The sequence below is a fragment of the Cohnella silvisoli genome, from assembly GCF_021190915.1.
Classification (GTDB): Bacteria; Bacillota; Bacilli; order Paenibacillales; family Paenibacillaceae; genus Cohnella; species Cohnella silvisoli.
The window spans coordinates 230687-288357 of sequence record NZ_JAIOAP010000002.1; the positions used below are offsets into that span (position 1 = coordinate 230687).

Sequence of the window (57671 nt, forward strand, 5' to 3'; positions counted from 1 at the left end):
CTCTGCTTTATCCAATGCCGATATCGTAATTCTAGGTATGAAGCCAAAGGATTCCGCAAACGCGATTAAAGCATTAAAACCTTTATTGCGTCCGGAACAGCTCATAATTTCCGTTATCGCAGGCTTATCCATTTCCACGATTCATCAATTGCTCGACCGCCGGCAGCCGGTTGTCCGTACGATGCCGAATACATCCAGCACGATTGGCCTAGGCGCAACCGGCATCAGCTATTCCGAATCGGTAACTTCAGAACAACGCGAGCTTGCCCTCGTTATGTTCAACGCCGTCGGGCTGACAGCGGTCGTTGACGAACCGCTAATCGAAGCCGTGAACGGTGTGTCCGGCAGCGGCCCTGCCTATGTCTATTATTTAATGGAAGCGATGATCGATGCTGGCGTTCAGTTAGGGTTGACCCCTGAAGCAGCCAAAGACCTGACCGTCCAAACCGTGCGCGGTGCCGCCGAAATGGTATTCTCTACGGGCGAGAATCCAGGCGACCTTCGTCGCAAGGTCACTTCTCCTAACGGAACGACCCAAGCCGCGATTGAGACGCTCGACCAATTCGCGTTTCAAGAAGGCATGAACAAAGCGATTGTCCGCTGTGCGGAAAGAGCCCGGGAAATGGGCGAAGCGATTCGCGCCGAAGCGATTAATTAACGGTTAATAGAAAGAAGGTAGCATCCGAGTGAACAATTATTATAGCAGCGCTACTTACCGCTTATACGACGATAAAGCCGATTTTCACAAAAAAGCGCAAGGAATCGCGGTCGGCCTAACGGTCGGCAGTTGGACCGATTTGCCCGAAGCGGCCAAAGAGCAAATGCAGAAGCATCTGGGACAGGTCATTTCGGTAGAAACGTACGAGCCCGAAGGCGTCCAACCCGGCGAGCGCTATGCCGACATTACAATCGCTTATCCGGACGTCAATTTCAGCCGTGACATTCCCGCTTTCCTAGTGACCGCATTCGGCAAGCTATCGATGGACGGTAAAATCAAATTGATCGATATCGCCCCGTCGGCAGACTTCTTAAGCGCGTTCCCAGGTCCGAAGTTCGGAATACAAGGCGTACGTAATCTTCTTGGCGTGCATGATCGGCCGCTCGTCATGAGCATCTTCAAATCGGTCATCGGACATGATCTGGACAATTTGCGGGAACAGTTCCTGCAGCAGGCGCTAGGCGGAGTCGATCTCATCAAAGACGACGAAATCCTGTTCGAGAACCCGCTCACCCCTTTGGAGAAACGGGTTGAGGTTTGCATGAGCGCCGCACGCGAGGCCGAACGGGCAACCGGACAGAAGCTGCTTTATTTCACCAATCTAACCGGATCGACGTTTCAACTGAAAGCGAACGCCAAACGTGCGATTGCGGCGGGTGCGAACGGTTTGTTGTTTAACGTGCTCGCCTACGGATTCGATGCATTGGCGGAGCTGGCTGCCGATCCGGAGATCAACGTGCCGATTGCCGCTCATCCGGCAATGGCCGGGGCGTTTTACCCTTCGCTGCATCACGGAATATCCGCACCTCTATTACTGGGTAAGCTTATGCGAATCGCCGGGGCCGATCTTTCCCTGTTCCCTTCTCCTTATGGCTCAGTCGTTATGCCTAAGGCGGAAAATCTAGCGGTAATGGAAGCCTTGTTAACCCCTTCTCTCCCGCAGGCGCCAGCTTTTCCAGTGCCATCAGCGGGAATTCATCCCGGACTCGTTCCTTTGATCATGGGTGACTTCGGACCGGAGGTTGTCGTGAATGCCGGAGGCGGCGTGCACGGACATCCTCTAGGCTCCGCAGCTGGAGGACGCGCATTCCGGCAAGCGGTTGACGCCGTAAGAAGCGGCTCCACCCTCGAAGCATACGCAGTCGATCATGAAGAATTGCGCATCGCCATCGAACGCTGGGGGGTACGCACATCTTGAGCTTTTCTACACCCAAGTTCCCGCGTCCACCCGTATTGTTCTGTGATTTTGATGGCACGATCACGCTTAACGACAATATCGTCGCCGTCATGAAACACTTCAATCCGCCAGGCTGGGAAAGTATCGTCAAAGATATTCTCAGCGAGAGCAAATCCATACAGCAAGGCGTCGGAGAAATGTTCGCGCTTCTCCCTTCCTCGATGAAGGATGACGTCCAAGCCTATATTCTGAACAACGCAGGCATTCGCGATGGATTTCCCGAGCTGCTGGAATGGTGCAAAATCCATAACGTGCCTTTCTATGTAACAAGTGGAGGAATCGATTTCTTCGTCTATCCTCTGCTTAAACCTTTCGGTATTCCTGCCGACCATATTTACTGCAACGGCAGCGACTTTAGCGGTGACAACATCGAGATCACTTGGCCGCACTCCTGCGACGACAACTGCGATAACGGCTGCGGGATGTGCAAAACAACGGTCATCCGCCGGTTCCCCGAGGATGAATACTACCGGATTCTTATCGGAGACAGCGTGACAGATTTTGCCGGCGCCAAGCTAGTTGATCTGGTGTTCTCCCGCTCCCACTTAACGGTCAAATGCCGGGAGCTTGGCCTTCCGCATATTCCGTTCGAAACGTTCCACGATATTATCCATCACCTGAACGAAGGAGGTCGATCGTCATGAGCTTTGCTAACATCACTACGGAACAGAAACAGCAGGTGCTAAGCGAGTTATCCGCGATCAAAGCGGATTTCGCCACCCGCGGCTTTTTCCCCGGCACAAGCGGCAACCTATCCATGCGCGTCGGCCCTTACTCGCCCGATGAATTTTTCTTCGCCGTGACGGCAAGCGGCAAGGACAAATCCAAATCGACGCCCGAGGATTTCCTTTTCGTCGATCAGAACGGTAAACCTTGCGAGTCCACTACTCTGAAACCTTCAGCGGAAACGGTCATCCATAACGAGATCTATCGATTGACTGGCTGCGGCGCTATTTTTCATATCCACTCTATCTTTAACGGTCTCGTATCGGAATTGTTCTGGGAACGCCGCGCGGTACCCGTAGAAGGCGTAGAGCTGATTAAAGGCTTAGGCATTTGGGAAGAGGAAGCGGTCATCGACATTCCGATCTTATCCAACTTCGCGGAAGTTCCTCGCATCGTTCCCGAGATTTCGGAGCGTTTAGCGAGCCGCATTCCCGGCATCCTTCTTCGCAAGCACGGAATTTACGCTTGGGGACGGGACGCCTTCGAAGCCAAGCGCCATCTGGAAGCATTTGAATTTCTATTCGAGTATGTTTATCGCTGGCAATTGCTAATGAACCGTAAGTAGTCTCTCTATATATGAACATGAAGTCCACTCTGCAACCTGCCCCCACAGCAGGATTTAGAGTGGACTTTTCGTTAGATATGAACATACTTCGCAATCCAACTTACCCAATAATACAAAACGATAAGCGTAAAAATAACAGCACAAAGTGAAGCGGATGCTGTCGATGTTTATTCCGATTACTTTGCGGGGGCCCCGGGAGCTACTCCATTGCCTGATGAGATTACAAGGTGGCAATGGGCTCCCAGAGGCGGACGTAAACTCTTACGGGAGGTACCCTCTTACCCAATTTACAATAATCACAATAAATGCAGATCGCACCCCAAAGAAAAAAAGCGGGTTTCTTTTGTCATGGTTGTGGGGTGGATATGGGTTATTGAACCGGATGCGTTTTGAGATACTCTTCCAATTGCTTCTTGATTTCCGCGCGGATTTTCTCCAGGCCAAGTTTTTTCGCCTTTTCGATCATTTTCTTATAGGCGCCTTCATAGTCGTCCGTCAGACCAAGCCCGGCGATCGTTCTCGCTTTCTTGTATTCCTGACCAACCTTCGTTAACTCGTTCTTGATCGGTTCAGCGTTAAGCGAGAACTCGGAGGTTGGAGATTTGATGAAGTTATTCGTGTCTCCCAAATATTGATTAATATGAACGATATTCTCGGGAAGATTGGCGTTGGTTCGAATATAGGTCGGATTCCAAGTCATCATATAACCCGGGAAGTCGTATACCTTACCGATATCTACGCCATCCGGTACTTTGTATTGGGAATCCCCGACCGGCTCCCAATCCTTGCCCTTGATACCGAGCTCGAACAGATCGTGATTGTCTTGGCTGGCATTCAGCCAATCGAAGAACTTCATGACCCTGTCCGCGTTCTTGGAATTCGCGGGAATGCAAGCGAAGTTCCAAGCTTTGAAGTCGGACAGCAAGCTCTTCGGAGTGCCTTCCATGACTCCCGGAACCAGAAATACGAGCTCTCCCTCCGCTCCCGGCACTTTACTCTTCAATTCGTTGTTCGTGGCGACGAATCCGGCGGTATCCCCGGCGATCGCCGCGAATTTGCCGGCTTTGAAGAAGCCGATAGGGTCCTTCTGGCTAATGACGTCTTTTTCCAGATACCCTTTCGTGTACCACTCGCGCGCCTTGATCTCGCCTTGATAGAAGTTTTCCTTCTTGTTCATGCCTTCCGCAAGGGCTGATATGTCCTCCCCATGGAACACCACATTGACGGTACCGTCAGCATTAATCGAATAAGTCGGCAGCACTTCCCCAGCAAGCATCGCCAATCGGCTTTGCGGCGGAACGTTCGGAACGAGCCAGTTGCCCAGGCTCGGAATGCCTCCGTTTAAGCCGAACGGAACGACTCCTTTTTCGTTTTTCAGAACGGCGTCGAAGTAGGCCTCCAATTCGGCCACGGATTTAATTTCAGGCAAACCGTATTTCTCGCGCAAATCTTTGCGGATCATGACACCCTGCAGGAAACCGAAAGTCTGAGTGAATGGGATGCCGTAAATATGTTTTTCGCCGGAGCCGTCCACGAATTTGTTGTTGTCGATATAATCCGGCCCGAACGCCTTCTTAAGACCCGGATACTCGTCGTTATTGAAGTATTTATCCAAGTTCAAATAGATGCCCTTCGAAATGTTAGGGGACATCGTCTGCCACTGCGCATCGAATACGACGTCGACCTGATCGCCAGAGGCGAGCTTTAACGCAAGCTTTTCTTTGGCCGTTGCCCATGGAACAAAGTTGATGGCGATTTTCGTGTTCAGCGTGTCTTTCGTCTCGTTGTAGAATTCGTCTAGAACGGCCTGCATGTTGTTCGGAACTTTGTCGTGAATTAAGTAAAATTGCAATGTGACTTCCTCCGGCGGTGCTGCTTTCGTGTCCGTTGCAGAAGCAGATGCCGATTCTGATGCGGTCGCGGTTGTCGACGGTTCCACCGACGACGAAGCCTCATTTCCTTTGTTCGAGCCATTGCAGCCCGTTAGCGCGATAATGACTGCAAGTGCGAGTGCGAGCCCTGTTCTTACTTTCCATTGTTTAATCCGTCGTTTCATGCAATCTTCCCCTTTTACTTTTTATTATGTGATCCGACAGAGGTCGGGATCAACCCTTTACGGCGCCAACCATAAGTCCTTTAACGAAATATTTCTGGATAAAAGGATACAGGAATACGATCGGACCGATCGTGATGATGACCGTAGCCATCCGAATCGTATAAGCAGGTACGCTTACCGTTGCTGTCATATACATCTGCTGGGTGAAGCTCAAGCTGCTGAGCGTACGGATAATAACCGTCTGCAGAGGGTATTTGCTTTCGTCATCAATAAAGAGAATCGCGCGGAACCATTCGTTCCAATAGTCGAGCGCGTAGAACAAGCTGATCGTAGCCAGAGCCGGAAGCGACAATGGCAAGATGATGCGGATGAGAATATAAATGTCGTTCGCTCCGTCAATCTTCGCCGATTCCGCCAGCGATTCGGGAATCGTCATGAAAAAGTTGCGCAGCAGGAACATGAACCACGGATTGACGAGCGCCGGAATGATCATGACCCAAATGCTGTTTCCTAAATGCAAGTAATTCGAAATGAGAATATACCAGGGAACGAGTCCCCCGTTAAAGAGCATGGTCAAATAAACGAAGAACAAAATTTTGTTGCGGTACTTTAATGTTCTTACCGAGACCGCGTAGGAAATCGCGCTTGTGATCAAGATGCTTAGCACCGTTCCGACGATCGTAACGAATAAAGTTATTCCGTATGATCGGTACAGCGAATCATTATCGAATAACACTTTATAAGCATCGAACGACCATTGCTTTGGAAAAAGCCGGTACCCTTCCTGCAGCAGCGTCGTTTCATCCGACAGAGAGCTTGTTAATACGAGCACGAAGGGGAGCAGGCAAACGACCGCGAATAACGCATTCATGACGTAGAAGCTGCCGATTAGAATGCGGTCCCCCGCCATTCCTTTTTTCATCGAGAATTCCTCCAATATCTGATTCAGGTACATATCCGCTAGAAAAGGGATGCGTCTTTGTTCCATTTCCGGACGAGACCGTTCGTGATCACAACGAGTATGAACCCGACTACCGACTGATAAAGACCGATTGCCGATGACATCGACATATCGCCGTAGCTGCGCAAAGCCCGATAGACATACGTATCAATGACATCGGTTGTCGGATAGAGCAGCGTATTGTCTCCGATCAGCGCGTAGATCATGCCGAAATCGCCGAAGAATATACGTCCGACAGCAAGGATGAACAGCAGGATCGTCGTATTCGTAAGCATTGGCAGCGTAATATGGCGAATAGCCTGATATCGGTTCGCCCCATCCATTCTTGCGGACTCGTAGATTTCTTGGTCGATGGATGCGATGGTAGCCAAGTAGATGACAATCCCATACCCGGTTCCTTTCCATATTTTCAGCATAACGAGAAGCGCCGGCCATACGGACGGATCTTGATAGAAGTTGATAGCCTCCGCACCGAACGACTTTAGAACATAATTGATTAATCCTTCGTCCGTCGAGAAAAAAGCGATGGAGAACATCGAGACGACGGGCCATGAGATGAAATAAGGCAACAGGGTTAGAGACTGTATCGCTTTTTTGAACGTTTTGTTGAACATTTCGGATATCATGACCGCGAATGCGATTTGCGCGATTAATCCCAAAACGATAAACAGCGCGTTTAGGTAGATCGTATTGAAGGTGACCGTCAACCAATCGCTGCTCGTGAAGAAGAAGTCGAAATTCCGCCATCCGACGAATTCGCTTCCGGCGATCCCCTTAATCGGACTGAAATCTTGGAACGCGATGACGATGCCGAACATGGGTAAATAGGAAAACACGATAAAATAGAGCAATGCCGGCAGCGTAAGCAAATATAAATACTTGTTTTTCACAAGTTCATTCCAAAACGACTGCATGTTGAATCCCCTCTTTCTGTTTCTCTTACGAAGACACGCCTTCGTTGTGAATCCAGCATACTTGCTCCATCGACAGGCTAGAAAGTCGGAAAAACACTCAATCGGGCAAATTGTTAAATATGAGGGCAACCCACTTTTTTACGAGAACGGCTAAATGTTAAAAATATGACTCTAGGATGTTCATCTAGAGATTGAATCCTTCTACTGATTCGGAGTGTTAAAAATAAGGCATGAGCATACACGAAAAAAACGCTCCCGAATGGGAGCGCAATGGAGGATTGCCTATTAGGTAAAACCTTCCTTATGAACCGGTACGAAACGTTCTGCGGAACTCGTCGGGAGTATGTCCGGTTTGTTTCTTGAACGAGGCGTAGAAATACTTTCCGCTTGAGAAGCCGACATGGCCGGCGATTTTATTGGCGTGTTCATTCGTTTCCAGCAGCAGCTTCTTCGCTTCCTGAAAACGCAATTCGCTTATGAATGCCGATAACGATTGGTCCGTATGACTTTTGAATATCGTACGAACATAATTCGAGGAAAGTCCGACCACCTCCGCAATATTCTCGACGGTAAGATTCGGATTACGAAAATTGTCGCTCGTGTATCGGACGACCATATCGACGACATCTTTGTTTTTCAATTCTTTGCGTTCTCGAATACCGCTTATCACTTGCGAATAGAGCATGTCGAAACGCTGGCGAATATCATCGAAATCATCGCAGGCGCTAAGCTCGCGGATAATCGTTTTATAAGAACCGTCGGCCGGGAACACGGATCGATCGGATGGCTCCGGAAGCACCTCGAAGTGGGATATCGCGAGTTGAGTCAGAGACAGCATGATTTCATCGTTAGAAAACTGGCATACCTCATCCAAGAAGGACTCGAATCCTTCTATGGCCTTGTCGCGTTCTCCCGAGCGTAATGCATCGTTTATTTTTTTCTCCAACTCAAAAGGATACTGATAAGGAACCTTCGGAAATTGGACGAGTTCCTCATACCGTATAATAGAGCTTTTTCCATACACAAGGCGATGTACCGTCGCTTGGAGTGCCTGCAAATAGGAGGAATGGAGCTCGTCGAGTTTGTCGACTTGACCGCCTATCGCCGCCGTCACCGTCAGTTTGACATACGTCTCGATATTATCCTGAGTCGCGGACAACAACCGGAGCAGTTCGGATTCCGAAGAGTTACTCCACTGATCTACGTTCACCACGACCGCAACGTGATCGGCCCCCCCTATGACGGCTTCCGCCGCAAACGACACGGACAGCGTCTCCTCGGCGATGTTGGCCAGCGCGTATCGAAGCAGGGACATATCGCGTTCCGACAGCTTCGCCGTCCACTCGGCAAACGCGCATAAGCGGAAAATACATACCCGGTATGAAGGCCCGTCCAATCTCAATTTGAGCTTGGCAGCCTGCTCTGTTGTCGCTTCTCCGCCTGCCACAGTACCCAGAACGAGCTGACGCAAGAAATCGTGGCGAAGCGCCGGCATCCCCTCGCGAACCGATTGCTCAAGCTCAACCACATTGCTGACCAACCGTTCGATCGTTCGGTCGATATATTCATATTCGTTGTACGTCTCTCCCGAGCGATTGTCGTCATTCCCGTTGGAACGGATTTTTCGAATCAACTGACGGACGGGCTTATACATTTGTTTCGCAAACAGGATGCCTATTGTCAAACTGATCAGGATAAAGATTCCCGCCAATAGGAGCACCGTTTCATTGATCTTCGTAAAATTCCATAGCAGCTTCTGATAGTCGCCCACTCCGACGAATATCCATTTGAAAACATGATCGGATTTCTCATAGTTGATGAGCATTTTCCGTTGATCTATTTCCGTGGTGAAATGGCCGGAGTTTCCTCCAGAAGCCAAAATTTCCCGAATATAATTTTGGTCGGATATGTTTTTGTTGAGCAAGTCGTCCCGGGGATGGGAAATGACGTTGCCTTCCCGATCCAAGATGAAAAACTGCATCGATCCGTCGCCTGCTTGCCGGTTAACCATTTGCTGCAAAGCGCTTTGCTTCAGATTGAATACGAGAACGGATGCAGGTTTGCCGTTCTCTTCATCCTCTACGAACTGAATGGTAATCGCCTGGTATTCCTCTCTATTGCTGCCAAGCTGATAGGAAACCTTGCGCGGCATCACGTTCATGTCCTTCTCATATCGAGTCGTTTCAATAGACTGGATGGCGTCCCGATCGTAAAAGTCATCGATGGATGAAGCAACGGATAAGTTAGAAAACACGAGGTTTGACCGTTTGTTATAGACGTAAATAGAATGGATAATCGGGTTCGAGGATGCGATCTCGGATAATTTCTTCGAAATATCGCCCATCTCCAACGCTTCGAACGTGTCTCCGTACAATGCTTTGAATACGGATCCCGAATTAAGGGACATGTCGTTTAGATTGCTGGATATGTTGGGCAAAACGTGGAATTGGAGCAAGTACTCCAGTGTCGAGTTCCAGTACGTTTCCACGACCGACTGTGACTGGGCAAGCACTTTCTCCGAATTCGTCTCGATCTCCTTGTGGATTGCCCGGCTATAGCTGTTATACATGAGGATCGAAAGCCCGCACAGAAGCAATGTACCCACGATGATATAGGAAAAAAGAACCTTGATCATAAACGCGTTCTTACGGACAAAGAGGGAAACGCTGAACAACCTTCTCATCTCCTGTCAACTATCGTCCGGCACGAAACTTCTGGGCATGCAGCCGTGCTTCCTCCACGTTGGTGACCCGGTTACGACTCCATTCCAGCAAAATCCGATCGATGTAGCGGAAGTGAAGCTTGCCGGCAAACACCGATTCTTTCAGCGCGAAACGGATTAGCTCATCCGCGTATTGGTCCTGGTCAAGCCATCCATTGATCGTCTCGTATTCCATCGGCGTAAGAGGACGCCCGAATTCTTGTTCGAACAGAACAAATAAATTATGAGTTCCCGCATTTGCAATCAGCGTAACACTGGCAGACTCGGATTGATCCCGATATGGACTAACGTCTCCCGTGCTCCCGCTGCGAAGAGGAAGCTCTCCGGCAGCGAGCAATACGCCTATTTTCTGAAACAGTCCGGACAAATTATACTTCTCGGATTGAACTCCCGACTGGGGATCAAACTGTTCGTCAATCGTGATGAATCCTTGTTTCATCAGCTTCTGCACGGCTTGCCCGACGATTGCCGGCGATGCACCGATTCTCTCCTGCAGCTGCTCGATGGTCGGAAATTCATTCTGCTCCAGCTGCCGGAACGCGAGCAAATGAAGCAGCAGCATACCTTCCGTGTCGCTGAGCTTAAGCGCGCGATAGGTACGCAGCAACGCGTAGGGAATACTGACGGAGCCATCCATGAAAGCCTCCGCCATCCCTTTTGCTAGAGAATTACGATCATTCATCTTTAGGTTTCACCAACCTTCAAGGATTTTATCTCAAGTCAATTCAACTATGGATATAACCGATATAGCGTACGCGGAAAAGCAATCGTCTCCCGTACATGATCGAGCCCGCAAATCCAGGAGACAGCTCTCTCGAGACCTAAGCCGAAGCCTGAGTGAGGAACCGTCCCATACCGCCGCAGATCCATGTACCAGCCGTAGGCTTCTTCGGACAACTCATGCTCCGCAAACCGTTTCTCCAGCAATTCCGGATCATCAATCCGCTGCGATCCGCCAATGATTTCCCCGTAGCCTTCAGGCGCAATCATATCCGCGCATAATACAACCTCGGGGCGGCTCGGATCCGGTTTCATATAGAACGCCTTAAAGCTCGCAGGATAGTGAGTGATAAATACCGGGCGGTCGAACTTCTCGGCGATCGCCGTCTCATGCGGTGCGCCGAAATCCTCTCCCCACGGCAGATCCATCCCGATTTCCTTGAGCAAATCCAGAGCTTCGTCATAGGTAATACGCGGAAACGGCGGCAAAACCCGTTCCAAAGCCGTCGTATCCCGCTCCAGAACCATAAGCTCCGCTTTGCATTTACTCAGCACTTGCCCTACGATATGAGCGATAAACTGCTCCTGTACCCTCAGGTTTTCTTCGTGATCGACGAAAGCCATCTCCGGCTCGATCATCCAGAATTCGATCAAATGGCGGCGGGTTTTCGACTTCTCCGCACGGAACGTCGGACCGAAGGAATATACTTTACCGAGCGCCATCGCGGCGGCTTCCATATATAACTGGCCGCTCTGCGTCAAATAAGCGTCTTCCTCGAAATACTTCGTATGGAACAAATTCGTCGTTCCCTCGCAAGAGGAAGGCGTTAGGATCGGCGGATCGACAAGCGTGAAGCCTCGTTCATCAAAAAAACCTTGTATAGCCGATATGATCTCCGCGCGAATACGTAAAATCGCCCGTTGTCGTGGCGCGCGCAACCATAGATGCCGATGGTCCATCAAGAAATCAACGCCGTGCTCCTTCGGCGTGATCGGATAATCCTTCGCGATTTGAATAATCTCTATTCCGGTTACGGACAACTCGAACCCGGAAGGGCTGCGAGGCTCCTCGCGCACGATTCCCGTTATGTAGAATGAGCTTTCCTGCGTCAACTGGCCTGCTTTCTCCCACACGGATTCATCGACTTCCGCTTTGACGAGCACGCCTTGGATGAAACCCATCCCATCCCGAATTTGCAGAAACTGAATTTTCCCGCTTGACCGCTTACGCGTGAGCCACCCTCCGAATGTAACCGTCTGCCCGACAAAGTTGCCGATCGTGGCCAGATCTACCCGTCCCATACTCATGCCCCTCTCCTATTGCGAAATGGATGCCGCTTCCGGTTGTTCAATGACCAGCCGATAAGTGTCCCGCGCGATCAGCAATTCCTCGTTCGTAGGAACAACCAATACGCTGACCTGCGAGTCGTCCGTCGTAATCCTCCGCGACTCGGAAGAACGTATGGCGTTCCTCGCTTCCTCTAGGCGGATCCCTAGGAAGGTCAACCCTTTGCATACTTCTTTACGCAAAACGTCCGAATTTTCTCCGACGCCCGCCGTGAAAACAATAGCATCTAGCCCGTTCATCGCAGCTGCGTAAGCACCGATGTATTTACGGATGCGATAAGCATACATCTCGAAAGCAAGCTTCGCGTTTGCATTGCCCTCGTTCATCGCCTCCACAACTTCCCGCATATCGCTGCTTATTCCTGATATGGCGAGCAAACCGCTATGTTTGTTAAGCATCGAGTTGGCTTCGTTTAACGTTAAATCCTCTTTGTTGATCGTGAAAGGAACGATCGCGGGATCCAAGTCGCCGCTGCGCGTCCCCATCATTAACCCTTCTAGCGGAGTCATTCCCATGCTCGTATCGAACGATTTACCGTTTAAGATAGCTGCGCAGCTCGCCCCGTTGCCAATGTGGCATATGACAAGCTTCAACTCGCTCAGCGAACGTCCGAGAAACTCGGCGGATCGCTTGCTGACATAGTCGTAAGAGGTGCCGTGGAAGCCGTAGCGGCGAATTTTGTGTTTACGGTAAAGCACGGTCGGGATGGCATACAAATAGGAGCTCGGAGGCATCGTCTGGTGAAAAGCGGTATCGAATACGACAGCTTGGGGAACGTCCGGCAGATTGTCTTCCACCGCGGAAATTCCCATCATGTGCGCGGGGTTATGCAGAGGAGCCAAATCGAACAGCTTGCGGATTTCCAGCTTTACGCTCTGGTCGATGAGCACCGATTCGCTGAACGATTCTCCGCCGTGCACAACCCGATGACCGACGGCCTTAATGTCTTGGATGCTGCCGAGCACCCCGAATTTACGGTGCGTAAGCATATCCAGCACCTTCTTGATCGCCGTCGTGTGATCCAGAATTTCGCTAACCTCGCGAACTTCAGGCTGCCGATCGACTTCATGGGTGAGAATGGACGAATCCATTCCGATTCTCTCTACCCTTCCCTTGGCGAGCACGTTTTCGGTTGTCATGTCGTAAAGCTGGTATTTAAGCGACGAGCTCCCCGCGTTAATCACGAGTACGTTCATGAGAGCCTTTCACCGTCCTTGTCGTATTTGAAGAAGCCGATGCCGCTCTTGATGCCGAGTTGACCCGCGCGGACTTTTTTCTTCAGTAGAAAAGATGGCCTGTATTTAAGCTCCCCGTATTCGCGGAACATTCGGTCAAGCGCCGCAAGCACGGAATCGAGACCGAACCGGTCAGCCATCTCAAGCGGGCCGCGCTCGAACTTGTATCCAATGCTCATGGCGGCGTCGATATCTTCCGGTGTGGCCACGCCTTCCTCCAGCAAATGGAGCGCTTCGTTAATCAGCAAGCAGATAAGCCGGGTAGTAACGAAGCCGGGCGATTCGTAGACCATGACGCCTTTTTTGGCGAGCACGTCGTCGATGAAGCTTCTCGTTTTATTGAACGTTTCGTCAGACGTTTGCAGCCCCCGGATAATCTCGACGACATCGATTCGGAAAGCCGGATAGACGAAATGCATGCCGATGACGCGCTCGGGATAACGGCTGGCACCCGCCAGCTCGGTTACGCTAAGGGTGGAAGTATTGCTTGCCATCACCGCGTCATTCGACAGTATGTCGTCTAATTGCCGGAATACATCCAGCTTGCTTTCCAAGTCTTCGCTGATCGTCTCGATCACTAGCTCGCAATCCGCTAAATGCTGCAACGACGTTTCCATATGTATGCGGTTTAACGTTAATTTTTTCTCGGCGGCCGTAATCGCCCACCGCTCCATTTGGCGGTCGAGACTAAGCTCGAGCATTTGCTTCGCGTGCTGCAGTCTCTCGGGCGTCTTCTCCACCAGATGAACGTCCAATCCTTTGACCGCGAGCATTTCCGCGATACTCTGCCCCATTGTTCCCGCGCCAACGACTCCAATCACTCTAAACATGCTGACAATCCCTCCAACCTAACTGAAACGACTATTCCTCCGTTTGGCGGCATTCGTCGTAAAAAAATAATAAGATGATTATACCCCACTCAATGTTACACCAACTCCCTGCGCGGAAGTTAAGCGAATAATCGCGGGGTACTCTCATCTTATCATAATCAAGAAGGGTTTGCCGTGGTCGTAAACCATGGGCGCAGCATCTGGGGCCAATTATCGACGTATTTTTGTTGCGTTGCCCATTGAACCATGACGACGGATTCATTAGAATTGATTGGTATGGTTACAGGCTTGGCGTCAGGTAATTTGTACGGATACAGCTTAATGCTATCGTTAGTGACTATAGCTACGATATCCTCGTCTTGCGATGTAAAAGCATCCGTGGCTGTTGTCTCCAATTTTAAGACTTCACCCCACGTCAGTGCCAGAGGCTCATCTTTAACAATGTCCGATGTAAGCTGTACGGGAATCGTTTGCCATTTCTGTATGTCGGCTGCGCTTACGATTCTCGGTGAATCAATTGACTTTTTGGCTACCCAGGCGGCGGATTCGCGGACGATCGCCCATTGGTCGATATCCGTTCCGGCCTCGTTCGTGCCAAGCGCTTTGGAGAGCGGAAAATGACTTTCCTCTAAAATATTTTTGCTTTTCACGCGCATTGCAGGCTCCAATACCGCGACCTCGTTAACCCATGCCTGGCTTTGATCTACCGCGACGCCTTCTTGATTGACGTTGGTCGTTTGTAAGATCGATACGAAACGGTTGCCGGCGTATAGCAGCTTCTCCGTTCTTCTCAGCGATGGCAACTTCTCCTCCGACACTGCCGCTTTCATCAACCGAGCCGCAGGGGATGCCTCCAGCGTTTGCGTACCTTTGCCCAACGAATCCGGAACGGCATCGATTTTCCAAAATTTCGTCTTATAGGGCATCCAAATTCCCGGTCCGCTTCCGATTAATGCAAGCTCATTATCCTGTGGCGCGACGAGTACCGTTCGATAGGTACTGCCAGACGCTCCTTGATCTCCGTCATCCCTCAAGCCGATCACGACCGCGGAATGCGGCATTACATCCTTTATATCCCCAGTGACCGTTTCATGAAGGGCGGACGATTGCTCCGGATTCAGTCCCTTATTCCCATCGCCATCGAAGGGATACTCTCGCCAACTCCACACGCCCACGAGCAATACGATAACAAGCAGGAATGCTGCGCTCACGCGATTCCATCGCAAGAACCACGCCCGGTTAGTGCGCTGCTTCGGATTATCGAGACGTTCGTTGATTTTCCGGCGCAACGATTCGTCGAATCCGTTCCGAGTCAGCGGACCGCGCGCCAGTTGCTCGAATAGCTCTTTGTCATCCACTAGCGGTTCGCCTCCTTCATCTTGGACAATTTCTGCCGGGCGTGGAACATTCGCGATTTCACCGTTCCCTCCGTAACATCCAGCACCTGAGCGATCTCTTTCAAAGACAATTGGTTATGAGCGTATAGAATGATAACTTCTCTGTACTTCTTCGGCAGGTCCAAAACCATTTTCCACATCTCGTTGACCGCCCATTGCTCCGCGACATCATGCTCGACGGAATGGCGCTCCCCGTAATCCTCAACTACGTCCGACAAAGTCACCTTGCGGAAGAAAGCCGACCTTTGATAATCGATTGCGGTATTGCGCGTAATGGTCAGCAGCCAGGTTTTGACGGAAGCATCTCTGCGAAAAGCATGCATATTACGGAAAACCTTAATGAAAACCTCTTGCGTAATATCGTCGGCCAAATCCCATTTGCGTGTTATACTGTAAGCGTAATTCCATACTTCCTTACCGTAAGCCGTCATCAATTCGTTCAACAAATCCTTATTGTCATCGCATTCAACCATATATTTAAGGAAATCGAAATTACGCTGGGAATCCAATCTTGCCACCTCTATTCCGTTAGACGATTCAAATATACAATAAGTTCAATGCTATCATATTTTTCGATGGATTACCTTCTTCTGAATTCATTCCCTATCTAAAATTCATATAAAAAACCGGAGGCTTTGCCTTGGCTTTGCCCCCGGCCCTTTTACTTTTGCGGACATCCGTAATAAAGCAATCGTACCCGGTCCGACATTCCTGTTCATGCCTGCAGCTGTTCGCGAAAACGTACCTTTATCCCTATGCATCAGAATGAGAATAGGACCAACGCAGCCCCCTACTTCCTTTCCGCGAAAACGTACCATTATCCCTACCGATCAGAAGGAAAATCCTTGTTCATGCTTTTGAAAATAAACCCGGAACGTTGAAATTTTACCCGATAACTCTTGAAAATAGAACACATGTTTGGTATTATGAAAATAAGAACAAATGTTCTATTTTTTATAAAAGGGGGAGACGTCTATGTTTCCGGATCATCTAACCTTCGAGGCATTTAGCCAGCAGTTTAACTCCGAGCAGGCTTGCGCCGAGGCGCTGTTCGAAGCCAGATGGCCGGACGGCTTCCGTTGCCTGACTTGTCGTCATCCTCACTTTTATCTCATCCTTACGCGCAGACTGCCTCTCTATGAATGCTGTTCCTGTCGCCATCAGACGTCTGTCATCGCCGGCACTATCATGGAAGGCAGCTCCACGTTGTTGACCCGCTGGTTCCAAGCGATGTTTCTCATCTCCCGGCCTTCCGGCATCAGCGCTTCCCGCCTGTCCCAAGTGATTCAGGTCACCTATAAGACTGCGTGGCTCATCGCAAGAAAAATCCGCCATGCCTTGCAACAAGCCGATGAAGCCGACCCGCTCACGGGTGTTGTGCGAGTAGACCCTATCTCTTACGGTTACACGTATTATAGCGAGGCCCAGCAGCCGCTGTTGATCGGCGGATCCCTCGACGAGCGAGACGAGCCTCAGCAGGTCAAAATCAAACAACCGGATCCCAGCCATGTGAATAACGCGTTGAGGTGGATTGAAAAGTCTGGCGTCCAAGCGTTCGTAAACGATCATACGGATGGAGAGGCCGTGACAGTTTCGCGCGGCAAACTTCACCCTGCTTTGAACCCAATCAAGTGGAAGGTGACCGCGTGGCTTAACAATACGTTTCAAGGCATCGGAGCCAAACATTTGCAGGCTTATTTAGACGAGTTTTGTTTCCGATTGAACTTAAAGCTCCGCCATGCCCCGGTTTTCAGCCAACTGCTCCATTGGTGCGCTGTGACGCCAACCTTAACTTACAAAGATCTGACCCGCAGCAAACCGGTTCTCACCGTTCCCTGGGTGGTCTGGGGAAGCAAAGCGAAGTGGAAAGGAAAATATCTCACCCTATGGAATGCTTGATGCTTGGGATGACTGCTTTTTAAGTTGCCGATAATCCGTTCCCAATCCAATTCACGAAACGGCAAATTTGTGCGTGGTATCCGGGAATCCGTTGATTGCAACTCCCACTCGAATCAGCATTCGAATATCCGTTCATTGGCAACATACTTCCGTCATGGCATTCAAATATCCGCTGATTGGCAACTCACTTCTGAAGCAAGGGGATAATGGTACCATTTCTCCGAAATAGCACGGAAATTAGGTGTCGGTTTTTCCCTATATTTCCCATATGAGTAGATGTCTATAAACTAAACTTTCTTACCGTACAAGTAAAACGTCTTCGCCGTCCGTGGGACGGCGAAGACGTTTGTATCGAGCTATCAGATGAGTATAAATAGAGAACTCACCCATCCAGCCTTATATTTTGCGGGACGTTAATTTAGCTTGCGTAAAGAGCAACAGATAGTCATAACCGCCTGCTTTGGAATCCGTACCTGACATATTGAATCCGCCAAAGGGATGCACGCCGACTAACGCACCCGTACATTTACGATTGATGTACAGGTTTCCGCAATGCACGGTGTCCAGCGCTTCGGCGATCCGCTCCTCATTCGTAGAGAAATAAGCGCCCGTCAAGCCGAACTCCGTGTCGTTGTACATGGCGATCGCTTCTTGCCAATCTTTCGCTTTCGCAATAGCGAGAACAGGCCCGAAGATCTCTTCTTGCATAATGCGCGCTTTGCCGCTCACATCGCCGAATACGGTCGGTTGAATGTAATAACCGTTCCCTTCGGCCTTCTCGCCGCCGGCAAGCAAGGTCCCCTCTTGTTTTCCGATTTCGATGTAAGCCAATATCTTATCGTACGAGGTCTTGTCGATAACCGGACCTGCAGCGAAATTGTTTTCCGGCAAACCGATTTGCAGCTGCTTAGTCAACGCGACCACTTTTTCTACAACTTGATCATACACCGATTCAACGATAATCGCTCTGGAACCAGCCGAACATTTCTGGCCTTGGAATCCGAATGCGGACGCGACGATCGCGGCAGCCGCAACATCCAAATCCGCCGTTTCATCGACGATAACGCCATCTTTGCCGCCCATTTCGGCAATAACGCGTTTGATCCATATTTGACCTGGAGCCGTTTCCGCGGCCAATTTGTTAATGCGTAATCCAACCTCTTTAGAACCTGTAAAGCTAATGAACCGAGTTTTCGGATGTGTCGTTAAATAGTCGCCAACTTCAGCGCCGCTTCCCGGGATGAAATTGATGACACCGGCAGGAAGCCCCGCTTCTTCCATTAAAGCAACAAACTTATGTGCAATGACGGGCGTTGTGGAAGCCGGCTTAAGCAAAACCGTATTCCCTGATACGATTGCGGCAGCCGTCATGCCGACGCAAATCGCCAGCGGGAAGTTCCAAGGCGGAATAATAACGCCAACGCCAAGCGGAATATAGGAAATGTTATTGTCTTCGCCAGAAATTCTGGATAACGGCTGCGTCTCGTTGATTTCGCTCAAACGAATGATTTCCCTAGCATAGAACTCGATGAAATCAATCGCTTCCGCTGTATCGACGTCGGCTTCCACATAGTTCTTTCCCGATTCCAAAATCATAAGAGCAGAAAATTCATGTTTGCGCTCGCGCATGAGCGCTGCCGCTTTAAACAAATATTGTGCACGTTTTTTTGCAGAAACCCGTTTCCAGGATTCAAAAGTTTCCAAAGCGGCCTGCATTGCTTTTTCCGCCAATGCCTGATCCGCTTTGCTAACATAACCAATGACTTCATCCGTATTTCCCGGGTTAATGGATATAATTTTAGCATCGGTTACCACTTTCTGTGAACCAATATATAGCGGGTATTCTTGGCCTAATTCCGTTTTCACATTCGCAATAGCGGCTTCCATCGCTTTCTTATTTTCATCCAAAGCGAAATTAGTGAAGGGTTCGTTTGCATAAGGGCTTACTTTTGTAAATGTACTCATCTTGTTTCTCCTCTCCCTTTGCGGGCTTATTTGAACATATTTTTAAGAACGAACCAAACATTAGCCGGACGTTCGGCTAAACGTCTCATAAAGTAACCAAACCAATCGACACCGTAAGGAACGTACACGCGTACCCGGTATCCTTCTTTAATCAATCGCTTTTGCAGTTCTTCGCAAATGCCGTAAAGCATTTGAAATTCAAATTGCACTCTGGGAATCCCATGGGTTTGTGCTAATTGTTTGGCGAAGTCGATGATCGTTTCATCATGGCTGGCAATTGCCGTATAATGGCCATTTTTCAGGTGCATTTGAATGATTTTCTTATAATTTTCATCGACGTCTTTTTTTTCCGGAAAAGCAACTTGAGGCGATTCCTTATAGGCCCCTTTGACAAGACGCAAGTTGGCTCCAAGCTCATTCAAATCCTGGATATCTTGCACCGTGCGAAACAAATAAGCTTGAATAACAATCCCTACATTATCGTACTGTTCTCGAAGCTCCCGATAGATATCAAGCGACACTTGGCAATGCGCGTAATCCTCCATATCGATCCGAACAAAGTTGCCATGCTCACGAGCTCGATCCAAAATCCTCTTCATGTTGCTAACGCATAACTCTCTGTTAATATCCAAGCCGAGTGAAGTCATTTTCAATGAAAGATTAGATTGAACGCCCGAGTTGGCTATCGCATCTAATGTTTGTATGCACATGTCAGCGGATTGCGTTGCCTCGTCTTCACTGAACACGAATTCTCCGAGATGATCCAAAGTCGCGATTCGGCCGTCCTGATTGAGCCTTCGCACAGCATCAATCGATTGTTTGATCGTTTCGCCAGCTACAAATCGGGCGGCTCCAAAACGAAGACCGTACTTTTTGGCCAGTCGATTTGCTGAGCGGCTTTTCCCCAATGCTTGAAATAGGTTTCTCAACATCACTTCCATGAATTTTCCCCCATTTAAATTGAACAACATTGTTCAATTATATAATTATATTATACATATAAAACAATATTTTGAACAGTATGTGTTTAAATTATTTGTTATTGAACAAATTTATAAAAATCCGATCGGGTTGATTTGGACAACCTAAAAAACCCGAAACCCATTGCATTCCCCTTAAGAATGCTCGGTCTCGAGTGTCATCGTGTTGAATTAACGCCGTCTTCATGGTAAATTTAATCAAAACAAATGATAAATACACGAGGTAAAATATGTTCAAAAATGAACAATTCCCGTTGAACAACGATTTCCATCAACTCTCCGTAGATTCAACGATAGAAGAGCTCTCTTCTTATTTGCACAAAGGGCAAGCCGTGTTTGTCGCAATTGGCAGCGAGGCATGTTTATTTATACCAGAGGATCTCGGTTTTATAAACATTTGCTCGAATGACCTGAACATTAAAACCTATTTGGATGGAAACAAGCGCTTTATTTCTCCCATCCTTTCTTATGATGAAACTGACTTTTTCGATGCGTTGCTGCTTCATCTTCCTCTGAGCTCCAACCGGCCGCTGCTTTTCAAGGATGCTGAAGGGACGATCAAAGGATACTCCAACCTTTCTTCGTTGCTGCAGTTCTCCATTAAAGAGCAGCAAAGATGGTCCTCTTATTTCTCCACATTGTCCGAAAGCGTTACGGATGCAGTTACCGTCATCGATCAGAATGGAACGGTCATCTGCTGGAACACGGTTGCCGAAGAAATTTACGATCTCCCTCAAGCCGATATTTTGGGAAGAGGAATTGAAGATCTATTCGACACGGAAAATCTCATGGTGCTGAAAATTCTCGACGAAGGACGAATGATTCGAAATACATACCATCGTCCCCGACCGGACACGCACGTGCTCATCAATGCCTCTCCGATCCGGAATGCGCAAGGCCAAATTATTGGCGGCATTGCGGCCGAACAGGACATTACCCAATTGGTGCGTTTGAATGATCAACTAACGACTTCTCACACTTTCGAGCTTCATCCTAAAGCGAACGCCGAAGATCTATTTTCATTGATCAAAGGTAAAGGACCCGCAATAGGCAAAGTCGTGCAATGGGCCAAAAAGGTCGCCGTTACGGAAACCCCCGTGCTGCTAATAGGTGAAACCGGTGTTGGGAAAGAGCAGTTTGCTCAAATCATTCACAATGCAAGCCCTCGCTCGAATCAACCCTTCCTAACGATCCATTGCGGCATCGTTCCCGCGGGATTTCTCGAAACCGAGTTATTCGGTTTCCAGGGCGGAGCCTTCACAGGAAGCGATACCGGACAAGCAGGCAAATTGGAACAGGCCAAAGGGGGTACCTTGCTAATTAACGAAATTGACCGGCTTCCTATGGATCTTCAAGCCAAGCTTTATCATTACATGAATCAACAAACGATCGTTCGCACGGGTGGAAGCACCCCGATTGCCGTACGTACGCGGATTATCGCCGCCTCTACGCAGGATTTGGCAACGAAGGTGGACAATCGCGAATTCCGATCCGATTTGTACTATGCGCTGAATGTCATTTCCATTCGCATTCCGCCATTAAGCGAAAGAATCGAAGACATCCCTGCCATGCTCCAAATGTATCTCAAACAATATTCCCTGTTTTATCAAAAGCCCGTTCCAATGATTTCCCCTGAGGTCATCTTGGCATTGACCCAATACAATTGGCCAGGCAACCTGCAGGAACTTAGAAATGTCGTCGAGCGTTTCGTCATTATTAGCGATGATGAAATGATCACGCTTGACCACTTACCGCCATCTTTACAAGAGCAGCTGCCGAGATTCGGTTATCCGGAAACGGACTCGTTGCTCCCGAATGACAAAATATTAAAGTCCAAAATGACCAAACGCGAGGAAATCGATCTCATTGAAGAAGCTTTAAAGAAAACGGCCGGAAACAAAAGCGCTGCAGCCCAACTTCTCGGCATCTCCCGCGGGACGCTTTACAATAAAATGAAGGACTACCAGTTGGAATAATCTTTACTCCTTTACGGCGCCGATCGTAATGCCGCTCATAAAATACTTTTGCATGAACGGGTACGATAAGATGATCGGCAGCGTAACGATTACTGTTGTGGCCGCTCTTATGGACGCAGACGTCAGCTTCCGCATTCCCTCTATTTGCCTCTGTTCGTCCATCAGCTTGCTCATTTGTTCAACGTCCAGCAATATTTTACGCAAATACACCTGCAACGTGTCCCATTTCCCGGATGAATTGTACAGCATGACATCAAACCAGGAATTCCAATGACTGACGGCACTGAACACCGCAACTGCAGCAAATACGGGAATACACATCGGAGCAATAATTTGCACATAAATCCTCAGCTCACCGGCCCCGTCAATCCTTGCGGACTCCGACAATGCCTCCGGCAGGTTGTACATGTAGGAGGAGATAAGCAGCATGTAGTATGCGCTGAACAAGCCGGGAAGCCAGTACACCGTAAAGGTTTCCATTAAGTGCAGCTGGTTAAACAACAAATAAGTGGGAATAAGCCCGCCGCTGAAATACAAGGTGATCAAAAACAGCACCCGCGTAAATCTTCTGCCGGAATACCATTTAACGGTTGTTATATAGGCTAATAACCCCGAACAAAACAACGTCGTGACCGTCCCTACAACAACTCTTAAGACAGAGATGATCGCCCCTTTGCCCAAGTTGCCTTTGTTGAACATATAGGTATAGTTGTCCCATGTAAAAGCCCTCGGCCAGAAGTATAACCCTCCTCTTGTCGCGTCCTTGCCTTCGTTTAACGAGAGGATGAATTGGTTCCAGAAGGGATACAACATCACAAACGCTAAGATGATCATAAAGGCAATATTAAAGAAATCAAATATGCGTCCGGCTGTCGTGTTTTTTACGTATACCGCTCTCATTGCCGCTTCCCCCTATCGTTAAATGATCGACATGCCGGTTAACTTCTTCGAAAATTTGTTCGTTATTAAGACGAGCACCAAGCCGAGTACAGAGCTCATAAAACCAACGGCTGTTGCAAACGAATAACGGCCTTGCTGAATGCCATACCGATATACATAGGTGTCGATAACCTCATGGTAATCTCTCGTTGTCGGTGTACCAAGCAGCAGTTGCTGTTCGAAGCCGGCGTTCAACAGAGTTCCGATGCCTAAAATAAACAATAAAAGCACGGTCGAGCGAATGCCGGGAAGTGTAATGTGCCATGCCATACCGAATCTTCCGAGTCCGTCGACGGCCCCAGCCTGATACAATTCTTGATCGACTCCGGCGATTGCCGCTATATAGATGATGGACGCCCAACCGATTCCTTTCCATAGGTTAGCGGAAGTCAGCAACGCCCAGAAATATTCCCCTTCGCCAAGAATCTTTAACGGCTCATGAATAATTCCCATTTTCATCAGCGCGTCGTTAATTGCTCCTTCACTGCCGAGCAGCGTAAAGATGATGCTCGCAACGACGATCCACGATACGAAATGCGGCAAATACGTAATCGTTTGAATAAGCCTCTTGAATTTGATATTTCTGATCTCATTCATAAGCAACGCCAATATAATGGGCGCGATAAAACCGATTGTCAAGCCGAGCGAGCTGATGACAAGTGTATTGCGGATAATAAGCCATACGTCCGGAAGCGTGAAAAACTCGATATAGTATTTTAATCCGACAAATTTGGAATGGCTCAAGCTTCTCCCCGGAATATAATTATAAAAACTGTAAATGATGCCGTACATCGGCCCATAAGCAAAAATGAGCACCCATGCGAGGGCAAAAAAGTTAATGGTCCAAAGCTCTCTTTCCCGGTAAAACCGTTTTCCGATTCGACTCAGTCGACCTTTAAACCCGCTTTGCTTAATGCCCGTTTTTGCCTGTATCTCCATAGGTTCTCCTCTTTCGATTGAAAGGTATAATCATCTTTGAAATAGAATGCGCTTGGATCGAATTGAATTTCAATCCGATCCAAGCCGTTATGAGGATTGCTATTGAATGAATGATTTATTGTTGGAATTTCTCTACATTGGCTTTATACGAATCGGCATTGTACTTCTCAAGATCATGCAATCCGAGCTTGTTCAGCTTTTCCTGAGCGGAGTTGAATTTGCTTACGAGATCTTCTTCGGTTTTACTCGTGATCATTTTAGCCCACTCGGAGATGAGCGTATCCTTAATCGTCGCATTCGTGTTCGAAATTGGATCTTCGGCTTTATAAGTTACCGTATAGAGCGTCGAATCCCAGCTTTCGCCTTTTACATTTTGCCAGCTCAGATTGACGCCTGGATCAAGGAATGAACCATCTTCCTTAATTGGCCACATATCGTACACGCTGACACGCGTCACTCTTGGATCGAGGCGCTCGTCTTTAATCCAGCCTGCAGGAGCGATCATCATAAAGGACATAGCGCCGAATTTCTTATCGCGGACATCGTGGAAATTTGTATTTTTATTCGCATATTCCATCGCGCTGTCCTTGAAAATCCATTTGCCGTCTTTAATATCCCATACGTTCTCTGGATCCGGCTTACCGAAACCGGTTATCATTGTCCCAAGCGTGCTCACTTCCCAGTTGAACCATTCCATAATTTTTTCCGGATCTTTAGCTTTATCTGTAATAATGACTCTGTAATTTCCGATAAAGTTGGAACCAAGCTCGGTCGATTTTTCAACGCCCGGAGCTTTGACGGTGACGTTCATAAATCGTTTTTCGATATTGTACTTGTCTTTTTCTTGTTCAGCCCAAGCCTCTTGACCGCCTACCCACAATTGCCACCAAGCTCCGATGTTGCCGATAATTCTTTCGTTCGTAACCTTCGTCTGCCAATCTTCAAACTTGTTCGTTAGGAAGTCCGGATCGATCATGCCTTCGCGATAGAAGCGGTTAATGTATTTGGCGATTTCCAAGCCTTCAGGCGTATTCATCCAATGCGTGAATTCACCGGTGCTCTCGTTTACTTTATAGCCATTTTTGAAACCGTAAGCAGCCAGCATTCCATTGTACAGGTTTGCGCCTTGCGTGTTCGTGCCCGCCGGCGCATTGTCCGACAGCGCATAAACCTTTTGACCTGCTGCGTTTGTCGGATGTTTAGCCATAATTTGTTTTAACGCTTGGTAGTACTCCTCCGGTGTTTGATAGACAGGGGAACCCAATTCTTTCCACCAGTCGTAACGAATACCGAAGTCCATACCCGCTACATTCGGATTTTCTCCCCAGAGCGCCGGCAGCTTGTAAATTTTACCTTCATCATCTTTCATCAGATTTAGGTATTTGCCAAGCTTCTCTTTAATATTCGGAGCCGATTTTTCAATCAGATCCGTCAGGTCGACGGCCCGGCCTTGCGCGATAAACTTCTCGGCCATGGCATCGTCCATATTGGTAATCACTTCCGGATAATCGCCGGTAGCGAGCATCAGGTTGAGCTTTTCGTTCATATCGATGCTGTAGACGATTTTTTTAATCTCGACGTTAAACTTATCTTTATAAAATTGAGCCATAGGAGGGGATTTCTTGTCTACCTCGGCCTGATCGTCATAACCGGCATAGAAACTGAATTTCAGCGTATCCTTTGGAACATCCCAGCCGTACTCGTTGACGCCGTTTGTAGCCGGTTCCGCCGAATTGCCGGAGCTTGAGCTTGCTTCTTCCTTATTGGCCGATTTCCCGTTGTTTCCGCCGCTGCAGCCTGCCGCAGTCAAAACGATCGTGAGCGCTAACATCAACATTAATATTTTTTTCATCGAATCGTTACCCCCATATGCGTTTTTTGGTTAATCGAATACGGTAAACCGATGTTGCCTAATGTGCTGTCAGCCTCTCGAAGATGTTCATTCCTTCATTACGCGGATGGTCGCTCCTTGCGTGTCCACGATCAAAGGCACAACCGCTTCAACACCACCTTTCACAGACAAAATTTTCGATTTATCCACATAAATGCCATATTCGCCTATTGGCAGGCAGGATACGGTTAATGTGACGATGTGTTGCACCTCGGCATGGCTTTCGATCCGGAAACGGATTTCGGAACGATCCTCTTGTACAAAAATCGGTGTCGTCGCCGAGATGTGATCCGTATCGATATGCAGGGACGCTTTGAATTCCCCCAGTAATACGTGGAACCTTCTTCGAACGCCGTCCTTCATCGTAATTTCATATCCGCCGTCGACTTGGCTGTAATCGCCGCCGTAGCAAAATAATCCGAATATCGGATCGTCGGCAAGGATCGTTGCCGCCCCTCGCAGTGCCCCGCAAAACCCTAGGTCGATTTCGCAGGAGTAATACCATGAACCGCGATGATGGTCCTGTTCAAGCCACGTTTGACCGAACGGAGAAGGCTCGAAGCCTCCGCCTGCGCTGCCGTCGTTGGCTTGTCCGGGATACCAGTAGCCATAATTGCTTTCCGGCGTTCCCGTATTCATGAGCGCCCATGAGCTTAACATCGAGGCGTAGCCTAACCGCAAATATTCATGCGGATTCGAGCTGTAATCAAGAGCGTAATCGAGCAGCGCCCAGCCTCCCATTTGAGACATATAGCTTAACGTGTACGCCCCGTTCGACTCGCCTCTATAATCGCTGCCATACAAGTAATAAGCCGGTGAAAGCCAACCGCGGCAAAAGATATTCGCTTCGATTTGAGCTTCCATGAATTTCACCGCGTTGCTCTGGGTGATAACTTCTTCGGCGTTCCGATCCGGTTGTTCACCGACTGATTTAACCGCGTGCTTCATCGCATATTTAGCTAGCGCATGCGTGCTTTCAAAGCCGGTCGAATCAAACGGGTATTCCGAGCCGAACATATCGGCATTTTCATTCACGAAATGGATCGTTTTCTTCTTCCAGTGCTTTTCGAGCCGATACGCTTTCTCTAGCGACCCGACAGCTTTTAGCTCGCAGATCAAGTCTTCAATAATCAATTCGTTGTACAGCCCGGTCTTATAGGCCGACCACTCGCCCGTTTCCTGCGGAATCGTAAACATGGCGACCGCCGTTCTGTAAGCGCGCTCAAGATACGTTTCCTTCGAGAGCCTCGTTCGGAGATGCGGATAATTTTTCGTTACCCTGTACATGCTCCAATACATTAATGCAATGTGCGGATAGTCGTAAATTCGCCATATGTGCGTTTTCCCTTTAGGCCCTTCGTCTTCGCTTGAACGGAGAACGTTCCAGTCCGGAATGCCGTAAATGCCGTATGGATATTCCTCTTGCTCCGTCCGCTGGAGGCCTCCCCAGACAAAGTGCTCGATATAATATTCGAGCGCTTCGATTTCCTGCTCGACCGGGAATTCGGCATTTTTGGCGGCCAAATAGGCCGGTTTGCAAAGTCCGGGATCATCGCAGGTGACCTCGTAAATGCGCCATCCTTTGATTCGATCGTAATTGTCGGGACCAAGCAGCACTTCGGTTTCCATGTTCCACTCGGCAAGGAGTCCGTTATACCATTTGGATGGATCGCGATACTGGGTTTTCGCGATAAAAGCTGCCCGTTTGTGGATCAGCGTTTCAACCGGCTCGGTAGCGAAAAATTCCAAATACGTTTGTTTCCCGCCGCCGTACCGCACCGTCACGAGGTTTTCGCCCAGCTTCCCGAACTTCACCTTATATACGTGCAAGTCGTCGCCTCGTTTGCCGACATAAGTCAACTCCGTGTCATCCGGAAACTCCGGCGTCACCGATTCGATCGGCTGTTTCGTCCGCAAATAGAACATCGCAAACAAATCGTTCGGCACGGTCATGCCGGGAATGACTTGAATGTCGATCAGCCCTTCGTCCACAATCGTATTGCGCACGTCGTCATAATCTTTCGCCCAATAGAACTTGAATGGATACGTCACCGAATCCCCTTGTGCCCCTTTAGGTGTGAGGAGCGCACCTGTATGCGGCTGGCGCCATTTGGTACCTTTCTCCGTTGCGATTTGCCCTTGAGCCTTCGAATGAATATAAGCTCTGAGCTCTCGGTTTCCCTTTGGGCTCTCCTCTTCGGAGTAAAGATCAAAGTATTCCAGCTTCGTGTCGTTCGCCGTTGTCATGGTGAGGTACGGTCCGACACTATTGCAGCGCATCCAGAACATATAAGAATTGTGGCCCGATACGAAGGCATGTCTCAGCACGCTTTCGTGCGGCTTCGTCCCCCATTCGTATGCCGAGTTCATCGGAAACGGGATGGACAAGTCGCCGATTTCGATCGCTTGGTCGCTTTGATTCGTAATATGAACGGTGTAGTTCAAGCAATCCTGATCGATTTCAAACGAAATATCGAGTCCGATAGCCAGCTTCCCGTCGTCGTCGGAGTCGTAGCACGTGTCGTATTTCGAACCGTCGGCGGAGACGGCGATGTCGACAAGCCCTTTTTGCGCTAACGCTAACGTACTAAGCGACGTCCAATCCTCATTCGGCTTCCGGTAGGCGACAAATACGTCCCCAAACCGTTTATCGCGCAAAATATATTGCGTATCAAATGCATCCCGCAAAAATTTAAGGCTTGTCACCGCCCCGTCTTTGAGCCGAATGTCAAAATTGCTTTTAGCGATCATATCGATCTTGCTTTTTTCGACCGTCATCGTTGATCTGCCCTCCTGTTCGTCGTGAGGTTGCCGTCTTCGCTTATTCCCTTACCCAAACGGCCATTTCGCCGCGCCCTCGATTGGCCCACGCGAAATAGGGGATGAATTTCACGGCAATCGGCACGTTTTGAACGCGTTCATCCGCTTTATAAAGCTGGTTTCCCCACTCGTCGGATAACCTCTTAACGCCTTTCGCGGTGATCGTCTGTAGTCCTCCGAGCAGTTCAGGCTCATAGGCGACAATAAATTCAGACGCCTCATCCAAAGCAATGTGGTGCAAGTTCGGGCCGTTGTCCGCTTCCTCCACGCAATATACGATCGGACCGCGCTGCAACGCCGTCTTGCCAGCCGTTTCGCGAACTAAGGGGTGAGATTTCATCCGTTTAACCGGCATCGGAAGCGACAGTTCGATGATATCGCCTGGGCGCCATGTTCTAGTAAAATGCGCATATCCGTCAACGACGGTTTGTTCGAATGAAACAAAATTGCCGTTGATCCGGATTTTCGCCCCGGGGCACCAGTCCGGAATTCTTAATGCCATTGTAAAATTAGCTTCTTGCTCTCCCCCAAATTCGAAACGGACGTCGCCTTCCCACGGGAAGTTCGATTGCTGCGTGAAATGGATGGCTTGGCCATCCAACTCGCACTCCAACTCGCCGCCGATATATAAATGCGTATAGATCGTCCGATCTTTGACCGATACGATATACCGATTAAGCGATGCAAGCAATCGGGCGATGTTCGGCGGACAGCATGCACAGCCGAACCATTCCTGCCGCTGCGGCTTCACATGGCTGAACGTGTGGTTTTTACCGCACGCGTCTGGCCAAACCTCCAGCGGATTGACGTAGAAGAACCGTTTGCCGTCGCGAGACATGCCGCTAATGACGGTGTTGTACAGCGCTTTCTCCAGCACGTCGGCATATTCGCTTCGAGGCTCTATCAAGAGCATGCGCTGCGCGAACAGGATTAATCCGATCGATGCGCAAGTTTCAGCGTAAGCGGTATCATTTGGTAAATCGTAGTCGAGAGAAAACGATTCTCCGTGAGCCATCGAACCGATTGCCCCGGTAATATACATTCGTTTTTCTACAATATTGCTCCATAGTCTCCTGCAAGCTTCAAGCAGCTGTTCATCGCCCGTTTCCGCTGCTACGTCTGCCATGCCGGTGCACATATACACCGCACGGACGGCATGTCCTTCCGCCGTTGTCTGCAAACGTACCGGCAAATGCGCCTGGCTGTAAGAACGATCCGAAGCGATATCGAGAAACGGAAAATGCACTTTGCCTTTGCGCTGTTTCAATTCCTTCTCATAAAAGCTCGGTTCTTGTCCGCGTTCATCGAGGAAAAACTTGCTTAGCTGCAAGTACTTTTCATTGCCTGTTGCTTTATAAAGCTTAACAAGAGCCAGCTCCACCTCTTGATGGCCGTCGTAGCCTTGAATTTGACCGGGTTCCGGACCAAAAACCGAATCGATGCAATCCGCCAGCCGACAGCATACGTCCAACAGCTTTCTTTTTCCCGTCGCTTGATAATACGCAACGCCCGCTTCGATCATATGACCGGCGCAGTACAACTCATGGCATTCTGCCAAATTCGACCATCGTTCATTCGGTTCTTTTATCGTAAAATAAGTATTGAGGTAGCCGTCCTTCTGTTGGGCTTTGGCTACGATGTCAATCAGATCGTCTGTCACGCGCTCCAGCTCCGGATCGGACTCCGATTCAAGCAAATAGCTGACCGCTTCCAGCCACTTGGCGATGTCGCTGTCTTGAAACACCATGCCCTGGAAGCTTCCTTGCTCCAATCCGGCGGCAATTTTCATATTCCGTATGGCATAGCTAGGCTCAGCGCCCTCAATCCGGTCATTCAGCGCTTCCCATTGATAGGGCACAACCACGTCGCGAACAAGACGAATATAAGAAGACCAGAATGAATCCCGGATATGCAGTTTTTTTAATTGAAGCGATTTCATAAATGTTGTAGGATTCATTACATCCTCCCTTTTCAATATTATTTCTACCTAGATGAAAATGATATATTTCATATGTTAACTAATGTATCATTGAAATTACATCCTTAATTCCAACCGTATTTTTTAAAATCTCAACCTAATTTGAGGAGGATAATCATGTCTTATCCCATACTGCATTTTATATCTCCGCCAGTCCCTTACTTTATCGATAGCGGCAAGCGCACCTATGTTCCCGGCGAACGGCATATAAGCCGAAATTTCATCAGCGTATTTGATTTGATTGTCGTCACGAAAGGAACTTTATTTATTGGGGAAAATTCGAATGAATGGACCGTTCGCCAAGGCGAAGCACTCATTTTGCGGCCTGACGGGTACCATTATGGGACAGCGCCATGCCAAGAGGAAACGGAAATCACGTGGATTCACTTTCATACGTTCGGAGCATGGGAAGAAAATAAAGAGATGAGCGAATGCCTGGAAAATCAATCCGCCCTCGTCGAAAAGCATAAGCAAAACGCCTATTTGAACCATTGCGAGGTTTGCTCTATCTTTATCCCGAAACATATGAAGCTTTCCGAAAAATCGCTCGGCGATTTGGCGCAGTTTTATGAATTGGATCATGACCCGCGTTCGTTGCGAAATTGGAAAAAGCAAACCGCGTTCCAGGTTTTCATGCAGCATCTGGACCGCGAATCGGCCTCGTCATCCGATGCGGCGGCCATCCGGCTAGCGGAAAAGGTGGAGATGTTCATCCGCCAAAACTATGCCGAAAAAATAACGAATTCGATGCTGCAAAATGAATTGAACTATCATCCGAATTATTTAGCCAAATGCATGCTGAAGATTTACGGCTTGACTCCGATCGATTATTTGCAGCAATACCGCATCGAACAAGCCAAAAAGCTGCTGCTCCAGACGAATTGGCCGATCGCGCGCATCGCCGAGGAGGTCGGCTTTAATAACACCCCTTATTTTTCTACCTTCTTCACGAATAAAGAAGGCATTTCGCCGTCAAATTTTCGCATTAAAGTGATTGGGGCACATAGGCGAGTGTAGGAACGGACCTTTCCGAGATGTTTGAACACTCAACTAAAACGTGTACCGCCATCCATAGGACGGCGGTACACGTTTGATAATATCAAGCTTAACCACGGAAAATAACCATAAGAAAACCGGAGGCTTGCCTTCGGCACTTTACTTTTGGCGGATATCCGTAATAAAGCAATCGTACCCGTCCGACACCCCTGTTCATGCCTACGGCTGTTCGCGAAGACGTACCTTTATCCCCTCGCATCAGAAGGAGAATAGGACCACCTCAGCGGCCCCTTACATCCTTTCCGCGAAAACGTACCTTTATCCCTTCCGATCAGAGGGAAAACCCTTGTCATGCATTTAAAAACAAACCCGGAACGTTGAAATTTAACCCGATATCTCTTGAAAATAGAACGCATGTTTGGTATGATATAAATAAGAACAAGTGTTCTATTTTATAAAGATTGGGGGGACGTCTATGTTTCCAGATCATCTGACCTTTGAGGCATTTTGCCAGCAGTTCAACTCAGAGCAGGCTTGCGCCGAGGCGCTGTTCGAAGCCAGATGGCCGGACGGCTTCCGTTGCCCGACTTGTCGTCATCCTCACTTTTATCTCATCCAAACGCGCAGACTGCCTCTCTACGAATGCCGCTCCTGTCGCCATCAGACTTCTGTCATCGCCGGCACCATCATGGAAGGCAGCTCCACTTTGTTGACCCGCTGGTTCCAAGCGATGTTTCTCATCTCCCGGCCTTCCGGCATCAGCGCCTCCCGCCTGTCCCAAGTGATTCAGGTCACCTATAAGACCGCGTGGCTCATCGCAAGAAAAATCCGCCATGCCCTGCAACAAGCCGATGAAGCCGATCCGCTCACGGGTGTTGTGCGAGTAGACCCTATCTCTTACGGTTACACGTATTATAGCGAGGCCCAGCAGCCCCTGTTGATCGGCGGATCCCTCGACGAGCGAGACGAGCCTCAGCAGGTCAAAATCAAACAACCGGATCCCAGCCATGTGAATAACGCGTTGAGGTGGATTGAAAAGCCTGGCGTCCAAGCGTTCGTAAACGATCATACGGATGGAGAGGCCGTGACAGTTTCGCGTGGCAAACTTCACCCTGCTTTGAACCCCATCAAGTGGAAGGTGACCGCGTGGCTGAACTTTACGTTTAATGGCATCGGGGCCAAACATTTGCAGGTTTATTTAGACGAGTTTTGTTTCCGGTTGAACTTAAAACTCCGCCATGCCCCGGTCTTCAGCCAACTGCTCCATTGGTGCGCTGCGACGCCAACCCATACCTACAAAGAACTGACCCGCAGCAAACCGGTTCTCACCGTTCCCTGGGTAGTCTGGGGAAGCAAAGCGAAGTGGAAAGGAAAATATCTCACCCTATGGAACGCTTGATGCTTAGGATACCTGCTTTTTGAGTTGCCGATAACCCGTTCCGTTCCAATTCATTAAACGGCAAATTTGTGCGTGGTATCCGGGAATCCGCTGATTGCAATCTCCCTCTCAAATCATGGCATTTGAATATACGCTGGTTGCTACTCCCTCTCAATCATGGCATTCGTAAATCTACTGATTGGCAACTCACTACTGAGGCAAGGGGATAATGGTACGATTTCTCCGAAATGGCACGGAAATTAGGCGCCGGTTATTATTAAGCCAAGATGAGTAGATGTCCATAAACTGATAGTTTAAAAAAGGAGAACAAAGTCCCCCTTAATTGCGGTAGATGGAATCAAGCGATGCGGTAATTACTAGCTTTGGGCCGAGCAAAACACCGACAAATAGCGCACTTCATCGGTAATCGGCGTAAACAAATGATCTTCAACAGAGTCGAAATAGAGGCTGTCTCCGGGGCTCAGCGAATATTCGACATTTCCTACCTTGTATGTCATGCTGCCTTCCAGTACGTAAATAAACTCTTCGCCGACGTGGGATACGGTTCGCTTTGGCGTCTCGCCTTTTTTCGCGACAAAATAAAACGGCTGCATAAGCTTATCCTGCCGTTCGACGGCCAAAGCCGCAAACGAGTAGCCCTTTTGCGTCTTGACCAGCTTCTGCATCGCCGCTTCCTTCGTCGTAAAGACGGTTCCGCCTTGTTCATGATCATCCAGCAATACCGATATTTTCGTGCCTAGAGCATCGGCAATTTTAATAAGCGTGCCGATCGGCGGAACGGTTTTACCGTTTTCGATTTTAGATAGCAGGCTTTTTGTAAATCCGCAAATATTGGCGATTTCGTCCAAATTGCGGTGCTGCTCTTTTCTGATTTTACGAATTTTCGTTCCTAAATCCATTCGGCTCGTTCCTCTTCCGTATCATCGCATTCAACTGGGTTTATTGTATTGCAATTCGGTCGAAGCGTCAATTGAAGCGCTTTGACATCAAAGCCCTTTTGATTTATCCGATTACGGTAAGCTGCTTAGGAAATGTCGTTAACGTTTCCGAGCCGGTCGAAGTGACGAGGACATCGTCCTCGATACGGACGCCGCCGATGCCCGGCAAATAAATGCCCGGTTCAATCGTTATGACCATCCCTTCGCGCAGCAGGTCGCGATTGTCCCCGTGCACCGAAGGATACTCGTGCACCTCAATGCCAAGGCCATGGCCTACCCGATGCGTAAAATACGCGCCGTAACCCCGACCCGCGATGCATTGCCGTGCTGCATAATCCACATCGGCCAAAACGGCATCCGGTCGAAGGGCAGCGATCCCTCGAAGATTCGCCTCAAGCACCGTTTCGTAAATTTCCTTCATCTTATCGCTGATATCTCCGATAGCAAATGTCCGCGTAATGTCGGAAAGGTAACCTTCGGCGGCAACCCCCATATCGAATAATAACATGTCACCTGTTTGAATTTGACGATTGCCTGTAGCTCCATGCGGCAGCGCCGATTTTTCGCCGGACAGCACCGTCGTCGCAAACGCTGGGCCGACTCCCGCTTTTTTCATCGCATATTCCAATTCAGCGGCGATTTCCATCTCTGTGACGCCTGCCTTAACATGCTTTAATCCATCGCGAAGCACCTGTTCGACAAGACGTGCGGCATTTTTGAGCCGGGCGATTTCATCGGTGGATTTGATCGCGCGCATGTTCGTTAATGGCGTTTCCACATCCACATATTGTTCGGCTTTCAGCGTCTCCGACAGCGCTTCGTAGCGCTGCATCGTCAGATGACTTTTTTCGACGCCCAATCGGGTTACCGTGCCTTGCAAGCATCGTTTCAGCACCTCGTACGGATTTTCCGTATCGGTATGCGTATAGATCCGCGATACGGTAGATTCCGCTTTGGCCGCTTCTGTATCCAATGCCGGCACAAGTAAAAACGGTTCGTCCCCTTTCGGCAATATTAATCCAAGAAAACGTTCGTGCGGCTCCGAGGAAAATCCGGTCAAATAATAAACGTGCTTCGGCAGTGTAATCAATACGGCATCCAAATTGAACTGGTCCATATAGGCGTAAAGCTTTTGCAAACGTTCGTTCATCGGCTTTAACCGTTCCTTTCTCTATTAAGCTTCTTGCGGCGTCGAATGGTGCGCCATAGGATTACAGCTGTTGATCATCAATGCCGTCAAGCCAATTCTCGATGTCGCCGAGTACGCTTTCTACGCACCCGTCGGAAAATGGCGAAATCAGATTGCCGAGCTCAAGCAGCTCAAGGAACGATCGGCTGCCTCCCGCTTTGCACAAGGCCATGTAATCAGACCACGCGGCTGCCTTGTTCGCACTCGCTTTTTTCCAAAGCTGAAAGGAGCAAATGCGGGCCATCGTGTAATCAACATAATAGAATGGCAGACAGAACACGTGACCGTTTTGCAGCCAAATACCGCCTCTTTCCAAAAAGTCGTTGCCTTCGTAATTGCGATAAGGAACGTACTTTTTCTCAATCTCGCGCCAAGCACGCTTTCTGTCCGCAGGTAACGCTTCCGGGTTTTCATAAACAAAATGCTGAAACTCGTCGTAAGCGACCCCGTTGGGAATAAACAGCAGCGAGTCGTTCATATGAGTGAATTTGTACTTATCCGTGTCTTCGCGGAAAAACAAGTCCATCCAAGGCCAAGCGAAAAACTCCATGCTCATTGAGTGAATTTCTGCGGCCTCTGCAGTCGGGAACTCATATTCCGGCACCTTGTAATCCAAGCTGCAATAGGATTGGAACGCGTGTCCCGCCTCATGCGTCAGCACATCGATATCGCCCGACGTTCCATTAAAGTTGGTAAATATAAACGGGGCATTGTACTGGCTAATCATCGCACAATAACCGCCGCCAGCCTTCCCTTTTGTACTGAGCAGATCCATGAGTCCGTTGTCGATCATCATAGCGAAAAACTCGCCAGTCTCGGGAGACAGCTCTGAATACATCGTTTTGCCGTTTACCACAATCCGATCCGGGTCGCCTTTCGGCTTCGCATTCCCGGTTTTGAAGCTGAATGAATCGTCGTAATACCGGAGACAATCGATCCCGATTCGTTTACGCTGACGTTCCTTCAATTTCATTGTTACCGGAACGATAGATTTCCGCACTTGCTCGCGGAACTTCGCCACATCCGCCGCATTGTAGTCGGACCGATTTAATCGGGCATAACCGAGCTCCACGAAATTGCGATAACCCAGCTTGCGGGCAATCTCAGTCCTTACCTTCACCAATTGATCAAATATTTCGTCCAGTTTGGTCTCATGTTCTACAAAGAAGGTCGTTCTCGTTTCAAGAGCCCTTCTCCTTGTATCCCGGTTAGTGGAAAGGGCGAAGGGAGCCAGTTGCGGCAAGTTCCTCTCTTCTCCCTCAAACATGAATTTCGCCGATGCAAGCAGCTTAGTGAATTCGCTGCATAACTTGTTTTCCCGCTGCAAATGTTCCACGATTTCAGGCGAGAACGTTTTGAGCGACATTTCCGCAATACGGAACAGCTGCTTGCCCCATTGCCGCTCCAGTTCGTCTCTGAACCTGGAATCGACTAGAGCCTTATAATAACGGGTTATCATGCCTTGGTAGATCGGACTGGATTCGTCGTTGAAGTCCTGTTCGTCCTTATAAAAAGGATCGGTTGTATCCATAGTGTAGCGGATATACGCAATTCCGCACGTCGATTCGTATTCGCGGCGTTGCGCATTGATTTCTTTCATGATTGAAACTTGGTCTTCAGAGCTTTCCGCCGCTTCGAACTTGCGAATGAGTTCATCCAACATTTTTTCCAAATCTTGAATATCGGGTCTTTGATAAACGAAATCCTGAAATTTCATTGGCCTCCTCCCGCTATGATGCGCAAGCCGAACACTTTGCGTATTCTGCGCTTCGCATGGGCTTGGAAGGTAACGGTCGCTACGTCTACCCCGCCAATGCTTGCCGCCGGGATTGTGTAGTTCACATTATAAAGCTTCTCTGTTTCCTTAATGCCCTCGACCGAATCTGTTAACAGTGTACCGTTCACGAGAACATCAAACTCGCAGCCCGGCATTTCCGTCGCCGACGTATACGTGACGACTAGCATTATGTCGACTTGGGGATCAATCTTCAAATCGAAGGAAAACCATCCATCCATTCCTGCGGAACGATAAGCCCGGTTATGCAAGGTGCCGACTCCGGTAATGTCGCCTTGGAAATTGTGGTCGCGCTCCGGCTGCATTTCCCCCGGCTGTGCAAAATCGATCGTGTTTTGCTCTAGTAAACGTATATTTTCACGAGCGATCACGTACTCATTTTCAGCCTTTTCCCACGTTTCTTCCGTGAACAAATCCCAGTATACCGTGTACATTTTATCATGCATCCGGTAAAAAGGATAAAGCTCGACGTTGCGCGGGTATCCGGCATTCACTGTGCGAAACGTCGCGAATTTCCCGGCAACCGGCTCAAGCCATTCGTTTAACGGCATATCGTTTGTGATCATAACCGGCGTATAGAGATGGTTTGCGGCTTCCGGATCCTCCAGCGGACCCAATTCGCCTGCGAGCACCAACGGCCCGTACATGACGGCAGCCCGGTTCGGGTTGTCCGGCATGCTTTCCAGACGCAGCGTCATCGGGATCTTCACTTCAACAATATCGCCATCGTTCCATACGCGGTCGATTTCGATAAAGCTTCCGGGAGCGGCATCCGCAAACGTCTGAGGTTGACCGTTTACTTTGATCTCAATGCCTTGCTCCGCCCAATAGGGATAACGAATGCTGAGCGTAAACGGTGCGGCTTGCTTGCAGGATACCCTCATCACGATGCGATCGTCTTCCGGGTACAGGGTTTCCTGCTTCAACGCAATACCTTTTTCCTCCCATCGGAGCAAGGATGGGATATATTGGTTGATGTATAGCTTATCGCCGCTATGGAAATAAATGCTGTTGCCATAACTCGCGTGATTTTCCATGCCCGTTCCGATGCAGCAGGTAAAATCCTCGAACCGTTTGTTGTAATCTTTAAAGCCGCCCATATCCAACGATACGCAATAACACATATCCCCGTTATCCGGATTTTGCGACGACAGAATGTGATTGAACAACGCTCGCTCGTAATAATCGGCTTCTGTTGCATTTCCGTTCCATTGAAACAGATGACGCGTCAGCTTCAGCATGTTGTAGGTGTTGCAAGTTTCGGTCGTTGTGCGCCCGATGCGGTCGGACAGCTCGCCCGGCTCGCCGAAATATTCATTAAAGCTATGGCCGCCAATGACATACGAATGATGGTGCACGACGCGGTCCCAAAAATATTCGGAAGTCGACTTGTACTTGTCGTCATTCGTCAATTCGTACTGCTTGGCGAGCCCGATCAATTTCGGAATTTGCGTATTGGCGTGTTTTCCCGGCAAACAATCATCGTGAGCGGCCAACGGATCAAGCACGACCTTGTGCCAGAAACGATCCGCGAGTTTCATATATTTCTCCTCGCCAGTGTCGGCATACAAATCGGCCAACACCTCGTTCATGCCGCCGTATTCGCAAATCATCATCTCTTCCATCTGCTCTACCGTCAAGTTGGCGAATATGCCGTCCAGCCAATCGGCCAGCTTCACGGATACTTGAAGCGCTTTTTCATTCCCGGCCAGATGGAGAGCGTCACGCAAGCCGGCAAACAATTTGTGCATTGTATATAATGGCGCCCATCCGCCGTTTAAATCAAACCCTTTGGAACGAATGTCGCCGGCGGCGACTTCCAGGAACAGCTCTTTGCCGTTCGGTATGCCGGACACGTAGCCGTCTCCATGCGCGTTTTGGCAAACTTCCAGCTCGTTCACGATGTAGTCGACGCGCTCCTTGAACGTGTTATCCCCCAATGAAGCATAGAGCATCGCTATGGCGGACAAATAATGCCCGAGCGAATGGCCCGACAAGCTCATCGCTTCCCAGCCGTCGTATTGAGGCGCTTTCGGCTCCAACCCGGCGTATTCTCTGAATCGGGCCAGAAGGCGATCCGGCTCGAGCTCAAGCAAATAGGTTTTGTTCAGCTCCATCGCATGCTTGAACGGGCTGTCCAGCAGCGTTACGTCCCGCAGCTCGAACGGTTCGGCAACGCGCTCGACTTTGGTTTTCACTTTAGGGTAAGCTTTCATTCGTTCTCCTCCTTGGGCGCCGCCGGATTAACGCTCCCTGATCCAGACCTGCATTTCACCCGCTCCTCGGTTAGCCCAGGCGAAATACGGTATGGCTTTGATTGAGACGGAACGCTCGCTCCGTTTCTTGGCTGCATACAACGTCGCATCCCAGCCGAACAACTCGCCGCGGACCGCTTCGCCGGTAATGACGGCAACGCCTCCGAGTACTTCCGGTTCGAATCGTACGTCAAGCGCCGCATGCTCCGGCAACGAAATATCCGGCAAAATCGCGCCGTTATCGGCCTGTTCCAGACAATACACGACTGGACCGCGCTGCAGTGCCACCTTGCCTGCATTCACGCGTACGTTCGGGTTCGCATAAATGCGCTCAACCGGCATCGGGAGGACAATCCGTACGATATCACCGGCTTTCCATTCGCGCTTGATCGCGAAATAGCCTTTATGCAGCGTAGCTTCCACCGAAACCGCTTGCCCGTTCACATGGACGGATGCGCCTTCGCACCAGCCCGGAATCCGAACGGCTACCGTAAATTCACCCGGACGATCCGGGGAAACGGCAAGCTCGATCGTTTCATCCCAAGGGTAATTCGTTTGTTGCGATAATTGGACGGATCTTCCGGCAACCTCAAGCTTCGTTTCACTGCCGATGTATTGATGAACATACGCCGTTTGCTCGCTTTGCGAATAAATGTACTGGCCGAGCGAGGCGATAAGCCTGGCGATATTCGGCGGGCAGCAGGCGCAGCCGAACCATTTTTGCCGAACGGGCTCCACGTGCATCTTATCCGGCCGCTTGCACGCATCCGGCCACACTTCCAGCGGATTGACGTAAAAGAAGCTTTTGCCGTCCAGCGACATGCCGCTGATCGTGCCGTTATACAGCGCGCGTTCGATGACGTCGGCATATTTGCCGTGCGGATCGAGGTGCAGCATCCGGTGCGCCCAAAATACGAGCCCGATCGCCGCGCACGTTTCCGTATACGCCGTATCGTTCGGCAAATCGTAATCGAACGAGAACGCTTCGCCGTCGTGGTTCGAACCGATGCCGCCGGTAATGTACATTTGCCGCTGCGTGACGTTATCCCACAGCCGTTTGCAGGAATCGATCAGCGTTTGATCCTGCGTCGCTGCCGCCACGTCGGTCATCCCGGCGTACATGTACACGGCGCGCACGGCGTGGCCTACCGCATGATGCTGCTCGCGCACGGGCAAATGCGATTGATTGTATTCGTAGTTATGTTTGTATAAATGATAATAGCCTTCTTTAAGCAGCGATTCCCGACCGAACCGTTCCGCCCGTTGCTCCGCTTCCAGCTTGAAATAATGCGGCTCCTGTCCGCGCTCATCGATAAAAAACAGGCTAAGCTTCAAATACCGCTCGACGCCTGTCGCTTCGTACAGCCGCATCAAGGCAAGCTCGATTTCCTGATGGCCCGGATAACCGCGCTGCTTCCCTTCTTCTGCGCCGTATATGGAATCGATATGATCCGCGAGCTTGCACGCAATGTCGAGCAGCTTGATTTTGCCCGTCGTTTCGTAATAGGCAACCGCCGCTTCGATTAAATGACCGGCGCAATACGTTTCATGATTATCTCGTTCGTTCACCCAGCGCCGATCAGGATATTTGATCGAGAAATGCGTATTCAAATAGCCGTCGGCCTGCTGCGCTTTGCCCAGCAAATCGATCGTTTCGTCGGCTAGTTTCTCCAACTCCAGATCAGGTGACGTTGCCAGGCTGTATGCGACGGCTTCCAGCCATTTGGCAACATCGCTATCCTGAAAAATATACCCGTAAAATTCCCCTTCCGCTTCGCCGGCGGCGATACGGAAATTTTGGATCGCATGGCTCGGCGCAGCGTCCTCGATACGGTCATTCAGCGCACCCCATTGATAAGGAATGACTTCGTCCCGTACTAGATTCATATATTTGGTCCAAAATGGATCGCGAATTTGAACGGCCTTGTACGATACATTCGTCAGCTTTTCCGATTTGACCATGTCCTTTTCCCTCCCGCGAATAACCGTTCTTTAATCTTCGTTCGAAAATTCCTCGTTACGGATGTCCCTACGCCTTGCCACCTTCGATTCGTATGCGGCTTCGATCACGGCATTCCGCACTTTTTCGACGACATGCTGATTAAAGATGCTTGGAATAATATAATTTTCGTTCAGCTCTTCATCGGAGACGACCGAAGCGATCGCTTTCGCCGCCGCCAGCTTCATCGACTCGGTCACTCGCGACGCGCGACAGTCAAGAACGCCCCGGAACAAGCCGGGAAAGCATAACACGTTGTTGATCTGGTTCGGATAATCCGATCTGCCGGTCGCCATGACGCGTACGATATCTTCCACTTCCTCCGGAAGAATTTCCGGATTCGGGTTCGCCATCGCAAAGACGATCGGATCGGCAGCCATCTTCTTTACATCTTCTACCTTCAGAATACCAGGGCCGGATACGCCGATAAAAATGTCCGCGCCTTGAATGACGTCGGATAACGATCCCGTTTCCCTATTCGGATTCGTATTCTCTGCATACCATGACCACGCTTCGTTATCGTACGACTGCCCCCGCACCAACGCGCCGCAGCGGTCGACGCCGATCATGTCGGTGACGCCCGCGGTCAGCAATATTTTCGTGCAGGCATTTCCCGCCGCTCCTACGCCGCACAATACGACTTTGCAATCTTGCAGCCGTTTGCCAACCAGCTTGACCGCATTGTATAAGCCAGCTAACAGGACAACGGCCGTTCCGTGCTGATCGTCGTGAAACACCGGAATGTCGAGCTCCTCGATCAATCTGCGTTCGATTTCAAAGCAGCGCGGCGACGATATATCCTCCAGATTGATGCCGCCGAAAGCGGGTGCGATCCGTTTGATCGTTTCAATAATTTCTTCGGTATCCTGCGTATCGAGACATATCGGAAACGCATCGACGTCAGCCAGCTGTTTGAACAGCATCGCTTTGCCTTCCATGACCGGCATCGCTGCAAGCGGCCCGATATTACCGAGCCCTAGAACGGCTGTGCCGTCGGAAATGACGGCGACCGTATTTCTTTTGATCGTCAACGAATAGGCGCGCGACGGATCGTCATGAATCGCCATGCTGACCCTTGCGACGCCCGGCGTATAAACGCGCGACAGGTCGTCGCGGTTTTTAATCCGCAATTTGGAGGTTACTTCGATTTTGCCGCCAAGATGCAACAGCATCGTCTGATCCGAAACGTTGATGACATTAACGCCGTCCAACTCGCCGAGACGCGAAACGATCCGTGCGGATAACGCCGGATCGATCGTCACCGTAATATCGTGGATCGTCTTTTGTTTGCCGGCGCGGCTTACGTCGACGGCGACGATATCGCCGCCCGCGTCGCCGATCGCCGTGACGACTTGCCCGAACGTTATTTTTTTCTTATCTGTTTCAAGGCGCATGATGATGTTCGTGCTGCTACCCGCTTGAACTGCCATTTCACCATCACACTCCAGCTTCAAAGGTTTCCTGCCACATCCGGTAAATTTGGCGCCGCGCCTCCGGAATGCCCGGGTGGAACTGAATCAAAGCCGAGGCGCGAACGCGGTGCACCTCGTCGACGGCATCGGCCACTTTACTATCGCCTTCATGTCCGAAAACGCCCGCATCGCTGCAAATCGATGCCGCCGCCAAGCGGCCTTGCGCCATCGCCACGAGCGCGCTTTCCACGCCGGTAATGTTGCCGGCTACATAAAGCCCTTGAACCGGCGTCTGCATGCGCTCGCTATGGAGCGGTAAATGGCCGCCAAGCTCCGGCGTGTAAATAAACGGACAGCCGGCAACCGATGCCAGCTCAGCCAACGGATACAAGCCGCCCGCCAATGCGACGAAATCGACGGCTTCTTCCCGTTCGCTGCCGGTAATGATTTCGCCTTGCCCGTTCACATCGGCCAGCGTTACCGATTCGACGCGGTCGGTACCGTTAATCGACACCGCCGTCGTACGAAGCTTCAACGGTATATCCCACAATTTAATGCCTCCGCGCGGAAACAAGCTGGACACAATGCCCGCCATGCCAAGCTTTTTGGCGATTTTACCGCCCAAGCGAAGGAACGGCGATGGAGCAAGGTGCGACAAGCCCATCAGCAGCTGCAAATTTTCTTTCGGCAAAGCCGCTTTGCCAGCGAACGGGCCGGCCGGCGGCAGCACAATGCCGGCGAGCGACACGCCGCTGACCGACAGTTCGCGCGCGATCGCCATGGCCAGTACGTTCACGCCGATAATGAGCCCGCGTTTGCCCGGTTTGACATAATGGACGTTCGTCATCACCTGCGCAGCCCCGATCGACATGACCCCGGGCAGCGTCCAACCGTTTGTCGGCATCGGAATTTCCGCCGCGCCGGTAGCGAGCAGCACGCGCGGCGCCAACATCGCACCGTGCGAGGTGGACACCTCCCACATATCGTCGACCTTCAGCATGCCATAAACCGAAACGCCGCAGCGTATCGACACGCCTTGCGCCCGGTTTTTCTCGATCAGCTCATCGGCGATCTGCTTGCCGACCCACCAATGCCCGCGCTCCTCGTGGAACTGTCCGAGCATACGGCCGCCCGGCTCCGGAAATTCGTCGATGACCGTTACGCTCAAGCCGTAGTCGGCGGCAATGGTTGCCGCCGATAAACCCGCCGGGCCGGCACCCACAATAATCAGATCCGACAACTGCCGTTTCGGCTTCATGGCAGTTTCCTCCCTGTGATTTCGTTAGCCAGCTGCTGCCCTTCGAATACGTTCATGCCCTCTTCAATCGGCGTCAGGCAGGAGCGGACGATGCCTTTGCCCTGCACGCTCAGTCGGCATTCCATGCAATGTCCTATGGCGCAATACAACCCGCGCGGGTTGCCCGACTCCTCTTGCTTTCGCAGCGTCCGAATCCCTGCCGCCAATAACGCGGCGGCAATGGGCTCTCCGGGATAGCCGGTCATCGGCTTCCCGTTAAATGTGAAGGAAACGGGTTCCCGCTGCGGTTTCCTGCCTAATATGGGATGGTCTTGTATCCGTTCCATTTACGCTTCACCCTTTGCTAATTGGCCGAACGTAATCGGCCGAATTGGCGGACGGTACGATAACAATTCCGCGTCGCGCGGCGAATCCGGATTTTGGCCGTGAACCCATGCTTCCACCAGTTGCCTGCACACTCGGCCTTGGCAGGCGCCCATCGACGCCCGCGTTTTCATTTTTAATTGACGCGAAGTACAGCTTCCTGTCTGATAGGCTTGCTCCAATTGTTCGATCGTCACTTCTTCGCAACGGCAAATGATCAAGGATGACGGTTTCATTGTCTGGCCCTTCTTAAGCGTAGCTGACTGCGCAAGTTTTAATTTCCGTATAAAAATCCAACGCCGCTTGCCCTTGCTCGCGCGTATGCGAGCTAGACAGCTTCATCCCGCCGAACGGCGCCTGGTATTCGACGCCGGCCGTTTCCTGATTGACGCGAACCATGCCCGCTTGCGCCTCGTCGAGAAAACGATGCGCATGAATGAAATTTTGCGTAAATAGAGAAGCGCTTAAGCCGAATATCGTCCGATTGCATAAGGCGATCGTTTCGTCAAAATCGCTTGCCTTCAGCAACGCGGCTACCGGTCCGAAAATTTCTTCCTGGATAAGCGGGTGATCCGCATCGATGCCCGCTGCGACAAGCGGACGAATATAGTGGCCCTCGGTCGCTTCCGGAGTAGGCGGCCCTTCAACGATGATTTCCGCTTGCTCGCGCGCCATCGTCACATAGTTCATAACCGTTTTATGCTGGCTCGCAGACGCAACCGGCCCGAGATACGCCGATGGATCGAGCGACGGCGCAAGCTTGATCTCCGAAACGGCTTTTTTCAGTGCCTCGACGAAAGGCTCGTAAATGCCGCTTTCGACGATAATCCGGCTCGTCGCCGTACATTTCTGACCTGCGGAACGGAACGCGCCGCTGATGATCATCGGTATCGTTTTATCGAGATTGGCGTCGTTCAGCACGATGGCCGCATTTTTGCCGCCCATCTCGGTTTGGTATTTGATGTTGCGACGCGCGCAAATTTCCGCGACATGCGTTCCTGTTGAAGTTGAGCCGGTAAAGCTGACGGCATTTAACGGAATTTGCTCAAGCAAGACATCGCCGATTTTGCTGCCTTTGCCGATAACAAGGTTCAGTACGCCGGCAGGCAATTCAATCGTAGAGAAAATTTCAACGAGCCGGCTCGCCGTCAGCGAAGCGAACTCCGCCGGCTTCCAGATGACGGTGTTGCCGCATATGAGCGCAGGCGCGATTTTCCAGATCGGAATGGCCACCGGGAAATTCCACGGCGTGATGATGCCGACTACGCCTAACGGCACTCTCTTCGTGTACTGCAGGACGTTTGCTTCGTTTGACGGGATGACGCTGCCGTTCGCACGGACGCCTTCGGCCGCGTAATAACGGAGCAAGTTCACGCCGCGCATCACTTCGCCGCGCATTTCCATAATCGGCTTGCCCATTTCCATGCTCGCCAATATAGCGACCTCAACTAGGCGCGCTTCCAAAGCCGCTGCCATTTTGTACAAATATTCCCCTCTTGCCGCTCCGGTCAAGCGGGACCAGGAGGCGAACGCTATGCGCGCCGCCTGCTCCGCTTGGATGACGTGGGATGCGTCGGACAAATGCAGCACGCCGACGTCCTCCTGCACGTTCGAAGGGTTTTTGATTACAATTTCACCTGCATTCGGAGTAATCCATTGTCCTCCGATCCAGTTTTGACTGTTCACCATATTGCGTACCTCCCCATTTGCTGCCGATATCGTTCATTTCGTCTTATTTACGGTTGACGGCATACTCGAAAGCTTTTTTGATCGCTTGGTAATCGGCTTCAGGCAGCGGCAATCTTGGCGGACGCGTAGGGCCAACCGGGAAATCGGCAAGCTCCATCATATATTTGATCGATTGGACAAGCTGCGGGATCGCGTCGTAGTGGAACAACGGCAGCAGGTGACGGTACAGCTCGGAAGCTTCCTTCACTTTGCCTTCTCGTGCCAAGTTGAACAGCTCGACGCCTTCCTTCGGCAACGCGTTCGGTACGCCGGAAATCCAGCCCGTTGCGCCGAACAGCGGTCCTTCCAATGCCAAATCGTCAACGCCGATCATCACTTCAAGATCCGTTTTGGCTAAAATATCGTGTACGCGGCGGATATCGCCGGAAAACTCTTTCACGGCGACGACGTTTTCGAATTTTGACAGCGTGGCGAGCAAGTCCGGCGTCAAATCGATTTTGTAATCGTGCGGATTGTTGTAAGCAATAATTGGCAGTCCCACCGTATTCAGCGCTTCGTAATGAGCGATGACTTCATGCTCTAGCGGCCTGTAATTGATTGGCGGCAGCGCCATAACGCCTGCGGCGCCCGATTCTTTCGCATGGCGAACCCAAGCGACCGCTTGCTGCGTCGATGGGGAGGCGGAACCGACAACAACCGGCACACGGCCTGCAGCTGCAGCGATAACCGTTTCGACTACTTTCGCGCGCTCTTCGTTCGACATCGTCGCATATTCTCCAAGGGAGCCTGTCGGAACTAGACCGTGCACGCCTTGCGTGATCAGCCAATCGCAAAGCTCGGTCAAACGTTTGTAATCTACCTCGTAAGATGCTGTAAAAGGTGTAACGATTGCCACATAAACGCCTTCAAATCGTGCCATTGAAAATTTCCCCTCTCAAAAGTTAGTGTTATCGTAAAACAAAACCATCGGACAGCGGATCGCTCGGGTCGACCACAAAATTCATCAGCCCCAGAATAAAGGCGTTCCCGGTCAACCGGGGAACGATCGCCTTGTAGCTGCCATACGTCAATTCCGCCATCACTTTGCATTGCGCTTGCGAGCCTGCAATCCCTTCGTATACGATTTCTTCGCCGAGTCGAAGTTCCCCGCGCCGCTTCAGCACCGCCATATGAGCGCATGCGCCCGCCCCGCCCGGCGACCGATCAAACTGCTCGCCGGCGAATACCGTCACATTGCGGTAATCTGAGCTGGGCTGAGACACGTCATCCACATCGCAAATGACGGTGCCATGAATACCTGCTATATCAGCTAGCTCCGGATGAACGACGGCAAGCTGCGATTCGACAGCCCGCTTTATCGCTCCGCCCCATGCCTGCAAATCCGGCAAGGCGCTTTCCGTAAGCTTGATGCCACCCAGCGCCTTTGCGTCGACGATGGCATAAAATGCGCCGCTGAAAGCGACATCCACCGTAAACTCAAGGCCATGCAGCGAAACCGGGACATCCAGCGCGTAGACGAAGCTCGGCACATTGTCGAACGAAACCGACTTCACTTCCGACCTATCGCAATCGGCGTAAGCCGTAATGCGTCCGGCCGGACAGTCGATGCGAATAGCTTGTGCGGCATAGTCCAACTGCAGCTGCCCGGTTTCGATCCACGCGGTGACGGCGGCGATAACGCCGTGTCCGCTAATGGGGGCAAGCCCTTCATTGTTCATGAACAATAAGCCGAAATGGGCGTCCTCGCTCGCGGGAGGTGTAACAATTGCGCCGGTCATGCCGTGGTGCCCGCGAGGCTCGGCCATCAGAACCCGGCGAACCGAATCGAAGCTTCGGCTAAAGCTGGCCGCTCTTGCTTGCTGCGTAGCGCCTTCCATTTGCGGCAATCCGCCGGTGACGATGCGGAGCGGCTCGCCTCCGGAATGCGTGTCGATTGCCGAGAACCATTTGTTGAATTCCATCGTTTCAAGCCTCCCAAGGTAAAGGTAACGTTGTCAGCGTCAGAGCAGGAAAAACCCGTTATTTAGCGCGTCCCTTTCCCGAAAGACGAACTGATGGAACCCGGTAACCCAAGCGGAGCCGGATATTTGCGGAACGACGGCCGACAAGCCGCCTACCTCGGTTTCCTCCACCACCTTCGCATGGAACATCGAACCGACGATGCTTTCGTGGACGAATTCCTCGTTCATCGTCAGCTCCCCTTTCGCGAAAAGGGTGGCAACTTTGGCCGAGGTGCCGGTGCCGCAGGGTGAACGGTCGATCCCACCCGGAGGCACGACAACAGCGTTACGGCAGTGCGCCAGCGGAGAAACCGGATCGCTGTAGAACTCTACATGCGTCAAGCCGCGGATCGCCGGAATTTCAGGATGCACGACTTCGACTTGGGCATTTACTGCGTCACGAATTTTGATCGCGAGACGGATAATGTCCGAAGCGCGGTTCGGCATCAACGGCAAATTCAGCGGACGAGCGTCGATCAAGCCGTAAAAATTGCCGCCATAGGCAATGTCGAGAGTTAACTCGCCTAAATCGTCAACTTGAACCGTTACGCCTTTCCGGTAAAGGAACGAAGGAATATTCGTAAACGTAACCAGCTTCACTTTGCCGTTCTCGATGTCCAGCTTCGCCTCTACGAGACCGGCCGGCGTATCGAGCCGCAGCACGTTTTTATCCTCCGGATACAATCCGCCTTCGATCAATGCGGTGCAAACACCTATCGTATCGTGTCCGCACATCGGCAAGTAACCGCCGGTTTCGATGAACACAACGCCGATATCGGCCGTCGGATCGCATGGATCGGTCAGGATGCAGCCGGACATGACCTCGTGCCCGCGCGGCTCGAACATTAAAGCCCGCCGGAAATCGTCGTGGTGCTCCGACATGTACACCATCTTTTCCGTCATCGTGTTGCCGAACAACGTTGGTGCGCCGCTCGTTACCGTTCGGGTAGGATTGCCGCCCGTATGCGTATCGATCGTCGTCACAATTTTGGAAAGCTTCATATGACTACCTCCTGATGGACGTGCCCGTTGCGGAAGCGATCGTATCGTAACGGCTCGGTAGGGATGCACGTCGACGTACCGCTCAGCATTTCGCTGATCACTTTGCCCGTGACGGCCGCCAGGCTGATCCCGTCGCCTTCATGACCCGCCGCCACGTACAACCCGGGAATTTCGTCGATCTGCGAAACAATCGGTAAATGATCCGGCGTCCAAGGGCGCAAGCCGGCATAGGCGCGCAGCATCGAAATATGCTCGATGACCGGGAAAAAGCGAATTGCCCGTTCGGCGATCAGCCGGATAACCTGCTGGTCGACGCGCGTATCCATGCCGACAAATTGGCGGCTGGAGCCAATCAGGAAATTTTGCGAAGCAGTCGGTTCGAACACAAGCGCGATTCCGTATTTCTCGAATTCCGGATCTACTTTTCGTTTGCCGCCGAACTTGCTGATCAAATAACCGAACTCCATCACTTTCCGCTGCCCGATATTAGCCGTTCGCGACGCCACGAGAATGTGGCCTTTGCGCGGCTCAATCGGTATATCGATGCCGACCATTTGCCCGAGCAGCTTCGACCAAACGCCTGCCGCGTTAATGACGGTGTTCGTCATAATCGTGCCATTTGAGGTTTCCACGCCCCGCACTTTGCGCTGCTCATCCAGCAAAATAGTCGTGACCGCCGTATTCGTCACAATGCGGGCGCCGAGCCTGCGCGCCGTAGACGCAAGCGAATACGTAAGCAATACCGGATTCACCGTCGAATCGGTGGCGCATTCCAAACCGCCAAGCAAATCGTCGGCCATATACGGCCACTCGTCGCGCAAATCTTGGCGATCGAGCATGCGGAACGGAAGTCCCGCTTCCTTCTGACGGGCGACCCATCGTTCCGCGGCAATCATCTCTTCATCGCTTTCGCAGACGAGAATGCTGCCCGGCGCCCGATATTCGAATTCCTCGTCGAGTTCATGCACCAATTCGGCGATCAGCTCCTGCGACTTCAAAGACATTTGACTGTCGAAGCCGGGATCTTTATCGATCGCCAAAATGTTGCCGTCACACTTCGACGAAGTCCCTCCGGCGACTTCTCCCCGTTCCACAACGACGACGTCCATCCCAAGCTTTGCCGCGTAATAAGCGATTGCCATCCCTATGATGCCTCCGCCAATAATGACAACTTCTGCCGAATCGGATTTCATCGCTTAGATCACTTCTTTCCCGTTAAGAGGTCGTTCAAAAAGTCCGATTTTGATCACGAAGTTTATCAGGGAGCCTTTTCGACATCGAATCTTGAATTCAGCCGGGACTTCCGGTTCTCACGTAGGTTTGCCTACGCTCCGATCCTCATTCCCTAGCTTCTTTCAACCTTCTCGGTGCTGAAAACCGGACTTTTCGAACCTGCACTTAAAGAACGATAAGTTCTTTGTTCGACTTCGTCAGCACTTCAATGCCCGTTTCGGTAACGACAATGTCGTCTTCGATTCGAACGCCGCCGAAACCCGGAATATAAATACCCGGTTCAACGGTGATAACCATACCCGGCTGCAAAATATCTTTGCTTTGCTGCGACAGCCGCGCCGGCTCGTGAATTTCGAGACCGAACGCATGTCCGAGCCCATGACCGAAATTTTCCCCGTAGCCGTAACCTGCGATAATATCTCTGGCCAGCGAATCGCCGTCTTTGCCCGACATGCCGGGCTTGAGCCCGGAGAGCGTAGCGCGGTTCGCTTCCAGCACGATGCTGTAAAGCTCTTTGTGCTTTTCTGTCGGCGTGCCGATAAAGACGGTACGCGTCAAGTCGGAGCAATATCCTTCATAGTTCGCGCCAAAGTCGAGCGTAACGAATTCATTTGCAGCCAACAGCTTGTCGCTTGCCAAGCCGTGCGGCAATGCCGACCGTTCGCCGGATGCTACGATCGAAGCATAAGCCGAAGAAGCTGCTCCATTTTTGCGCATAAAATATTCAAGCTCCGCGGAAACGTCTCGCTCGGAAACGCCCGGCTTCATAAAACCCAAAATATGTTCGAATGCCGCTTCGGTAATTTCAACGGCTTTACGGATATAGCCCAATTCCTTCTCGTCCTTGATCCCGCGCAGCTTTTCGACGATATTCTCGGTTGGAACGAGCTCGATGCCGGGAAACTGTTCTTGGTAGGCCGTATAAGCTCCAAATGTGACGCCGTTCTTCTCGAATCCGAGCTTTTTCACGCCAAGCGATTGCATAGCTTCTAAAATCGATTCGGTCGGCTTGATCGCATGTTGAACGATTTCGTACGCTTTTGCTTGCTCGGCCGCTTGCTTGGTATAGCGGAAATCGGTGAACAGCAGCGCTTTTTCCTTCGTAATAAGAACATATCCCGCCGTACCCGTGAACCCGGTTAAATACCTGCGGTTATAAGCGTTTGTAATAAATAAACCATCCAGTCCCGAACCATCAAGCTGCTCCCGAACACGTTTAAGACGTAAAGCTTCCAACGAAATCAGCCACCCTCTCTTGTGTTGAACTCAATTAAACAATATCGTCATGCGTTTCCTTTAAGTAAACATGATTAATTTTAATTCAACTTAGTTGAATTGTCAATTGATGTTTAACCGTTGTTTACCCCTTAATTCCCGTAAGCGTAATCCCCTCAATAAAATACCGCTGCGCGAAAAAAAACAATAACAGGATCGGAGCCACGATCGCCGCCGAAGCAGCCATCAAGTATCCCCACTGCGCATTGTACAAGCCTTTGAAGGTTGCAAGTCCCAGCGCAAGCGTAAATTTGTCATCGCTGTTCAAATAAATGATCGGTCCGAGAAAATCGTTCCACACATCGATAAAAGAGAAAATCACGACAACGATTAATGCCGGCTTGGCCAACGGTACGATGATTTTCCACAAAACGGTAAACGGCCTGGCGCCGTCCATATAAGCCGCTTCGTCCAACTCTTTCGGAATACTCATAAAAAATTGTCGCAGCAAGAAGATATTAAATGCGCCGCCGCCAAACCAAGCCGGAACGGTCAAAGGCAAAAACGAGTTTAATGCGCCGAGACTTTTCCATAACATAAACGTCGGAATTAGCGTAACCGCATATGGCAGCATCATCGAACCCAAGAGCAGGGCAAAGATGAAGTCTCTTCCCGGCCACTTCAACCGGGCAAAGCTATAAGCCGACATGATGCTTGTAATCAGCACGCCGCTAACGGCAAACAATTCAATCGTCATCGTATTTTTGAAATATAACGCGAATGGAACGGTCGTCAGCGCTTCGGAAAAATTGCTCCACATAAACGGCGCCGGAATCCATTGCGGCGGAAAAATGAATATTTGACCGTTCTCCATTAAAGAGCTGCGCATCAACCATAAAAACGGAAAAATCATGACGACGCTGCCTAAAATCAAAATCAAATATACGAGCATTCGGGCCGGTGATATCGCCATCATCTTCCCCCCTCTTCATAATGAACCCATCTCTTCGATGATTTGAATACGATCAGCGTCAAGGCCATAATGATGATGAACAACACCCAGGCCAACGCCGAGGCGTACCCGATTTTCGATTCCGTAAAGGCTTTTCGGTACAAGTAGTACACATAAAATAAAGTCGAGTTGTTCGGCCCGCCCTCCGTCATGACGTACGCCTGATTAAACGCTTGGAATGTACCGATCAGCGCCATGACCAAGTTGAAGAAAATCGTAGGCGTCATGCACGGAATCGTAATATGCCAAAACTTATGCCAGCGATTTCCGCCGTCAACCTCCACCGCCTCATACAAGTGAGCGGGAACCCCTTGCAAGCCGGCCAGAAAAATGAGAATCGTATTTCCTACACCCCAGGAGCTCATCATAATAAGCGACGGGATGGCCGTAGATTCGTTGTATACCCATTGCGAGGTTGGCAGCCCGACCGATTTCAGCATCGAGTTCAACAACCCGAAGTCCGGGTTGAAAATCCATAACCATAAGATCGTGTTGGCAATGCTCGGAACGATCGTCGGCAAATAAAAGATCGTCCTGAATATCGACAAGCCTTTCACCTTCTGGTTCAACAGCATCGCTACCGCAAAGGCGACGACCAGCCCTATCGGAACGCTGCCCAATGCATAATAGGTCGTGGCATACAACGCCTTCCGAAACAAGGGGTCTCCGGTAAAAATCGTCTTGTAGTTGTCCATACCCACCATCTGCCAGTCGTTCCCGATGCTCCAATCCGTAAGGCTGTAAAAAAACGAAGCGGCAACAGGATACAATGTAAAACATAGGAGCCCCAATATCGGCGGCAACGCGAAAATAATGCCCCATTTCCGTTCCATCCGGGAAATGCCCGATGATTTCGTGCGCATGCGTGATGTCCCCTTTCTATCTTGTTGTATGTTTAGTCGCTTAGTACTTACTCTAATTATTGCTTGAAGGGCTATCCGGAACAATCGAATGAGTCCACGGTTTCTTTGTTTTGGTACGATTTTTTTGCTCGTTTGGCCGACAAAAAAAAACATGAAGCCCCCCTTTTAGAAGGCTTCATGTTTCTACTTTATGCGTTTATTTACTTATCCGCGTATTTCCCCTGCAGCAACGGCTGGACTTCTTTCTCCAACCCGTCAAGCACTTCTTTCGCCGGTTTTTTGTTCGTCCAAATCATCTCTAGCGCCGGCGTAATTTTCGTGTTCATTTCCGGCCAGTTTTTCAGGCTGGACGTAGGCGCTTTAACCGAATATTTCAGCGCGTAATCCATCGCGGCCGTTTTCCATTCCGGCGGATGCACGTCATTTTTCGTCCACAAATCGATCGCAGTTGGATCGGTATAATATTTCGTTTCTACCGGCATCCACAATCCGATTTTATACAAATCGACTTGCTCCGGGTTGTTGTGGAACTTGTAAAATTCCATTGCTTCCTTCGGATGTTTCGTGTTCGCGAACACGACGCTCGCACCGGCAATATACGTCGTTTTGGGCTCTTTGAATTTCGGCAGAACACCGATGCCGTAGTTCAGCTTTGCTTTGGATATATCGAGCTGAGCCCATGTTCCGTCAATAACCATCGCGACTTTGCGGGTTTGCAGACGGACATAGTTATCCGGCATATTTTTTTGCTGGATCAAATCCGGTGCGACATGATACTTGAACAACAAATCTTGCAGCGCTTGGAATACCTCGACGGATTCCGGACTGTTCATCGTATATTTCATACCCGTTTCATCGGTAATTCCTGCGCCGTTGCTCGCCATGAGCGGTCCCCATGTGCCACGATCGGCGCCAAAAGAGAAACCGTATTGGTCGATGTTGTTGGGATCGAAACCCGGGTCGGCCGCCGTCTTGCCGTTTTTATCCTTCGTCAGCTTTTTTGCGACTTCCAGAAATTGATCCCAAGTCCATGCTTTTTCCGCTTCGGCCGGCGGCAGCTCGATGCCTGCTTCGGTGAACAAATCTTTGTTGAAATAAATAACCATGACTTCCGCTGCGGTCGCGTAACCGACAACTTTGCCCGGTTCGCTATAATAGAACGACATCGGCAGCCGGTTTTGCAGCTCCTCAGACTCCCCTACATAAGGAGTGAAGTCGAGCAATTTCCCTTCGGAGCCCCACTTCGATGCGAGCGAATCCGGCAAATAGGCGACGTCGGGAAGCTCATTGGATGCCATCAGCGTATTGATTTTTGTATTATAATCGCCAGGCACGTGTTCTGCGGATACTTGAATGTTCGGGTGCGAATCGTTAAAAGACTTGACCATGCCTTCAACCGCTTTTTTCTCTTCGTTGCTGCCCCAGAACATAAATTTCAATTTTACGGTTTCTTGCGGGTCGGTCGATTTTCCTGCGTCCGCCGACTCGGTGCTTGTTGCTCCGTTAGACTTGCTGCCTTTGTTGCCGCTGCAAGCCGCGAGCGTAAAGGTCAATACGAGCGTCATGACGATGATACACCATTTTTTCGTGTTCATGAAAATGCTCCCCTCTTATACGTTTGTAAGTACACTTTAATTATGCTAGGAAGCATTTCATCGAACAATTGAATCTGTCCACATGCTCTTTGTTTTGGTAAGATGATTTCTTCGTTCTAGAAAAATCGTTTTCGGTATTCGGTAGGCGTAATGCCGATATATTTTTTAAACGCCATGCTGAAATAGTTCGTGTCCGTGAAGCCTACCTTAGCGGCGACATCCAGTATTTTGAGCGATGAATCGGCGAGCAGTTCCTTGGCGCGGTCGAAGCGAACTTGCGTGGTAAAATCGGCGAACGTCTCGCTCGTCGCTTGCTTAAACCGGCTGCTGAGATATTTAGGGCTCATGTTCAAGTATTCAGCCAAGTTAACCAAGCTCAGATCCTCCGACAAATGCTCGCGGATCCACTCCTTCGCTTGTTCGATCATTCGGTGCGACGGAACTTCCTTCGACAAGCGAATAGCCCGTCCGACTTCGGTGAAATAACTTGTCAAAAAACGAATCAGTTCGTCGGTCGTACGGCAATTCGACATATCGACGAGCGGATTGGCGTGCAGCAACGGTTTGTTTTTCAAATCGACTTCCTTGAACAGACGAATGACGAACATCACGAGTTGGGATGCGACCAGCTTCACATCGCTCCAAGCCATCGACCGCAAATTTTCCGACCATTCCCGTAAGATGTTAATGACGTTCGCTTCGTTGCCGGCGCGCATTTCGCTCAGCATATACAGTTCTTTATCGAGCAGCCGGTTGTTCTGCGTCATCGTCACGGCCGTTGACGAATAAGGAATAATTTGGCCGCCGCCGACGATAGCCTTATATTCCATAGCACGTATCGCCTCATGATACGCATCGGATATATGCTCTAGGCCTTGGATCGGATTGCTGATGCCAATGCTGATCGATAGCTTCAAATATTGCGAAATCACGGATCGCAGCCGGATGGCGATATCAAGCAGAACGCTTTGCTCCGTGACGTTGCCAATCAATAATACGACCCTGCTGGGCGTTTCGCCGAGCGTATAAACTTGCTCATACGATTCCACCGCCTCTTCCGCAAGCTTGCGATAGGCATATTGATTCAACTGACGGTCACAGACCGAATACCCTTCGCTCAACGAAGCAAAATCATCAATGTCGCTGCACAGCACGGCGTAATGACCGGAAAGATCGAGATGGATGCCGCTGGATGCCAGCAGGTCGAGACTTTCCGCAAGCGGACGTCGCTGCTGCACAAGATCGACCAGCCATTGTTCATGGGCGGCCTTGCTGTAATTGTGCACCTGCCGCTGCAATTGATCCACGTGCTGATTGCGATCCTCCCTTTTTTTCACCCGTTCATTCGCTTTGTTCAACGCTTTTTGCAACTCTTCGCGAACGACCGGCTTCAGCAAATAATCGGAAGCCTGCAATGCAATCGCTTCTTTCACCCATTGAAATTCGTCGTACCCGGTTAAAAAAATGATTTGTGCTTCCTCGTTGACGTTGCGAATCGATCTGGCCAATTCGATCCCGTTCATCTCCGGAATATTAATGTCAAGCAGCAAAATTTCCGGCTGTAATAACTGATACATAGCCCATGCCGCAGCGCCGTCCTCTGCTTCGCCCACTACTTCAATGGCCAACTCTTTCCACAAATCCGATTTTTTCAAACCTTCCCGAATATAATATTCGTCATCGACAATCATCGCCTTCATCATTGGTTTCGTGCCCCCCGGAAGAGATTTAAGCCGTATTTTCGATCATCTGTCCGTTGCTGTCAAGAAGCGGAATCGTAATGGAAACGGTTGTATACTTTCCCGCTTCACTCTTTATTTCAAGGCCATACCCTACGCCGAAACGCAAGAAAATGCGGTCATGCACATTTTTTAAACCGTAAATTTCTCCCTGTTCGTTCAGGGACAACGCATCGACGATTTTCTGCAACCGTTCCTCCGATATTCCTGGCCCGTCATCGCTAACGCTGAACTTGATTGCTTGTTCGGACAATTCGCCGGAGAGCATAATCATGCCCGGGCTCGTCCGCCCTTTTAAGCCGTGATAGATCGCATTTTCTACAAGCGGCTGCAATAGAAGCTTAGGCACCCTATATTGAGCGATTTTCTCATCCACTTCGCAAATCCAATCGAATTTATCTTTGAAACGGAACTGCTGCACCTTCACATAGGAGGAAACGTGCTCAACTTCATCGGCCACCGTAATCAAATCGTTTCCCCGGCTCAACGTAATGCGGAAAAACTTGCCCAACGCGCCGATAACCTCGCTCATTTCCGGCTGATTGTTGGAAACGGCGAAGCCGTTCAACGATTCCAGCGTGTTGTATAAAAAGTGCGGATTGATTTGCGCTTGCAGCACTTGAATTTCCGCTTCTTTACGTTTGAGCAGCGCGTCGTAAACTTGATCGTTCAGTTCGCGGTTTTCCTCCATCATCCGTAAAAACTTCTCGCCGATTTGACTGACCTCGTCATTTGCCTTAAATTGATAAGTTGGCAACGATTGCACGTATGGATTGAGAACCATCATCGAACGCAGCTTGCTGAGCGGGAGCCTGATCGAATTGCCGAACAACAATGCGAACATCCAGCCGATAATAAGCACAAACAAAAACGTTTGAATCGTAAAGGCGCCGATCTTGTTTG

Annotated in this window: 45 protein-coding genes (2 of these 45 running past the window's edge); 8 read left to right on the plus strand and 37 right to left on the minus strand. The window is 50.3% G+C overall.

Features of this window, described 5'->3' with window-relative positions:
• The 4 genes in view from proC to mtnB are tightly spaced (at most 28 nt apart) and all read left to right on the plus strand, a layout consistent with a single transcriptional unit that may run on beyond the window.
• A protein-coding gene (gene proC / locus K7P76_RS04640; protein WP_232183719.1) for a pyrroline-5-carboxylate reductase crosses the window boundary here: on the plus strand, positions 1-658 show its 3' portion. It extends 212 nt beyond the left edge of the window; only the last 658 of its 870 coding nucleotides appear in the window; its start codon lies off the left edge, out of view; the stop codon is at positions 656-658.
• 28 nt (positions 659-686) lie between these two features.
• Positions 687-1916: a 2,3-diketo-5-methylthiopentyl-1-phosphate enolase gene (locus tag K7P76_RS04645; RefSeq protein WP_232183721.1), complete on the plus strand. Its 1230-nt coding sequence runs from the start codon at positions 687-689 to the stop codon at positions 1914-1916.
• Positions 1913-2599, plus strand: coding sequence for a 2-hydroxy-3-keto-5-methylthiopentenyl-1-phosphate phosphatase (locus K7P76_RS04650; RefSeq protein ID WP_232183723.1), 687 nt, complete (start codon positions 1913-1915; stop codon positions 2597-2599). Before K7P76_RS04645 ends, K7P76_RS04650 begins: the two co-directional genes overlap by 4 nt.
• Positions 2596-3246 carry a methylthioribulose 1-phosphate dehydratase gene (mtnB, locus tag K7P76_RS04655; protein ID WP_232183726.1) on the plus strand — a complete coding sequence of 217 codons (651 nt, stop codon included), beginning with the start codon at positions 2596-2598 and terminating at the stop codon, positions 3244-3246. Before K7P76_RS04650 ends, mtnB begins: the two co-directional genes overlap by 4 nt.
• A 370-nt stretch (positions 3247-3616) precedes the next feature.
• Here the strand turns inward: mtnB and K7P76_RS04660 are convergent, their stop codons facing one another.
• The 10 genes from K7P76_RS04660 to K7P76_RS04705 all read right to left on the minus strand — a co-directional run bounded on the left by K7P76_RS04660 (position 3617) and on the right by K7P76_RS04705 (position 15947).
• Complete coding sequence (locus K7P76_RS04660; protein ID WP_232183728.1) at positions 3617-5302, minus strand: extracellular solute-binding protein; 1686 nt, start codon at positions 5300-5302, stop codon at positions 3617-3619.
• 49 nt (positions 5303-5351) lie between these two features.
• Complete coding sequence (locus K7P76_RS04665) at positions 5352-6224, minus strand: carbohydrate ABC transporter permease (protein ID WP_232183730.1); 873 nt, start codon at positions 6222-6224, stop codon at positions 5352-5354.
• Between the two features lie 38 nt (positions 6225-6262).
• The gene (locus K7P76_RS04670) at positions 6263-7177 is read right to left on the minus strand and encodes an ABC transporter permease (protein ID WP_232183733.1); all 915 of its coding nucleotides are present in this window, start codon (positions 7175-7177) and stop codon (positions 6263-6265) included.
• 301 nt (positions 7178-7478) lie between these two features.
• Positions 7479-9851 (minus strand): helix-turn-helix domain-containing protein, encoded by a 2373-nt coding sequence (locus K7P76_RS04675; RefSeq protein ID WP_232183734.1) that lies wholly within the window; start codon positions 9849-9851, stop codon positions 7479-7481.
• 19 nt (positions 9852-9870) lie between these two features.
• Positions 9871-10581 (minus strand): DnaD domain-containing protein, encoded by a 711-nt coding sequence (locus K7P76_RS04680; RefSeq protein WP_232183742.1) that lies wholly within the window; start codon positions 10579-10581, stop codon positions 9871-9873.
• A gap of 47 nt (positions 10582-10628) precedes the next feature.
• On the minus strand, positions 10629-11921 hold the full coding sequence (asnS, locus tag K7P76_RS04685) for an asparagine--tRNA ligase (protein WP_232184458.1): 1293 nt from the start codon (positions 11919-11921) through the stop codon (positions 10629-10631).
• A gap of 15 nt (positions 11922-11936) precedes the next feature.
• Complete coding sequence (locus K7P76_RS04690) at positions 11937-13163, minus strand: acetate kinase (protein WP_232183743.1); 1227 nt, start codon at positions 13161-13163, stop codon at positions 11937-11939.
• Positions 13160-14032 carry a 3-hydroxyacyl-CoA dehydrogenase family protein gene (locus K7P76_RS04695; RefSeq protein ID WP_232183775.1) on the minus strand — a complete coding sequence of 291 codons (873 nt, stop codon included), beginning with the start codon at positions 14030-14032 and terminating at the stop codon, positions 13160-13162. The genes K7P76_RS04690 and K7P76_RS04695 overlap by 4 nt, the downstream gene beginning before the upstream one ends.
• Positions 14033-14190: 158 nt before the next feature.
• The gene (locus K7P76_RS04700) at positions 14191-15390 is read right to left on the minus strand and encodes a hypothetical protein (RefSeq protein WP_232183777.1); all 1200 of its coding nucleotides are present in this window, start codon (positions 15388-15390) and stop codon (positions 14191-14193) included.
• Entirely contained in the window at positions 15390-15947 is a 558-nt protein-coding gene (locus K7P76_RS04705; RefSeq protein ID WP_373692332.1) for an RNA polymerase sigma factor, read from the minus strand. Before K7P76_RS04705 ends, K7P76_RS04700 begins: the two co-directional genes overlap by 1 nt.
• 457 nt (positions 15948-16404) lie before the next feature.
• On the opposite strand from K7P76_RS04705, the gene K7P76_RS04710 reads away from it, so the two are divergent.
• The gene (locus tag K7P76_RS04710; protein ID WP_232183781.1) at positions 16405-17328 is read left to right on the plus strand and encodes a transposase; all 924 of its coding nucleotides are present in this window, start codon (positions 16405-16407) and stop codon (positions 17326-17328) included.
• A 396-nt stretch (positions 17329-17724) separates the two neighbouring features.
• Here the strand turns inward: K7P76_RS04710 and pruA are convergent, their stop codons facing one another.
• Positions 17725-19293, minus strand: coding sequence for an L-glutamate gamma-semialdehyde dehydrogenase (gene pruA / locus K7P76_RS04715; RefSeq protein ID WP_232183790.1), 1569 nt, complete (start codon positions 19291-19293; stop codon positions 17725-17727).
• Positions 19294-19319: 26 nt separating this feature from the next.
• Complete coding sequence (locus tag K7P76_RS04720) at positions 19320-20234, minus strand: proline dehydrogenase family protein (protein ID WP_232183792.1); 915 nt, start codon at positions 20232-20234, stop codon at positions 19320-19322.
• A 269-nt stretch (positions 20235-20503) separates the two neighbouring features.
• Here K7P76_RS04720 and K7P76_RS04725 point away from each other — a divergent pair, with 269 nt between their 5' ends.
• Positions 20504-22249, plus strand: a complete 1746-nt coding sequence (locus K7P76_RS04725; RefSeq protein ID WP_232183795.1) for a sigma-54 interaction domain-containing protein — start codon at positions 20504-20506, stop codon at positions 22247-22249.
• A 3-nt stretch (positions 22250-22252) separates the two neighbouring features.
• Here K7P76_RS04725 and K7P76_RS04730 read toward each other — a convergent pair whose 3' ends face one another.
• From K7P76_RS04730 to K7P76_RS04750, 5 genes are all read right to left on the minus strand, one after another.
• Entirely contained in the window at positions 22253-23149 is an 897-nt protein-coding gene (locus K7P76_RS04730; protein ID WP_232183805.1) for a carbohydrate ABC transporter permease, read from the minus strand.
• Positions 23150-23167: 18 nt separating this feature from the next.
• Positions 23168-24127: an ABC transporter permease gene (locus K7P76_RS04735; RefSeq protein WP_232183812.1), complete on the minus strand. Its 960-nt coding sequence runs from the start codon at positions 24125-24127 to the stop codon at positions 23168-23170.
• Positions 24128-24242: 115 nt separating this feature from the next.
• Positions 24243-25979 carry a type 2 periplasmic-binding domain-containing protein gene (locus K7P76_RS04740; protein ID WP_232183814.1) on the minus strand — a complete coding sequence of 579 codons (1737 nt, stop codon included), beginning with the start codon at positions 25977-25979 and terminating at the stop codon, positions 24243-24245.
• A gap of 87 nt (positions 25980-26066) precedes the next feature.
• Positions 26067-28796 carry a DUF5695 domain-containing protein gene (locus K7P76_RS04745; protein WP_232183816.1) on the minus strand — a complete coding sequence of 910 codons (2730 nt, stop codon included), beginning with the start codon at positions 28794-28796 and terminating at the stop codon, positions 26067-26069.
• Between the two features lie 43 nt (positions 28797-28839).
• Positions 28840-30795 (minus strand): glycoside hydrolase family 127 protein, encoded by a 1956-nt coding sequence (locus K7P76_RS04750; RefSeq protein ID WP_232183818.1) that lies wholly within the window; start codon positions 30793-30795, stop codon positions 28840-28842.
• A gap of 138 nt (positions 30796-30933) precedes the next feature.
• On the opposite strand from K7P76_RS04750, the gene K7P76_RS04755 reads away from it, so the two are divergent.
• Positions 30934-31833 (plus strand): helix-turn-helix transcriptional regulator, encoded by a 900-nt coding sequence (locus K7P76_RS04755; RefSeq protein WP_232183820.1) that lies wholly within the window; start codon positions 30934-30936, stop codon positions 31831-31833.
• Between the two features lie 454 nt (positions 31834-32287).
• Positions 32288-33211, plus strand: coding sequence for a transposase (locus tag K7P76_RS04760; protein WP_232183822.1), 924 nt, complete (start codon positions 32288-32290; stop codon positions 33209-33211).
• 356 nt (positions 33212-33567) lie between these two features.
• Here K7P76_RS04760 and K7P76_RS04765 read toward each other — a convergent pair whose 3' ends face one another.
• The 20 genes from K7P76_RS04765 to K7P76_RS33395 all read right to left on the minus strand — a co-directional run.
• Positions 33568-34110 (minus strand): helix-turn-helix domain-containing protein, encoded by a 543-nt coding sequence (locus K7P76_RS04765; protein ID WP_232183823.1) that lies wholly within the window; start codon positions 34108-34110, stop codon positions 33568-33570.
• A 103-nt stretch (positions 34111-34213) separates the two neighbouring features.
• A complete protein-coding gene (locus K7P76_RS04770) occupies positions 34214-35299 on the minus strand; it encodes a M24 family metallopeptidase (RefSeq protein ID WP_232183825.1) in 1086 nt (361 codons plus the stop codon).
• A 61-nt stretch (positions 35300-35360) separates the two neighbouring features.
• Positions 35361-37055: a M3 family oligoendopeptidase gene (locus K7P76_RS04775; protein WP_232183834.1), complete on the minus strand. Its 1695-nt coding sequence runs from the start codon at positions 37053-37055 to the stop codon at positions 35361-35363.
• Positions 37052-39349 (minus strand): glycoside hydrolase family 127 protein, encoded by a 2298-nt coding sequence (locus K7P76_RS04780; protein WP_232183836.1) that lies wholly within the window; start codon positions 39347-39349, stop codon positions 37052-37054. Before K7P76_RS04780 ends, K7P76_RS04775 begins: the two co-directional genes overlap by 4 nt.
• A 27-nt stretch (positions 39350-39376) precedes the next feature.
• Positions 39377-41350, minus strand: coding sequence for a glycoside hydrolase family 127 protein (locus K7P76_RS04785; RefSeq protein WP_232183838.1), 1974 nt, complete (start codon positions 41348-41350; stop codon positions 39377-39379).
• A 30-nt stretch (positions 41351-41380) separates the two neighbouring features.
• The gene (locus K7P76_RS04790) at positions 41381-42817 is read right to left on the minus strand and encodes an NAD-dependent malic enzyme (RefSeq protein ID WP_232183840.1); all 1437 of its coding nucleotides are present in this window, start codon (positions 42815-42817) and stop codon (positions 41381-41383) included.
• A gap of 7 nt (positions 42818-42824) precedes the next feature.
• Complete coding sequence (locus K7P76_RS04795; protein ID WP_232184459.1) at positions 42825-44039, minus strand: NAD(P)/FAD-dependent oxidoreductase; 1215 nt, start codon at positions 44037-44039, stop codon at positions 42825-42827.
• Positions 44040-44053: 14 nt separating this feature from the next.
• Positions 44054-44383 (minus strand): (2Fe-2S)-binding protein, encoded by a 330-nt coding sequence (locus tag K7P76_RS04800; RefSeq protein ID WP_232183841.1) that lies wholly within the window; start codon positions 44381-44383, stop codon positions 44054-44056.
• Positions 44384-44656: a (2Fe-2S)-binding protein gene (locus K7P76_RS04805; protein WP_232183843.1), complete on the minus strand. Its 273-nt coding sequence runs from the start codon at positions 44654-44656 to the stop codon at positions 44384-44386.
• A 13-nt stretch (positions 44657-44669) separates the two neighbouring features.
• Entirely contained in the window at positions 44670-46106 is a 1437-nt protein-coding gene (locus K7P76_RS04810) for an aldehyde dehydrogenase family protein (protein WP_232184460.1), read from the minus strand.
• A 46-nt stretch (positions 46107-46152) separates the two neighbouring features.
• On the minus strand, positions 46153-47028 hold the full coding sequence (locus K7P76_RS04815) for a dihydrodipicolinate synthase family protein (protein ID WP_232183845.1): 876 nt from the start codon (positions 47026-47028) through the stop codon (positions 46153-46155).
• 28 nt (positions 47029-47056) lie between these two features.
• Positions 47057-48070, minus strand: a complete 1014-nt coding sequence (locus tag K7P76_RS04820) for a proline racemase family protein (RefSeq protein ID WP_232183846.1) — start codon at positions 48068-48070, stop codon at positions 47057-47059.
• A gap of 39 nt (positions 48071-48109) precedes the next feature.
• Positions 48110-49111 carry a 4-hydroxyproline epimerase gene (locus tag K7P76_RS04825; RefSeq protein WP_232183855.1) on the minus strand — a complete coding sequence of 334 codons (1002 nt, stop codon included), beginning with the start codon at positions 49109-49111 and terminating at the stop codon, positions 48110-48112.
• A complete protein-coding gene (locus K7P76_RS04830; RefSeq protein WP_232183857.1) occupies positions 49108-50304 on the minus strand; it encodes an NAD(P)/FAD-dependent oxidoreductase in 1197 nt (398 codons plus the stop codon). The genes K7P76_RS04825 and K7P76_RS04830 overlap by 4 nt, the downstream gene beginning before the upstream one ends.
• A gap of 205 nt (positions 50305-50509) precedes the next feature.
• Entirely contained in the window at positions 50510-51580 is a 1071-nt protein-coding gene (locus K7P76_RS04835; RefSeq protein ID WP_232183865.1) for a M24 family metallopeptidase, read from the minus strand.
• 124 nt (positions 51581-51704) lie between these two features.
• The gene (locus tag K7P76_RS04840; protein ID WP_232183867.1) at positions 51705-52535 is read right to left on the minus strand and encodes a carbohydrate ABC transporter permease; all 831 of its coding nucleotides are present in this window, start codon (positions 52533-52535) and stop codon (positions 51705-51707) included.
• Positions 52532-53434, minus strand: a complete 903-nt coding sequence (locus tag K7P76_RS04845; RefSeq protein WP_232183876.1) for a carbohydrate ABC transporter permease — start codon at positions 53432-53434, stop codon at positions 52532-52534. Before K7P76_RS04845 ends, K7P76_RS04840 begins: the two co-directional genes overlap by 4 nt.
• A 200-nt stretch (positions 53435-53634) precedes the next feature.
• Positions 53635-55029, minus strand: coding sequence for an ABC transporter substrate-binding protein (locus tag K7P76_RS04850; RefSeq protein WP_232183884.1), 1395 nt, complete (start codon positions 55027-55029; stop codon positions 53635-53637).
• Between the two features lie 116 nt (positions 55030-55145).
• On the minus strand, positions 55146-56732 hold the full coding sequence (locus K7P76_RS04855) for a helix-turn-helix domain-containing protein (RefSeq protein ID WP_232183886.1): 1587 nt from the start codon (positions 56730-56732) through the stop codon (positions 55146-55148).
• 25 nt (positions 56733-56757) lie between these two features.
• A protein-coding gene (locus K7P76_RS33395) for a cache domain-containing sensor histidine kinase (RefSeq protein WP_232183899.1) crosses the window boundary here: on the minus strand, positions 56758-57671 show its final stretch. Its footprint extends 922 nt past the window's final position; only the last 914 of its 1836 coding nucleotides appear in the window; the start codon falls outside the window, past its right edge; the stop codon is at positions 56758-56760.

Bases quoted from the DNA above. Each gene is read 5' to 3' on its own strand.
- K7P76_RS04805 (WP_232183843.1), bottom strand. From the start codon at position 44,656: ATGAAACCGTCATCCTTGATCATTTGCCGTTGCGAAGAAGTGACGATC.
- K7P76_RS04825 (WP_232183855.1), bottom strand. From the start codon at position 49,111: ATGAAGCTTTCCAAAATTGTGACGACGATCGATACGCATACGGGCGGC.
- K7P76_RS04830 (WP_232183857.1), bottom strand. From the start codon at position 50,304: ATGAAATCCGATTCGGCAGAAGTTGTCATTATTGGCGGAGGCATCATA.
- K7P76_RS04855 (WP_232183886.1), bottom strand. From the start codon at position 56,732: ATGATGAAGGCGATGATTGTCGATGACGAATATTATATTCGGGAAGGT.
- K7P76_RS04745 (WP_232183816.1), bottom strand. From the start codon at position 28,796: ATGACGGTCGAAAAAAGCAAGATCGATATGATCGCTAAAAGCAATTTT.
- K7P76_RS04730 (WP_232183805.1), bottom strand. From the start codon at position 23,149: ATGAGAGCGGTATACGTAAAAAACACGACAGCCGGACGCATATTTGAT.
- K7P76_RS04815 (WP_232183845.1), bottom strand. From the start codon at position 47,028: ATGGCACGATTTGAAGGCGTTTATGTGGCAATCGTTACACCTTTTACA.
- K7P76_RS04770 (WP_232183825.1), bottom strand. From the start codon at position 35,299: ATGAACGAACGTTTGCAAAAGCTTTACGCCTATATGGACCAGTTCAAT.
- K7P76_RS04775 (WP_232183834.1), bottom strand. From the start codon at position 37,055: ATGAAATTTCAGGATTTCGTTTATCAAAGACCCGATATTCAAGATTTG.
- K7P76_RS04725 (WP_232183795.1), top strand. From the start codon at position 20,504: ATGTTCAAAAATGAACAATTCCCGTTGAACAACGATTTCCATCAACTC.
- K7P76_RS04820 (WP_232183846.1), bottom strand. From the start codon at position 48,070: ATGGAATTCAACAAATGGTTCTCGGCAATCGACACGCATTCCGGAGGC.
- K7P76_RS04850 (WP_232183884.1), bottom strand. From the start codon at position 55,029: ATGAACACGAAAAAATGGTGTATCATCGTCATGACGCTCGTATTGACC.
- asnS (WP_232184458.1), bottom strand. From the start codon at position 11,921: ATGGGACGGGTAGATCTGGCCACGATCGGCAACTTTGTCGGGCAGACG.
- K7P76_RS04660 (WP_232183728.1), bottom strand. From the start codon at position 5,302: ATGAAACGACGGATTAAACAATGGAAAGTAAGAACAGGGCTCGCACTC.
- K7P76_RS04845 (WP_232183876.1), bottom strand. From the start codon at position 53,434: ATGCGCACGAAATCATCGGGCATTTCCCGGATGGAACGGAAATGGGGC.
- K7P76_RS04760 (WP_232183822.1), top strand. From the start codon at position 32,288: ATGTTTCCAGATCATCTGACCTTTGAGGCATTTTGCCAGCAGTTCAAC.
- K7P76_RS04785 (WP_232183838.1), bottom strand. From the start codon at position 41,350: ATGGTCAAATCGGAAAAGCTGACGAATGTATCGTACAAGGCCGTTCAA.
- K7P76_RS04800 (WP_232183841.1), bottom strand. From the start codon at position 44,383: ATGGAACGGATACAAGACCATCCCATATTAGGCAGGAAACCGCAGCGG.
- pruA (WP_232183790.1), bottom strand. From the start codon at position 19,293: ATGAGTACATTTACAAAAGTAAGCCCTTATGCAAACGAACCCTTCACT.
- K7P76_RS04755 (WP_232183820.1), top strand. From the start codon at position 30,934: ATGTCTTATCCCATACTGCATTTTATATCTCCGCCAGTCCCTTACTTT.
- K7P76_RS04690 (WP_232183743.1), bottom strand. From the start codon at position 13,163: ATGAACGTACTCGTGATTAACGCGGGGAGCTCGTCGCTTAAATACCAG.
- K7P76_RS04840 (WP_232183867.1), bottom strand. From the start codon at position 52,535: ATGATGGCGATATCACCGGCCCGAATGCTCGTATATTTGATTTTGATT.
- K7P76_RS04780 (WP_232183836.1), bottom strand. From the start codon at position 39,349: ATGAAAGCTTACCCTAAAGTGAAAACCAAAGTCGAGCGCGTTGCCGAA.
- K7P76_RS04670 (WP_232183733.1), bottom strand. From the start codon at position 7,177: ATGCAGTCGTTTTGGAATGAACTTGTGAAAAACAAGTATTTATATTTG.
- K7P76_RS04710 (WP_232183781.1), top strand. From the start codon at position 16,405: ATGTTTCCGGATCATCTAACCTTCGAGGCATTTAGCCAGCAGTTTAAC.
- K7P76_RS04765 (WP_232183823.1), bottom strand. From the start codon at position 34,110: ATGGATTTAGGAACGAAAATTCGTAAAATCAGAAAAGAGCAGCACCGC.
- K7P76_RS04665 (WP_232183730.1), bottom strand. From the start codon at position 6,224: ATGAAAAAAGGAATGGCGGGGGACCGCATTCTAATCGGCAGCTTCTAC.
- K7P76_RS04750 (WP_232183818.1), bottom strand. From the start codon at position 30,795: ATGAATCCTACAACATTTATGAAATCGCTTCAATTAAAAAAACTGCAT.
- K7P76_RS04720 (WP_232183792.1), bottom strand. From the start codon at position 20,234: ATGGAAGTGATGTTGAGAAACCTATTTCAAGCATTGGGGAAAAGCCGC.
- K7P76_RS04740 (WP_232183814.1), bottom strand. From the start codon at position 25,979: ATGAAAAAAATATTAATGTTGATGTTAGCGCTCACGATCGTTTTGACT.
- K7P76_RS04680 (WP_232183742.1), bottom strand. From the start codon at position 10,581: ATGAATGATCGTAATTCTCTAGCAAAAGGGATGGCGGAGGCTTTCATG.
- mtnB (WP_232183726.1), top strand. From the start codon at position 2,596: ATGAGCTTTGCTAACATCACTACGGAACAGAAACAGCAGGTGCTAAGC.
- K7P76_RS04735 (WP_232183812.1), bottom strand. From the start codon at position 24,127: ATGGAGATACAGGCAAAAACGGGCATTAAGCAAAGCGGGTTTAAAGGT.
- K7P76_RS04695 (WP_232183775.1), bottom strand. From the start codon at position 14,032: ATGTTTAGAGTGATTGGAGTCGTTGGCGCGGGAACAATGGGGCAGAGT.
- K7P76_RS04790 (WP_232183840.1), bottom strand. From the start codon at position 42,817: ATGGCAGTTCAAGCGGGTAGCAGCACGAACATCATCATGCGCCTTGAA.